General features: G+C 34.8%; 54 protein-coding genes (1 of these 54 cut by a window edge). 26 read left to right on the forward strand and 28 right to left on the reverse strand.

Annotated elements, in window-relative coordinates; genetic code table 11:
- Window positions 1-389: the final stretch of an ATP-binding cassette domain-containing protein gene (locus QMO11_RS12295; protein WP_282037561.1), read on the forward strand. 850 nt of this gene lie to the left of the window's left edge; the window shows 389 of its 1239 coding nt (coding positions 851-1239); the start codon falls outside the window, past its left edge; it ends in the stop codon at window positions 387-389.
- A gap of 88 nt (window positions 390-477) precedes the next feature.
- Here the strand turns inward: QMO11_RS12295 and QMO11_RS12300 are convergent, their stop codons facing one another.
- Window positions 478-1158, reverse strand: a complete 681-nt coding sequence (locus QMO11_RS12300) for a hypothetical protein (RefSeq protein ID WP_282037562.1) — start codon at window positions 1156-1158, stop codon at window positions 478-480.
- A gap of 66 nt (window positions 1159-1224) precedes the next feature.
- On the opposite strand from QMO11_RS12300, the gene QMO11_RS12305 reads away from it, so the two are divergent.
- The 8 genes from QMO11_RS12305 to bioD all read left to right on the forward strand — a co-directional run bounded on the left by QMO11_RS12305 (window position 1225) and on the right by bioD (window position 9064).
- Window positions 1225-2823, forward strand: coding sequence for a hypothetical protein (locus QMO11_RS12305; RefSeq protein ID WP_282037563.1), 1599 nt, complete (start codon window positions 1225-1227; stop codon window positions 2821-2823).
- 61 nt (window positions 2824-2884) lie between these two features.
- The gene (locus QMO11_RS12310; protein ID WP_282037564.1) at window positions 2885-3181 is read left to right on the forward strand and encodes a hypothetical protein; all 297 of its coding nucleotides are present in this window, start codon (window positions 2885-2887) and stop codon (window positions 3179-3181) included.
- A 52-nt stretch (window positions 3182-3233) separates the two neighbouring features.
- Window positions 3234-4211: a biotin synthase BioB gene (gene bioB, locus QMO11_RS12315; RefSeq protein ID WP_282037565.1), complete on the forward strand. Its 978-nt coding sequence runs from the start codon at window positions 3234-3236 to the stop codon at window positions 4209-4211.
- Window positions 4212-4498: 287 nt separating this feature from the next.
- Window positions 4499-5797, forward strand: a complete 1299-nt coding sequence (gene bioA / locus QMO11_RS12320) for an adenosylmethionine--8-amino-7-oxononanoate transaminase (protein ID WP_282037566.1) — start codon at window positions 4499-4501, stop codon at window positions 5795-5797.
- Complete coding sequence (locus QMO11_RS12325) at window positions 5791-6957, forward strand: aminotransferase class I/II-fold pyridoxal phosphate-dependent enzyme (protein ID WP_282037567.1); 1167 nt, start codon at window positions 5791-5793, stop codon at window positions 6955-6957. Before bioA ends, QMO11_RS12325 begins: the two co-directional genes overlap by 7 nt.
- Complete coding sequence (locus tag QMO11_RS12330) at window positions 6954-7616, forward strand: DUF452 family protein (RefSeq protein WP_282037568.1); 663 nt, start codon at window positions 6954-6956, stop codon at window positions 7614-7616. Before QMO11_RS12325 ends, QMO11_RS12330 begins: the two co-directional genes overlap by 4 nt.
- 11 nt (window positions 7617-7627) lie before the next feature.
- Window positions 7628-8386 carry a malonyl-ACP O-methyltransferase BioC gene (gene bioC / locus QMO11_RS12335; RefSeq protein ID WP_282037569.1) on the forward strand — a complete coding sequence of 253 codons (759 nt, stop codon included), beginning with the start codon at window positions 7628-7630 and terminating at the stop codon, window positions 8384-8386.
- Between the two features lie 6 nt (window positions 8387-8392).
- Window positions 8393-9064, forward strand: coding sequence for a dethiobiotin synthase (gene bioD, locus QMO11_RS12340; protein ID WP_282037570.1), 672 nt, complete (start codon window positions 8393-8395; stop codon window positions 9062-9064).
- A 683-nt stretch (window positions 9065-9747) separates the two neighbouring features.
- Here the strand turns inward: bioD and QMO11_RS12345 are convergent.
- From QMO11_RS12345 to QMO11_RS12365, 5 genes are all read right to left on the reverse strand, one after another.
- Window positions 9748-10461 (reverse strand): DUF6261 family protein, encoded by a 714-nt coding sequence (locus QMO11_RS12345; protein ID WP_282037571.1) that lies wholly within the window; start codon window positions 10459-10461, stop codon window positions 9748-9750.
- A gap of 490 nt (window positions 10462-10951) precedes the next feature.
- On the reverse strand, window positions 10952-11461 hold the full coding sequence (locus QMO11_RS12350) for a hypothetical protein (RefSeq protein WP_282037572.1): 510 nt from the start codon (window positions 11459-11461) through the stop codon (window positions 10952-10954).
- Window positions 11462-11581: 120 nt separating this feature from the next.
- Window positions 11582-12145: an outer membrane beta-barrel protein gene (locus tag QMO11_RS12355; RefSeq protein WP_282037573.1), complete on the reverse strand. Its 564-nt coding sequence runs from the start codon at window positions 12143-12145 to the stop codon at window positions 11582-11584.
- Window positions 12146-12303: 158 nt separating this feature from the next.
- Window positions 12304-13608 carry a tyrosine--tRNA ligase gene (tyrS, locus tag QMO11_RS12360; protein ID WP_282037574.1) on the reverse strand — a complete coding sequence of 435 codons (1305 nt, stop codon included), beginning with the start codon at window positions 13606-13608 and terminating at the stop codon, window positions 12304-12306.
- A 37-nt stretch (window positions 13609-13645) separates the two neighbouring features.
- On the reverse strand, window positions 13646-14251 hold the full coding sequence (locus tag QMO11_RS12365) for a riboflavin synthase (protein ID WP_282037575.1): 606 nt from the start codon (window positions 14249-14251) through the stop codon (window positions 13646-13648).
- Window positions 14252-14367: 116 nt separating this feature from the next.
- Here QMO11_RS12365 and QMO11_RS12370 point away from each other — a divergent pair, with 116 nt between their 5' ends.
- A complete protein-coding gene (locus tag QMO11_RS12370) occupies window positions 14368-14775 on the forward strand; it encodes an OsmC family protein (RefSeq protein ID WP_282037576.1) in 408 nt (135 codons plus the stop codon).
- A 10-nt stretch (window positions 14776-14785) separates the two neighbouring features.
- Entirely contained in the window at window positions 14786-15805 is a 1020-nt protein-coding gene (locus QMO11_RS12375) for an NAD-dependent epimerase/dehydratase family protein (protein WP_282037577.1), read from the forward strand.
- A gap of 14 nt (window positions 15806-15819) precedes the next feature.
- On the opposite strand, the gene QMO11_RS12380 is transcribed toward QMO11_RS12375, so the two are convergent.
- The 7 genes from QMO11_RS12380 to QMO11_RS12410 form a co-directional block, all read right to left on the reverse strand.
- Window positions 15820-16404: a DUF502 domain-containing protein gene (locus QMO11_RS12380; protein ID WP_282037578.1), complete on the reverse strand. Its 585-nt coding sequence runs from the start codon at window positions 16402-16404 to the stop codon at window positions 15820-15822.
- A 10-nt stretch (window positions 16405-16414) separates the two neighbouring features.
- Window positions 16415-16771, reverse strand: coding sequence for an MmcQ/YjbR family DNA-binding protein (locus QMO11_RS12385; protein ID WP_068475592.1), 357 nt, complete (start codon window positions 16769-16771; stop codon window positions 16415-16417).
- 8 nt (window positions 16772-16779) lie between these two features.
- Window positions 16780-17145, reverse strand: coding sequence for a YraN family protein (locus tag QMO11_RS12390; RefSeq protein WP_068475590.1), 366 nt, complete (start codon window positions 17143-17145; stop codon window positions 16780-16782).
- A gap of 14 nt (window positions 17146-17159) precedes the next feature.
- Window positions 17160-17945, reverse strand: coding sequence for a DUF3108 domain-containing protein (locus QMO11_RS12395; RefSeq protein ID WP_282037579.1), 786 nt, complete (start codon window positions 17943-17945; stop codon window positions 17160-17162).
- Window positions 17946-18006: 61 nt separating this feature from the next.
- On the reverse strand, window positions 18007-18714 hold the full coding sequence (gene tsaB / locus QMO11_RS12400) for a tRNA (adenosine(37)-N6)-threonylcarbamoyltransferase complex dimerization subunit type 1 TsaB (RefSeq protein ID WP_282037580.1): 708 nt from the start codon (window positions 18712-18714) through the stop codon (window positions 18007-18009).
- A 53-nt stretch (window positions 18715-18767) separates the two neighbouring features.
- The gene (locus QMO11_RS12405; RefSeq protein ID WP_282037581.1) at window positions 18768-20312 is read right to left on the reverse strand and encodes a MutS-related protein; all 1545 of its coding nucleotides are present in this window, start codon (window positions 20310-20312) and stop codon (window positions 18768-18770) included.
- 363 nt (window positions 20313-20675) lie between these two features.
- Window positions 20676-20894, reverse strand: coding sequence for a hypothetical protein (locus QMO11_RS12410; RefSeq protein ID WP_282037582.1), 219 nt, complete (start codon window positions 20892-20894; stop codon window positions 20676-20678).
- A gap of 307 nt (window positions 20895-21201) precedes the next feature.
- On the opposite strand from QMO11_RS12410, the gene QMO11_RS12415 reads away from it, so the two are divergent.
- Both QMO11_RS12415 and QMO11_RS12420 read left to right on the forward strand, forming a co-directional pair.
- On the forward strand, window positions 21202-22692 hold the full coding sequence (locus QMO11_RS12415) for a helix-turn-helix transcriptional regulator (protein WP_282037583.1): 1491 nt from the start codon (window positions 21202-21204) through the stop codon (window positions 22690-22692).
- A gap of 108 nt (window positions 22693-22800) precedes the next feature.
- Window positions 22801-25311 carry a YfhO family protein gene (locus QMO11_RS12420; RefSeq protein WP_282037584.1) on the forward strand — a complete coding sequence of 837 codons (2511 nt, stop codon included), beginning with the start codon at window positions 22801-22803 and terminating at the stop codon, window positions 25309-25311.
- Window positions 25312-25357: 46 nt separating this feature from the next.
- Here QMO11_RS12420 and QMO11_RS12425 read toward each other — a convergent pair whose 3' ends face one another.
- The 3 genes from QMO11_RS12425 to QMO11_RS12435 form a co-directional block, all read right to left on the reverse strand.
- Window positions 25358-26587: a PP2C family protein-serine/threonine phosphatase gene (locus QMO11_RS12425; RefSeq protein ID WP_068475575.1), complete on the reverse strand. Its 1230-nt coding sequence runs from the start codon at window positions 26585-26587 to the stop codon at window positions 25358-25360.
- A 204-nt stretch (window positions 26588-26791) separates the two neighbouring features.
- Entirely contained in the window at window positions 26792-27361 is a 570-nt protein-coding gene (gene efp, locus QMO11_RS12430; RefSeq protein WP_068475573.1) for an elongation factor P, read from the reverse strand.
- Between the two features lie 108 nt (window positions 27362-27469).
- Window positions 27470-28369, reverse strand: a complete 900-nt coding sequence (locus QMO11_RS12435; protein WP_282037585.1) for a S66 peptidase family protein — start codon at window positions 28367-28369, stop codon at window positions 27470-27472.
- 350 nt (window positions 28370-28719) lie between these two features.
- Here QMO11_RS12435 and metG point away from each other — a divergent pair, with 350 nt between their 5' ends.
- Window positions 28720-30756: a methionine--tRNA ligase gene (gene metG, locus QMO11_RS12440; protein ID WP_282037586.1), complete on the forward strand. Its 2037-nt coding sequence runs from the start codon at window positions 28720-28722 to the stop codon at window positions 30754-30756.
- A gap of 123 nt (window positions 30757-30879) precedes the next feature.
- Here metG and QMO11_RS12445 read toward each other — a convergent pair whose 3' ends face one another.
- Window positions 30880-31803 (reverse strand): HU domain-containing protein, encoded by a 924-nt coding sequence (locus QMO11_RS12445; RefSeq protein ID WP_282037587.1) that lies wholly within the window; start codon window positions 31801-31803, stop codon window positions 30880-30882.
- A 217-nt stretch (window positions 31804-32020) separates the two neighbouring features.
- Between QMO11_RS12445 and galE the strand changes: the two genes are divergently transcribed.
- Window positions 32021-33046, forward strand: coding sequence for a UDP-glucose 4-epimerase GalE (gene galE / locus QMO11_RS12450; RefSeq protein ID WP_282037588.1), 1026 nt, complete (start codon window positions 32021-32023; stop codon window positions 33044-33046).
- A gap of 72 nt (window positions 33047-33118) precedes the next feature.
- On the opposite strand, the gene QMO11_RS12455 is transcribed toward galE, so the two are convergent.
- The 5 genes from QMO11_RS12455 to QMO11_RS12475 all read right to left on the reverse strand — a co-directional run bounded on the left by QMO11_RS12455 (window position 33119) and on the right by QMO11_RS12475 (window position 36532).
- Complete coding sequence (locus QMO11_RS12455; protein ID WP_282037589.1) at window positions 33119-33805, reverse strand: DsbA family protein; 687 nt, start codon at window positions 33803-33805, stop codon at window positions 33119-33121.
- A gap of 16 nt (window positions 33806-33821) precedes the next feature.
- The gene (locus QMO11_RS12460; protein ID WP_282037590.1) at window positions 33822-34406 is read right to left on the reverse strand and encodes a hypothetical protein; all 585 of its coding nucleotides are present in this window, start codon (window positions 34404-34406) and stop codon (window positions 33822-33824) included.
- 7 nt (window positions 34407-34413) lie between these two features.
- Entirely contained in the window at window positions 34414-35298 is an 885-nt protein-coding gene (locus QMO11_RS12465; RefSeq protein ID WP_282037591.1) for a sulfotransferase domain-containing protein, read from the reverse strand.
- Window positions 35299-35356: 58 nt separating this feature from the next.
- On the reverse strand, window positions 35357-35629 hold the full coding sequence (locus QMO11_RS12470) for a hypothetical protein (RefSeq protein ID WP_282037592.1): 273 nt from the start codon (window positions 35627-35629) through the stop codon (window positions 35357-35359).
- A gap of 153 nt (window positions 35630-35782) precedes the next feature.
- The gene (locus QMO11_RS12475; RefSeq protein WP_282037593.1) at window positions 35783-36532 is read right to left on the reverse strand and encodes a PP-loop family protein; all 750 of its coding nucleotides are present in this window, start codon (window positions 36530-36532) and stop codon (window positions 35783-35785) included.
- Window positions 36533-36733: 201 nt separating this feature from the next.
- On the opposite strand from QMO11_RS12475, the gene QMO11_RS12480 reads away from it, so the two are divergent.
- Window positions 36734-37774 (forward strand): GMP reductase, encoded by a 1041-nt coding sequence (locus QMO11_RS12480; protein ID WP_068475563.1) that lies wholly within the window; start codon window positions 36734-36736, stop codon window positions 37772-37774.
- Window positions 37775-38116: 342 nt separating this feature from the next.
- Here the strand turns inward: QMO11_RS12480 and tsf are convergent, their stop codons facing one another.
- From tsf to QMO11_RS12505, 5 genes are all read right to left on the reverse strand, one after another.
- Complete coding sequence (gene tsf, locus QMO11_RS12485; protein ID WP_068475561.1) at window positions 38117-38941, reverse strand: translation elongation factor Ts; 825 nt, start codon at window positions 38939-38941, stop codon at window positions 38117-38119.
- A gap of 26 nt (window positions 38942-38967) precedes the next feature.
- Complete coding sequence (rpsB, locus tag QMO11_RS12490; RefSeq protein WP_068475559.1) at window positions 38968-39786, reverse strand: 30S ribosomal protein S2; 819 nt, start codon at window positions 39784-39786, stop codon at window positions 38968-38970.
- A 103-nt stretch (window positions 39787-39889) separates the two neighbouring features.
- Complete coding sequence (rpsI, locus tag QMO11_RS12495) at window positions 39890-40282, reverse strand: 30S ribosomal protein S9 (RefSeq protein WP_245820823.1); 393 nt, start codon at window positions 40280-40282, stop codon at window positions 39890-39892.
- The gene (rplM, locus tag QMO11_RS12500) at window positions 40282-40737 is read right to left on the reverse strand and encodes a 50S ribosomal protein L13 (protein ID WP_068475557.1); all 456 of its coding nucleotides are present in this window, start codon (window positions 40735-40737) and stop codon (window positions 40282-40284) included. The genes rpsI and rplM overlap by 1 nt, the downstream gene beginning before the upstream one ends.
- 433 nt (window positions 40738-41170) lie before the next feature.
- The gene (locus QMO11_RS12505) at window positions 41171-43540 is read right to left on the reverse strand and encodes a transglycosylase domain-containing protein (RefSeq protein WP_282037594.1); all 2370 of its coding nucleotides are present in this window, start codon (window positions 43538-43540) and stop codon (window positions 41171-41173) included.
- A gap of 334 nt (window positions 43541-43874) precedes the next feature.
- Here QMO11_RS12505 and topA point away from each other — a divergent pair, with 334 nt between their 5' ends.
- The 7 genes from topA (at window position 43875) to porN (ending at window position 53393) form a co-directional block, all read left to right on the forward strand.
- Complete coding sequence (topA, locus tag QMO11_RS12510) at window positions 43875-46322, forward strand: type I DNA topoisomerase (RefSeq protein WP_282037595.1); 2448 nt, start codon at window positions 43875-43877, stop codon at window positions 46320-46322.
- 11 nt (window positions 46323-46333) lie between these two features.
- A complete protein-coding gene (locus QMO11_RS12515) occupies window positions 46334-47464 on the forward strand; it encodes an arginase family protein (protein WP_282037596.1) in 1131 nt (376 codons plus the stop codon).
- A 201-nt stretch (window positions 47465-47665) separates the two neighbouring features.
- Window positions 47666-48601, forward strand: a complete 936-nt coding sequence (locus tag QMO11_RS12520) for a PorP/SprF family type IX secretion system membrane protein (RefSeq protein WP_282037597.1) — start codon at window positions 47666-47668, stop codon at window positions 48599-48601.
- Between the two features lie 38 nt (window positions 48602-48639).
- Window positions 48640-49971: a T9SS ring complex lipoprotein PorK/GldK gene (porK, locus tag QMO11_RS12525; RefSeq protein WP_245820822.1), complete on the forward strand. Its 1332-nt coding sequence runs from the start codon at window positions 48640-48642 to the stop codon at window positions 49969-49971.
- An 81-nt stretch (window positions 49972-50052) separates the two neighbouring features.
- On the forward strand, window positions 50053-50865 hold the full coding sequence (porL, locus tag QMO11_RS12530; protein WP_282037598.1) for a type IX secretion system motor protein PorL/GldL: 813 nt from the start codon (window positions 50053-50055) through the stop codon (window positions 50863-50865).
- Window positions 50866-50891: 26 nt separating this feature from the next.
- Window positions 50892-52448, forward strand: coding sequence for a type IX secretion system motor protein PorM/GldM (gene porM, locus QMO11_RS12535; protein WP_282037599.1), 1557 nt, complete (start codon window positions 50892-50894; stop codon window positions 52446-52448).
- Window positions 52449-52541: 93 nt separating this feature from the next.
- The gene (gene porN, locus QMO11_RS12540) at window positions 52542-53393 is read left to right on the forward strand and encodes a type IX secretion system ring subunit PorN/GldN (protein ID WP_282037600.1); all 852 of its coding nucleotides are present in this window, start codon (window positions 52542-52544) and stop codon (window positions 53391-53393) included.
- A gap of 112 nt (window positions 53394-53505) precedes the next feature.
- Here porN and QMO11_RS12545 read toward each other — a convergent pair whose 3' ends face one another.
- The gene (locus QMO11_RS12545) at window positions 53506-54564 is read right to left on the reverse strand and encodes a mannose-1-phosphate guanylyltransferase (RefSeq protein WP_282037601.1); all 1059 of its coding nucleotides are present in this window, start codon (window positions 54562-54564) and stop codon (window positions 53506-53508) included.
- Window positions 54565-54706: 142 nt separating this feature from the next.
- Between QMO11_RS12545 and QMO11_RS12550 the strand changes: the two genes are divergently transcribed.
- From QMO11_RS12550 to QMO11_RS12560, 3 genes are read left to right on the forward strand one after another with little or no spacing between them, the layout of a single operon-like run.
- Window positions 54707-55447, forward strand: a complete 741-nt coding sequence (locus tag QMO11_RS12550) for an MlaE family ABC transporter permease (RefSeq protein ID WP_282037602.1) — start codon at window positions 54707-54709, stop codon at window positions 55445-55447.
- On the forward strand, window positions 55444-56199 hold the full coding sequence (locus QMO11_RS12555) for an ABC transporter ATP-binding protein (RefSeq protein ID WP_282037603.1): 756 nt from the start codon (window positions 55444-55446) through the stop codon (window positions 56197-56199). The genes QMO11_RS12550 and QMO11_RS12555 overlap by 4 nt, the downstream gene beginning before the upstream one ends.
- Window positions 56200-56205: 6 nt before the next feature.
- Window positions 56206-56895 (forward strand): hypothetical protein, encoded by a 690-nt coding sequence (locus tag QMO11_RS12560; protein WP_282037604.1) that lies wholly within the window; start codon window positions 56206-56208, stop codon window positions 56893-56895.
- Window positions 56896-57350: the final 455 nt, after the last annotated feature.

The raw sequence follows: 57350 nt of genomic DNA on the forward strand, positions 1-57350 counted from the left end.
ATATGATTATTTCGGGCTTAGTAGATAGTGTTGGTTTGTATCGCAGGCCAACAGATATACAACAGCGATTGGCGATGCAATGGCTGTCGCTTTTAGGTTTAAAAGATAAGGCCCAAACTTTATTTTATAAGCTTTCGCAGATAGAGCAACGCATGATATTGATAGCGCGTGCCATGGTGAAACATCCGCCTTTATTAATTTTAGATGAACCATCTACCGGGCTTGACGATAAGCATGCTAATATGATGGTAAGTTTGATAAATAAAATTGCTAACGAAAGCGATTCGGCCATTTTATATGTTTCGCACCGCACAGAACTAGGCTTAAAGCCCGATAAAAAATATGTCCTGACTCCAAACGCTGAGGGTTCAATAGGAGAAGTTCTTTAAAAGAAATATTCCAAGTTTTATATAAATAATATTTACCCTTGAAGCTATTGCTTTCATGGGTAAATACTACCGAAAATTAGTTTAATAATCAAAAATTAAAGCCAATTTTTAAACCAAGTAATATAGTGGGGGTGCCCTCATTAATATCTTGGGCTACTAAACCACCAGTATTATTATCATTATAAGAAAACTGGGTATAATTGCGGTTTCTATATCCAATACCTATGTAGTAATCGAACAATACATCACTGTAGGATAGTGCAGAATAGCCAAATAATAATGCGGTTTCTTGAACTATCATATCGTTATTAGCAGAGTATTCGTTATTCTCTACATCTACACTATTATACGTTTCTGTATGTTTTCGATATCGGTAATAAGGAGATATATAAAAACCCTCTAAATCATACTGCTCTTTAGGAAAAAATTTTATTGAGGCATTATATGCATAAGCGATTTTATATTCAGTATTAGTATCGTTAGACATATCATCTAAATCGAAGTTATATAAATAGTCTTTATGTGTTAAACCAGCACCTATTTCAAAAGTGAAATAATTATTTAGTGCGCGTTCATAATTGATTATGAATGTTCCTCTTGGTAAAAGAAAAAGGTTAGTGTTTAATGCGTTTTTGTATTGTTTGATGCTCTCCTTGTTAAGAGTTTCTTCGGAATTGAACGCGTTATAGGTGACTACTGTTGTTTCTTGTGAGAATGAATTTTGACTTAAAAGGAGAATAATAGATATTAAGTGAAGAATCTTGGCCATAATAATATTAATTTTTTGTTTATTTGCTGCAAATAAACAATATTATATTAACCTAAACAAATGAAAATGAATCGTATAATGCTATTTCTTTGCGCAGTAATTATTGCACTAAACGTAAATGCCAAAGAGTTTAAAGTAAATGTAAGTAAATATGAGAAGGTTAGCTCAGGATCAATTATTAGATTTGCTGGAGGTGTAGATGATTATGTACACATTGTAAGTCGTAATGATGGTAAGGGCAAAGAATACTCATTAAAGGTATATGATGCGAATACTTTGCAAATAATAAATGAGGTAGAGTTAATTGGAAAAGGTGCACCTTTTGCAAAAGGATTTGTTTATAATAAAACGTTATTTGCTGACAATAAGGTTATTGTTATGTTTGAAACTTTTGAAAAGAAGAGTAAAACGCATCGCCTTTATGCGCAGTCATTCACTTTAAAAGGGGAAAAGATTGGTAAGGCTAAGTTGATTAACTCAGAACCAAGTATTTCAAGTAAGAGAACAAATAAATATAAAGTATGGCCTAGTCAGGATAGTACAAAGTTTATTGTAATAAAAACCCCTGATAATAAAAAGAAAGCAGATTTAGATTATTTGTTAAGGGTATATGATGGGGAATTAAAAAATATTTCAAGTGCAAAAGTTCAGCTTCCCTACAAAAATGAAGATGTTCGTGTTTTAGATTATTACGTATGTAATGGTGGAGAGGTGCTTTTACTTGTTCAAGTAGATAAGGAAGATAAAGAAAAACGAACAGATACCAAGTTTTTTGAGGCCTTACTAGTTGAACCTGATGGCGGTGCAATGAGTAAGTATAAGATTGAGTTGCCAGGTAAGAAGATTGAGGATGTAGGAATACGCTTAAATGAAACCGATGGGGTGGCTGTTTGCGCAGGCTTTTATGCAGATATTCACACTTCTGCAAAACGAACAAAGGGGATTAATGGTGTGTATTACATGCTTATTGATCTTGAAACAAAAGCAATTACTAAAGCCGAATCTAAAAGTTTACCTAATGATATTATTGCCCAATTAAATTCTGATAAAAAATTATCCAATTCAGAAAAAAAGAGAGGTGTTTCCAATTCCTTTAGTCTTCGCGATATTCATAAATTGGAGAATGGTAATTATTACATTGTTGCTGAGCAAAGACGAGATTATATAGTTACACATACTTCTCAAAATGGAGGTACCACAACTACGCATCATTACGAACGTGGAAATTTATTTACTACAGTTGTAAGTAATGAAGGGGAAATTCTACAGTTTACAGATATCCCTAAGAAACAGCATACAGTTAATGATGGTGGATTTGCATTGTCTTTTGGTACATTAAAGACAGGTAATGATCTTGTTTACTTGTATAATGAGCACAAAAGAAACTTAACGAAAGATATTAGAAATGCAAAGGATCTTTCTACTTTAAAGAAGCTGAAAGGCGCTATTTTAGTGGGTTCGGAGTTGAAGAGTGATGGAACGTATACTAAAACCCCAATTTTAAATAATAAAGATAATAAGCTTACGGTTATGCCTGAGTTTATGAGATCTTTAGGTGAAGATAGTGGTCAAGTAGTAGTTCCTTTTCAGAAAACAAAACCGAGAGGTTATTTAGGGCTTTTTTATAGCACTAAAATGGGGGTTATGAAAATATCATTAAACTAGTTATAATCATTGTATTTAGATATAAGCAATTTTACTTTTTTTATATTAGTTTTGCAGGGCAATGAAAACAGGATATTCATATACAAACCAGCAGTTTCGTTTTAAACAATGGAGCCGTAATGCTTATGCAGCTTTTGCTTCAATAGGCAAAGAGGTGAGTATTGGTAATCTTTCTATATCAGCAGCCCAATGGGTTGGTGATGCTTTAAATCAGCTGAGTGCTGTGTTTGAAGCTATTCTAAAATTGTCGGTTGATGATGATACGGATGAATTGCAAGATCAAGAATTATTAGAGTTGTTACCATTAACAGTTGCTGTTGATGCAGAATGTGCTATAAATAATAAATATAAACGATAATATAACTGCCGTTAATTGGAGCTTTGCTCTGGTTAACGGCTTTTTTTGTGCTATGGTTAACGAAATAAAAAACAGAATTTTAGCAGGTGGTGCCATTACAAATAGCGAGGCTATTGCGTTGGCTCAATTAAAGGATAAAGAAGAATTGTATGCTGCGGCAGATGATATTCGTAAGTTCTTTAAAGGTGATCATTTTGATATGTGCAGTATCATGAATGCCAAATCAGGCAAGTGCACGCAAGATTGCAAATGGTGCTCACAATCCATGTTTCATAAAACCGATGTTGAGGAATACGAGTTGGTTGATTTAAAGGAAGCTGAAGCGTTGGCCAAAGAAAATGCTGCCAAAGGGGTGCATAAATTCTCCTTAGTAACTAGTGGCCGAAAAATATCAAAAAGTAACTTAACTCAACTTTGCGGCGTGTATAAAAAGATTCAGAAAGATACGCCTATTCATCTCTGCGCCTCAATGGGTTTGCTTAATAAATCTGACTTAATGCAATTGAAAGAGGCAGGAGTAAAGCATTATCACTGTAATATTGAAACAGCTCCATCCTTCTTTCCTGAGTTAGTAAGCACACATAGTATTGAGGAGAAAGTGCGCACCATTCGTCATGCTAAAGAACTAGGTATGGGTGTTTGCTCAGGTGGTATTATTGGCATGGGCGAATCGCAAGAGCAGCGCATAGAAATGGCTTTTGTTTTGAAGGAATTAGAAATTGAATCTATCCCAATTAATATCTTAATGCCGGTTGAAGGCACTGCCATGGAAGGTACAGCCAAACTTAGCGATGAGGAAATTTTAACTGCCTTTGCCTTGTTTCGCTTTATTAATCCAAGTGCTAATATTCGTTTGGCTGGCGGTAGAAGTTTAATTGCTCATATTCAAGAGAAGGCCTTAAAAGCCGGGGTAAGTGCTGCTTTGGTAGGGGATTACTTAACTACGGTTGGTACAAATATTAAGCAAGATAAAGCCGCTTTTGAACAAGCCGGTTTTTCGGTTGAGAAGCAAAGTTGTTGTTCAAAGTAGCCTGATAAATTACTCAAGCCTTAAGGGCTTCTACTTTCTGCTACAGACCAAAAAGTAGAAAAAAAGTCCGTCGGCTGCTTTTTAAAAGTCTTCTTTATTTTAAACGGTTTAAGTGCGGCTGGGTGATCTTCGGGCAAAGCCCTCAGCTTCCCAGTCTTACTAAAACCTTATTAAAAACAGAAGCCCTTTAAAAAGAGGCCGAAGCTAGTCTTGGAAGGTATGGCTATTCTACTGTCTAACACTTCAGCCTTCAGCCCTAAAACTTACATACTATTAAACATTACCCAATGCAGACAAATAAGTTATTAGAATACGACAAAGAACATATCTGGCATCCCTACACTTCAACCACAAATCCCTTACCCGTGTATCCGGTAGATAAGGCCGAGGGCTGCACCATTCATCTAAAGGATGGCAGGCAGCTAACAGACGGTATGTCTTCGTGGTGGGCTGCCGTGCATGGCTACAATCACCCGGTTTTAAATGCCGCCATCGAAAAGCAGCTTAAAAATATGTCGCACGTAATGTTTGGCGGATTAACACACGAACCAGCTGTTGAGTTAGCCGAGCAGTTAATTAACATTACACCCGATGGTTTAGAAAAAGTTTTCTACTGCGATTCGGGTTCCGTTGCAGTAGAAGTATCCATGAAAATGGCGCTACAATATTGGTATGCCAAGGGTAGTAAAACTAAAACTAAGTTTGCTACGGTGCGCAATGGATATCATGGCGATACGTGGAATGCCATGTCGGTATGTGATCCTGATACGGGTATGCATCATATTTTTAATGGCAAACTGCCCATTCATTATTTTGCAGAACAGCCAAGCATTGCTTTTGATGCAGAGTGGAAGCCAGAGTCGCTAGCTCCGATGGAAAAGATATTAAGTGAAAATAGCGATGAAATAGCGGCGATTATTATTGAACCCATAGTGCAAGGAGCCGGTGGTATGCGCTTTTATCATCCTCAATATCTGGCAGGGCTAAAAACATTATGTGAAGATTACAATGTACTCTTAATTGCAGATGAAATAGCCACAGGCTTTGGCAGAACGGGTCAACTGTTTGCCTGTAATTTTGCCAATATAAGGCCTGACATTATGTGCCTAGGAAAAGCCATTACGGGCGGATACATGAGCTTTGCTGCCACCATAGCCACTGCTAATGTAGCGGATACTATCAGTAATGGCGAGCCAGGTGTTTTTATGCACGGCCCTACTTTTATGGGAAATCCTTTGGCCTGTGCAGTGGCCAATGCAAGTATAGAGTTATTGCTTCAAAGTAATTGGCAAAACAAAGTACAACACATCGAAAATACCTTGCGCAATGGCTTATCATCCTTAAAAGAAAATACCGCTGTTGCGGATGTTCGTGTATTGGGGGCTATAGGGGTTGTGGAGTTGAACGAAGCGGTTGATATGGCAAGTATACAAGCCATGTTTGTTGAGGCTGGTGTTTGGGTGCGCCCCTTCGGGAAGTTGGTTTATCTAATGCCTCCTTTTATTATTACCGATGCTGAACTACAGAAGCTATGCGATGCTGTGTGTAAGGTTGTTGTTGAAAGTACCAAAGCACTTGTATGTTAGATTTTAAAAAGCAATTGGCTCAAATATCTGAAGAAGGCTTGCAGCGTAATCTGCGTTCTGTAGCGCACTTAAAGGATGGGTATTGTAGTTTCGAAGGACAGAAGATGCTCAATTTATCGAGTAACGATTACCTGGGACTGGCTACCTACGAACCCTTAAAGTTGGAGTTTACCAAGCAACTTTTAGAGAATCCTGAGTGGCTTCAGTTCGGAAGTTCTTCTTCGCGATTATTGACTGGAAATTCCAATTTATATGATGAAACTGAAGGTCTGTTAAAGCATTTATATGGAGCAGAAGCTGCCTTGTTTTTCAATAGTGGTTATCATGCTAATGCCGGTGTTCTTCCCGCTATTAGCGGAAAAGGGGATTTGATATTGAGTGATAAATTATGTCATGCTAGTATAATTGATGGCATACGATTGTCTAATGCTGAGCAAATTCGTTACCGCCATCTCGATTATGAGCACTTGGAATCTATCTTGCAAAAAAAGCGAAGCTCCTACAACAATGTATTTATAGTAAGCGAATCTATCTTTAGTATGGATGGAGATGAAGCCGACCTAGGCATCCTGGTTCTTCTGAAGCAAAAATACGATGCTATTTTGTATGTGGATGAAGCACATGCCGTGGGTGCTGTTGGCGAAAATGGATTGGGACTGTGTGAACTGCAGGGAGTGGTATCTGATATTGATATTTTGGTGGGAACCATGGGAAAGGCTTTGGCTTCGGTTGGAGCCTACGCCGTTTTTTCAAAAGACTTGCAGCAAATGTTGATTAATAAGGCCCGCACCTTACTGTTTACAACGGCACTTCCGGCTGTAAATATGGCGTGGTCAATGTTTATTATTCGGCGCATGCCTAGCTTTAAGGTACAGAGAAAGCAGTTGCTTGATCTCTGCACTAAAACAAAAGAAGTACTGTATAATTCGGGTTTGCATCAGGGATTTATTGTGCCTTTTATAGTTGGTGAGAACAGTGCTGCCGTTCAGTTATCGCTTTACTTGCAAAAGAAAGGATATTTGGTCTTTCCTATTCGTCCACCAACAGTACCCGCCGGCACTGCGCGTTTACGCTTATCGCTCACAGCAAATATTAAGGAGGCAGAACTATTAAAAGCCATAGATATTATCAATACTGAAAAACAAAGATTGAGACAATGAAACATATGTGGGTTAATAATTGCCAGAATGACAAGCTGATTGTATTTTTTAATGGATGGGCTTGCGACAGTGAAGGTTTTCAGTTTTTAGAATGCGGTGGTACCGATGTGTTGATATTCTACGATTATTCATCACTATTAATTGAAGATGCCATTATAGATGCCATTAAATCTTATCAGCAAGTGCATGTTGCTGCATGGAGCTTTGGGGTTTGGGTAGCGCAATATATTATGGAAATAGCTCAGGTTAATGCTGCGAGCGCCACAGCCTTTAATGGTACACTAGCGCCAATTAATGAAAGTGCAGGCATACCCAAAGCAATTGCAGAGGGCACTTTACAAGGATTAAATGAAAGAACTTTTGGCAAGTTTCAGCGGCGTATGTGCGGAGGAGGAGATGCTTGGCAACAGTTTCAGACTCATCCGCCTAAGCGAAGCTTTGAGAATCAGAAAGCAGAATTGGCTTGTTTATATCGTCACTTTGAGTCACATCAATTATCGACTAACTCTTTTACTAAAGCTATCATTGGGCTTGATGATATGATATTTATGGCAAAAAATCAGCAGACCTTCTGGGAGGGAAAATTAGAAATTCAGACCATTGAAGCTCCCCACTTTTGTTTTTATAATTATACGCAATGGATACAGCTTTGCCAATAAAATCACATGTGATGAATAAACAATTATTAAAGCAACGTTTCTGTAGTGCTAAAGAAACTTACATTGAACATGCCTCAGTACAGGCAAAAATGGCTGTTGATTTAGTAGATCTAGCAAAGGGCTATGTTGATGGGAGCCAAGTGGACAATATTCTTGAATTGGGCAGCGGTACTGGTTTATTAACAAAGGCAGTGCTCAATTATTTTTCTCCCAAACATTATGCTGCAAATGATTTAGTGCCGTGTACTAATTCTGTTATTCAGGAGATTGTTGAATCCAATTCTTGTGCTACTTTTCAGTTTATTGCTGGCGATATTGAAGCTATTGATTTTCCTAAACGACAACATCTTATTTGCTCAGGAGCTACAATTCAATGGATAAAAAATTTGAGTGTTTTTTTTAGCAAGATGCATGATTGCTTGCAGGAGAACGGTTATCTTATTTTGTCGTCGTTTGGTCGTGATAATTATACCGAGATTAAAGAGATTACTACTCATGGAATAGCCTATCCTGATGTGTTTGAGGTGATGCAATTGGCTTCTGATTATTTTGAAGTTGTGGATCAAAAAGAGTGGCATCAGCAATTGTATTTTAAAAGTGCTTATGATGTGTTAAAGCACATGCGTTATACGGGTGTAAACGGAACCGCGAATTGTAAATGGACCAAAAGGCATTTTCAGAACTTTGTTGATAAATACGAAAATTACAGACACGATGCTGGTTACCCTTTAACTTACCACCCCTATTTATTAGTGTTGAAACGAAAATAATATAATATGAATTATATAGTCACTGCCATCGATACTGACGCCGGAAAAACTATTGTTACCGGGTTATTGGCAAAGTATATGCTCGATAAGGGTGATGATGTTATCACCATGAAAATGGCACAAACAGGTTGTGTTGAGCGATCAGAAGATATAGAAATGCACCGTAAAATAATGGATATGCCTTGGCAAGATCTAGATGAGGATGGAACAAGCTGCCCTTATTTATTTCCATTTCCTGCATCGCCACATTTATCGGCCCAAATGGTTGACACTGAAATAAACCCTGCTAAAATTAAAACAGCCTATCAAAAATTACAAAAGCAATATTCTAATGTTCTATTAGAAGGCGTTGGTGGATTAATGGTGCCTCTAAACCCCAAAACTCTATTGGTCGATTTTATAAAAGAGCTTAATGCTCCGGTTATTTTAGTTACCTCAGGCAGATTAGGTTCCATAAACCATACTTTACTATCACTCGAAGTTCTAAAAAGTAAAGGCATCCCGCTATACGGAATTATCTACAACCACTATCCCGTTAGCGATCCCTCAATTACTAAAGATTCAGCTAAAATTATTAAGCAGCACCTTTTGCGTTATTATCCCGATGCTTTATGGGGCGAGGTGCCTGAACTAAACACTTCAAACAAGGATCTGCAACTTGAAAATTGGTTTGTATAATTGTTATTGATTCATCTCTTAACTTATTAACATACGTAAAGTTCGGCGATTAAAGCCCTCTTTTTGTTGAAATCTTGAGTTATCAACAAAAAATAGGGGTTTATAAACGTGATCTGTTGGTTATTTTGTGAATAGCTTGTGATAAGTGTTTATATCCGTTTATATACTGTTGGTAAATGTATGAGCGGGGAACCAGTTTATCCACAATTTCTGTTCATAAGCCTTTGATAAGTGGTTTAAAAGATATGAGGATTTGTTAATTACCTTTAGGAGAAGGTGTAAAAAGCCTCAAAAGTTTGCTAAAATAGGATGTTGGATAAAATCACAAACTTTTTAACAAAGCTATTTTTATAGGGTAAAGCGGACTATTTTCGGCTTAATGTGGGTTATTAACAAAAAGTGGGGGTTTATAAACTGCGCGTGTTTATTTCTGTGTGAATATCTATTGAATAGCTGTTGATTCACTGTTGGTGGGGTTTCATGTTTTTTTAACAAAGTAACTTGTCTGTTCATAAAATGTGTGTTGCTTGTTTAAAAGTATGTGAATAGCTGTTGGTAACTAGGCTTTGAAAGAAAAAGTTGGAAAACAGAGCTTTCCAACTTTTAATTTAATTAATAAACCTAAATCAACTAGAAGCGTGCCTTAATTAGCGCTCTTCTGATAATAATAAACCTGAGTTTCATTATACTGTTAATTCTTCAACCTGAGTTTTTCTTCTTTTTTTTACAGCGGCATTATTATCGGCAATAATTTGTGCAATAGAACGTGTTAAGTTTCCGAATGACTTTGGCTCTGCCAAAATCATCGCCTCAAGATAAACTACTAGTTTAGTATTTATATTGTATATCAGTTCCTTTTTAAGTTCAGTTGCTGATAACAGATTGCCTTGTAGTGCCTTATCTTCTTCAAATTGAGTATGAACTAGTTCGAAATCGTTTTGCATAATTTTTAGGTCTCCAATTAAAATTGAACAACCTGCTACTAGCTCTATATCTGAAGCTAAAATCGGATTCTCAAAATCCTGAATTAGTGAATTTAGCAAGGTAGACTCGTTGGCATAACTCTCGCGCAACATAGCTAAGCCATACTTATTAAAAATGGCTAGTAAAGCTATACCTGCTTTAGCTATTGCAGTATCAGGGTGATGCGAAGCTCCTAGGAGCACATAATAAAGCGATCGAATTTTTTCATCACGCAGCTCATCTTTATCATCTAACATACTGGTTATTTTGGAGCGTCTAACTGCTGTTAATAATTGCATGTTTCTTTCGCCTAGGTGCACAAATAGTGAATCGAGAAATGAATTAGTAATTTGTGATGATTTGTAGGAATTGATTATTAAAGTTAATAAAGAACCAACTTCTGTGGTTCGGCTGTGGCCAATTACTTTTTCCATAAGAATTAGTATTAGGGTTAAGTGAGTAAATGTATCTACTCACTGATTAAACAATACTATTAAATTAATAATTTGTAGCTAATTATTATGCTAATATGTTCAAAAACATTAAAATAACAATCACTGTGCTAATGCCAATAAGAATGAATTACTAACAGATTTGAAGTGTATAATGTGCGGCAGTATTTGAGTGTTGTTGATGCAAACATTGCTTTGGCGGCAATGTTTGAGTGTTTGTTGATGCAAATATTGCTTTGGCGGCAATGTTTGAGTGTTTGTTGGTGCAAATATTGCTTTGGCGGTAATGTTTGAGTGTTTGTTGGTGCAAACATTGCTTTGGCGGTAATGTTTGAGTGTTTGTTGGTACAAACGAAGAGTCTGTTCATTAAAGGTGTTGTGGAGTTTGATTTATTCTTGCTCGATGTAGTTAGATTATAGGGTTCTTATATTTTAGGTGGCTTTATTAAATCAAGTATGCGATAGAATACGATTATCGAGTTCTTACTTTCCAGCCATCTTTAAAGAAATATTTAGGTCTGTTCATCGGGAAAATTAGCTTGAGTCCGTAGGTGGTACCTAGTCCTATTGCTGTGGCATATACCACTTGCTCGGTGTTGCTAAAATTGTCGTTATTACTAATGGCAAAGTATGAACCTACCGTTACTCCCAATATAATAGCAGTTTTTAAGAGTTGACTACCTGCGCTTACTTTTCTAAAACCAGTAATATCATTGAGCATGATGCTATGGTGTTGTGTAGGTCCATTAAAAATGCGGGGTTTCGCAAGTACAACGGTACTGTCTGATATTTCTATAATAGTATTTGTTTTTAACTCTGTTTGGTTTAAATAGCCTTTGTACTCAAGCATTACCGTGCCATATTTTTTAACCCCAATGGCTTGCCTGGCACTATCATTATAAAACACAAGCATCTCTTTTTGAGCTTTAATGTTAATTGATATTCCAATTATGCAGATGAGTAATAAAAGTGCTTTCTTCATACGAAGGTTTCAAGTAATAATGATGAGGCCTAAAATTACTAAGGATTATTTAAATGAGATACCCTTACGCATAAAAAAAGCCGGAACTATGTCCGGCTCTATATTTATATAAAAGTATTTTTAAAAGTACAATGAGAAACCTACATTCATGGCAAAGCCGCTTGTAGTAAACTTTGCTTTAGTATCATTGGGGTCAGTAAGTGTTGAATTTACATATCCTAAACCTAAATCTAGCGAAGCGTATTCTGACAAGAAAAATGCTACACCACCACCTAATGTATATGCAGTAGCAGGAACACTAAGATCATCTTGTTGTGTATTTCCCCAACCTATAGCTGCACTTAAGTATGGTTTTATATTGCTATCGCTCAAATAATAAGTTGCTTCAGGTCCTATTATGAATGTGCTTGTTTTTTCATCTTCTACTTTTGATATTTCGTAGTCCATTGATAATTTTATTAAGAAATTATCTGCTGCAAAATAACCGACTGAAGGACTAATTTTAAATGATGAGGTGGATACTTTCTCATCTAGCATAGAATCGCCATCATATTTATAATCCATTTTTTGAGATACAAAAGATAGGTCTGAACTACCACCTACATAGTATTTTCCTTTTTGTGTTTGGGCGTATGAGCTTAAGGATATTACACTTAAAAGGAGAATAATAACTGCATTTTTCATTTGGAATTGTTTAAGGTTATGTAAAATTACGAAATGCAATGATACGTATAATTCAAGGGAATTGCAGTTGTATTCATCAGGTTTAATAGGGGGTTTATGTAAATAAAAAGGCCGAAGAAAATTCCCCCGGCCTTAATATAAAATATGTACTTTATCTATTATTCTGCAATAATCACAAAGTAATTTTTCTTTCCTTTTTGAGCCAATAAGTATTTGTTGTTTAATAAAGCATCGGCATTTACAACAACATCAGCGTTAGCTACTTTTTCTTTATTTAAGCTTACGCCACCACCTTTAATTGTTTTGCGCGCTTCGCCTTTTGATGGAAATATATTGGTGTTAGTTGCTAGCAACTCAACAATGTTTAAACCTGCTTCAATATCAGCTTTAGCTACAGTATGCGTTGGTACACCTTCAAAAACGGCTAAGAAAGTATCTTCATCTATTTTTTTAAGCGCATCAGTAGTTGCTTTACCAAATAAAATTTGGCTGGCTTCAACCGAGGCATCATAGGCTTCTCTGCCATGAACCATTACGGTAATTTCTTCAGCTAATCTTTTTTGCAAAGCACGTGCGTGAGGTGCTTCGGCATGTTCTTTAGCTAAGTTACTTACCTCTTCTTGGCTTAATAAAGTAAATATTTTGATGTATTTTTCAGCATCAGCATCACTTGTGTTTAACCAGAATTGGTAGAATTTATAAGGACTCGTACGAGCAGGATCTAACCAAATGTTACCTGATTCTGTTTTACCAAATTTACCACCATCAGCTTTGGTAATAAGCGGACAAGTTAAAGCGTAGGCTTTAGCCTCTTCGCCTTCTTTAGCCATACGACGGATTAACTCGGTACCTGTAGTAATATTTCCCCACTGATCAGAACCACCCATCTGTAACTTACAATTGTAAGTATTGTATAAGTGGTAAAAATCGGTTCCTTGCACTAGCTGGTAAGTAAACTCTGTAAACGATAATCCAGAGTTGGCTTCTCCAGTAATACGTTTTTTTACTGAATCTTTAGCCATCATATAGTTAACAGTAATATGCTTACCAATATCACGGATAAAACCAAGGAATGAGAATTCCTTCATCCAATCGTAATTGTTAACCATTAATGCTTTATTTTCTGCATCTCCTTCAAAATCTAAAAAGCGACTTAGTTGTGCTTTAAGTCCATCTTGGTTTTTCTGAAGTGTTTCTTCATCCAAAAGGTTACGCTCATCAGATTTCCCTGATGGATCACCAATCATACCAGTAGCACCACCTACTAAAACTATTGGTCTGTGCCCACACACCTGAAGGTGCTTCAGCATCATTACAGAAACCAAGTGGCCAATGTGTAATGAGTCGGCCGTAGGGTCAATACCTACATAAGCACTCGTCATTTCCTTTTGCAATAGTTCTTCGGTTCCTGGCATCATGTCGTGAACCATGCCACGCCATTTTAATTCTTCAACAAAATTCATATGATATGTTTGTTTTGTTATTTACGTTGTTTTTTAATTATGATCTCAATCCCATTATACGAGAAATGTATTTTCCTAGTATATCAAACTCAAGGTTGATTACGCTTCCTACTTTAAATTGGTGGAAGTTTGTGAACTCATATGTATATGGAATAATAGCAACAGAAAAACGATCGTCTTTTGAGTTTACAACAGTTAAGCTACAACCATTAACAGTAACTGATCCTTTTTCAACAGTCATATAACCTTCAGCGGCCTTTTCTTTGTTAATATCGTATTGGAAAGTAAAGTACCAACTGCCGTCAGCTTCTTTAATTTCGATACATTTAGCTGTTTGATCAACATGCCCCTGAACAATATGTCCATCTAATCGGCCATTCATAATCATACTGCGCTCTAAATTTACTTTATCACCTACGTTTAAATGTCCGAGGTTCGATTTATCTAAAGTTTCTTGAATAGCAGTAACAGTATATGTTTTGTCAGTTTTTTCAACCACAGTTAAGCAAACGCCATTGTGAGCAATACTTTGGTCAATTTTTAATTCATCTACAAAAGAGCATTCTAATGTAAGATGAAGGTTGCCACCATCTTTTTTTAGATTGGTTATTATAGCTGCTTCTTCTACAATACCTGAGAACATATCTTATTTTTTTTAGTTGTTTACTTTTAGTGTGGCAAAATTACATAAAAGATTTGACTATTTTTGAACTGTTTATATCACATGTATAAACAATTAACAATAGAGATAATATTAGTATGAGCGTAACGGTTAAAACCAAATATTTAGGAGAACTAAGAACCGAGAATCAGCACTTGCAATCGGGAGAAGTTATAATAACGGATGCACCAGTTGATAATAGAGGCAAAGGTGAGGCTTTTTCGCCAACTGATTTATTAGCCACTGCACTTGGCGATTGTATAATGACCATTATGGGCATAAAAGCGATGGACAACAATATTGATATTAAGGGCACGGAGTTAAATATTACAAAAATAATGAATGATAGTCCGCGCCGAGTTAAGGAGATAATTGTTGAAGTAAATTTCCCTAAAAAGGCTTACGCCGATAAAGATAAACTATTAATTGAGCGAGTAGCAAGTTCATGTCCTGTGGCCTTAAGCTTGCATCCCGATGTAAAACAAAGCTTTATTTTTAATTGGTAATAGATTCTATATGATATTAGTAACTGGGGGTACTGGATTAGTTGGCGGACATTTATTATATAAGTTGTTAAAAGCAGGAGAAAGGGTAAGGGTGCTGAAACGTCCTAGTTCTAATTTGAATAAAACAAAACACATTTTTGGATTTTATGGTGCAGATGCTCTAAGTTACTTTGATTTGATAGAGTGGGTTGATGGTGATTTACTTGATTACGACTCTTTACGTGAGTCATTAAAAAATGTGGAGGTAGTTTATCATACAGGTGCCATGGTGTCTTTTAATCCAAAGATGCGCCATGAGCTGATGAGAACTAATGAAGAAGGAACTGCAAATTTGGTAAACTTGTCATTGGAAATGGGAATTAAGAAATTCTGTTTTGTGAGTTCTATCGCTAGTTTAGGAAATTCTAAAAACGGCGAAGTAATTGATGAATTTTCATATTGGCAGGGAGGTAAAGATCATTCGGTTTATAGCTTGAGTAAGTTTAAATCGGAGATGGAGGTTTGGCGCGCTACAAAAGAAGGATTAAATGCAGTTATTGTAAATCCATCTGTTATCATTGGCCCTGGAGATTGGAGTCAAGGTAGTCCTCGTACAATTCAAACTATTGCAAAAGGAATGAAATTCTATACCACAGGAGGGACTGGTTTTGTTGATGTTCGTGATGTGGTAACAGCCATGGTTACTTTAGTGAAGAGTGATGTGCAAAACGAACGGTTTATTTTAAATGGTGCCAATTTAACTTATCAAGATTTATTCAATCGCATTGCGGATGTATTGGGTGTTAAGCGTCCTTCCATACGAGCCAAAAAGATATTGGTTAACTTAGGGTGGCGTTTTGAGAAATTAAAAAATAAAATAACAGGCTCAGAGCCGATGATAACAAAAGAATCAGCGCGTACCTCTTTAAAAAGGACTCAGTATTCAGGGGAGGCAATCAAAGAGCATATACAATTCAATTATACTCCGTTTGATACAACAATAACAGAAAGTGTTAATTACTATAAAGAAACAAGCGAGGTTTGTCTATAACCTGAATTCAGTAGCTATTGCTTGATGTTGGTTACGCCGCCAGAAACAATAAACTTCATTACATCAGCCGAATTTGCATCAATAGGTTTAACCTGCTCTTTGGGCACTAGGTATAGTTCGCCCAGCATTCCGTATGATGAGGGTAAATAAACCCCAACCATTTCATTTAATCCAATTTCGCTTAAATCTTTAGAGGTTATAAAGCCCAAGCGATTAAGTGTATTCGTTTTATCGAGCGAAATCAGTACTGGGGTTTTAAATTTTTTCTCAGAGCCTACAAATGCTGAGAGTAAATCTTTTACCGAAGAATAAATCATTTTAATTAGTGGGGCGCGTTTCATCATTTTATTATATCCCTCTGATATGGGTGATGAAATTAACTTTTGCCCTATAAATCCAATCAGTGTTATAAATATTAAAATAAAGACTAAGCCTACCCCAGGAAAATTATACTTCTCAAGTATGCCATGTTGAAAAATTTCACGATCCATTATAAGACCATCTACCCATACTATTGCAAAAACAATAACGTAAATGGTAACTGCTAGTGGAACAATATATAGCAGCCCCTGAAGAAAGAATCGGATTAACTTTTTCATGATAGTTTTTTTACTCTAATTTGGTAAGTTGTGTTTTCTGAGCCTTTGTTAATTTAGAAACAACCAGGTTATAAGAATGATCAATTAATTCTTTGATCAGGTCAACTTTTAATCTACCGTCAATCTGCACAGTGTTCCAATGTTTCTTATTCATGTGGTACCCCGGAATAATAGCCTCATACTCCTCTCTTAGTTCAATAGCTTTTTCAGGATCACATTTCAGATTAATTGATAAGTCTTTATCTAAACTGGTTAAGGCAAACATTTTACCCATAACCTTAAATACTAAGGTAACATCATCAAAAGGGAATTCCTCTGTAGTCCCTTTTTTATTGATACAATATTCTCTTAAAGCTTCAATATTCATTATAAAAATTAATTCATCGGTGGATAAAATGCCTCTTCAATATGTTCAATCTTCCATTCTCCATTTTCTGGAATAACCGAGATTATATCAAATCGTATTTCCTTGTCAATATCTCTCTCTTCAATAAATGCTTCTGTAGCATCAACTAAGAATTTAATTTTAGAATTGTTTATCGCTTCTGAAGGATGTTCCCAGTTTTCGGTACTTCTCGTTTTAACCTCGGCAACAATAAGAGTGTCACCTTGAATCGCAATAATGTCTATCTCCTTTTGTTTGAAATGCCAATTTTGCTCAAGGATTTGATAGCCATTCTTTCGTAAGAAATTAACTGCAATTTGTTCGCCTTTATTGCCGAGTTCGTTATGTGCAGCCATTTGAATAAGGTTTTTTATTTTTTACTTGAAAAAGGATTTGCAAGGTTCTTATATTCTATCAGTTCAACTACAAAAGACCCAACCTTTAAGTTCATCTTTATCAAAGCCGGTATTCTATTTTTGTCTCTACTAATCCAGAGTTTCATATCATCCTCTGTTTTAAATGCTCTTCCAACTTCTGTTACAGGGTGGAATAGGTAAGATTCAATTTTGCCATTCTTAGTTTTCACTGTCTCAATACCCATAAACTTCATCTTTAATGGGTAAAGTTCATCTCCAAAATAGGTATCTAGAGCTATGATTTCGCCAACCTTTAGGTCGTCATTAAATTCAAAACGACGACAATAGTATAAAGATGAAAGAATATCTTGTATTACATAGGGCACTTGATGTTCGCCACTTTTCTTACTCTGAATAGTAATAGAATCTTCTACTATTGTAGAATAATCAAAGGTAACTTCGTTATAATATCTATATTTTCCTTCGCGAATATCCCTTATGGATTTTATGGGTTGATGAATTTCAGGATCAATGAATGTGGTATATGTATCTCTTATTTTATAAAGTGCTTCTAAAACACCCGCACTTATTCCCTTCATTTCAATAAACTCAGTATTTACTCCATTTAATAACGAGTCCTCTACTGAAAAGGTAGCGTAACCAGCAGTTATCCATCCATAGCTTAATGAATATTTAAGAAACTCGCCAGATTTATACGCATCTGTATTAGCAGCAGGGTTTTGTGCATCTATATTAAACCCAAATACAAAAAGAATAAAAAAAAGTAATTTGTTTTTCATATTAGTTAGTGGTTACTAATTAACTGAATAAAAGTAACCATTAATTTAATAAGGATAGTTTTTAAATCACTTTTTTCTTAGGAGTTGTGGCAATAAAATCCTTTAGGTAGAAGGGTTCAAAGTATGCTACATCCTCAAATTCTTTATTATTAAATTTATGTAAAGCGGTAGGAATCATATTCTCAGCTATAGGAGCAGCTTCATCTATGAAGAAGATATTTTCATGTTTAAGAACTTCTTTACATTTTGCAGCTCCATCTCCTAGGCATATAATCTTAGTAGATTCACGAACTTTTCTGAAACTTTCTTCATCTATAATTTGTGCCGATATTTTATCTACCATCTGCATATCAGCATTAAAGAATGTTGTATATACTTCCATTCTACGTGCATCAATCATTGGGCATATTAAAGCACCTTGTTTTAGTAACTCCGTATATTCATTATTAGATTGAATGCTATGAGCCAAGGCTTCTAGAGAAGTTATGGCTATTAAAGGTTTGTTGATAGCAAAACAGATGCCTTTTGCAACAGATACTCCAATGCGGAGCCCAGTATATGAGCCGGGCCCACTGCTTACCGCAACGGCATCAATATCATTTATAGAGTATTCTTTTGCTTCTTCAAAAAGTTCTTGAATAAATACAGTAAGGTGCGTGGCATGTGAGTTTGCTTCGTGCAGAACCTTTTTTGCAACAATGTTAGTATCATCAGATAAACATACTGAGCAAACTTTAGTCGAAGTTTCTATTGAAAGAATAAGTGGCATATATAAAATCTTGTTTAGCACAAATGTACTACCATATTTTATAAAGGCAAAAATTAGGATTCGAGAATAATGCTTGAGTTATTATAAAGAGATGATATATTTATCAATGATCCGCAACAACTATGGGCCTTTTTACGATGTAGATTAATATGTTGATGAAGTTGTTTAGCGTTTTCAAGAACAGAGTTTGGCATACCAAGTTCTTCAGCGGCATCTATTGTGTTGTTCTTTAGTTGTGTTCCACCAACAATCTCTCCACTATAGGTTTTTTTGTCAGAAAAATTTGTGCGATTTATATGATATAGATTAAAGTTGGGGAATAATTTAATCAAGTTGTCATCATCAGAAGTTGTGACGAGTATATGGGATAGCTTGCTAATCTCTTTTATAATTCCATAATTAATAGCTACTTGTTCAGATGAGTTAGCGCTTTTAAATGTGTTGTCTATAATTACTATATGTTTCTCCTTAAGGCACGACTGCATAATATTTTTCATACGAGTGAGATGGGAGTAGAAATGACTAACACCGCCAAGGAGATTCTCAGTAGAATTCATGAATGTACAAACTGGAAATGTTGGAAGGAAGGCTTCTGAAGCAAAACAAATGCCTAATTTTTGTCCTATAATTGTATTTAAGGCAATTTGCTTTAAGAATGTAGATTTGCCACTCATAATGCCACCTGTAATAATTGAATCTTTTTTTACAGGGATATATGAGTGTGTTTTATATTCTTCTATTAAGGGATGATAGCCCTTAATGATTTTCATATTACCACAGCTATCATTAAACATAGGTATGCATGTTTGATAATTGTTTTGGATTTCTACAATGCTATTTATTAAGTCAAAATATCCAATTTTTTGAAATGTATGTATATAATAATCAGTATTAGAGTTTAAATGAGTTATGTAATATTTGTAAGCAATTCTGTCAATGGGAATTATTATTCTGATGAGGTTAAAAATGCTTTTTGATGCATAGTTATATATAGCTGATTCGCTAAATAAAAAATTCAGTCGTAGGAATCTTGATCTTGGTTTTTTTAATTCTTTTTTAAATGCATTTGTTTTTACATCAGATACCAAGTATGCAAGGTTTATGAACCTACTAATGGCACAGTAAGTATTAATTTGTTCATGAAAAGACTTTTCACAATTGCTTGTGGATCTAACATTTAAAGTGATGCTAATAAGTATGAGTATTGCAAAAGAAAAATGTATAATTAAACCTAGAAGTCCAATTATTAATAAAATAGTTGAGAATAAACTTACCGTAGTTGTATTTGGAAACTTATGTTTGGAGTTAATAATAGAATCAATTACATGATAATCATCTTCATTATTGCATTTCTCTAACTCTTTAAGTATACCACTGTTATTTTTTGTGCTTAATTGGATGAAGTCATTTTGTATTATATCTGTAGGTATGCTATTGTGTTTTTCAAATAAATGTTTGTAAAAGAACTGTCTTCCGAATGCAGAAGATGTGTAATCAATTTTATTAAAAAGTTCTTCTAAATTTATATCTAAGATGGTTTGGGTATGAAATAAGTTTGGTTTAACAAGATGTTCAAATAATCGTTGTTCATTTTTCATTACTTCATTTTTTAGGGAAGGGTTATCAAAAAGAAGTAGCTGTTTTACTTAGATGTTTGTTTTGTCAAAAGAGGTTTAATTATATTATAAGCTATTGTAACAGCTAGTGGCAAACAGAATAGTAGGCTTAGTTTTATTAGTCCGCTTAAAAAGTTATTAAGGTTACTAATGCCAAACCCAATCGAAATTGCCATATAGGTAATTAAAAATAAGAGATACGTGATTAACCAAGCGTATATGTTAAGTTTATCTTTCATAACTGTATTGAATTAAGTTATTAAAGTTCCCTCACCTATAATAAATGAGGGAACTATATACTTGATTATTGGGGTTAAGAGGGAAATCTTTCGATTCCAAATATTTTTATTCTTCGCTTTCGCTAGTTGCTTCTTGTGCAAATGGATTAAATTCACTTGGGGGTATATCTGTCAAGTCTCCACTTCTAGGGTCATCATATACTATTGAAAATGTATGCACTTGTTCATCGGGTTCTTTTGGTGGAGGATCATCTCTATACATGTCCGCTTTTAATACTGAGCCAAGGCTTAAGAATAAAACACATAATACAATTAGCTTTTTCATATTTTTAAAAATTTGTTTGTTATCAGTTGTTGAATACAAATTTGAGTTTTCCTAAAATAAATCTCGAATTTTTAGTGTGACAAAAGTGTGACAAAACTCATATGTTTAATATAGAGGGGTTTGCATGGGGTGTATTTGATATTTAGGTATGGGGTGTATTTAGATATTAATTGTTATATTGTATTAAATTATTTAGGTTTATACACTGTGGAAATCAAAATATCATATGTTTTTTAAGCGCGTACTAATATTGATTGCACTATTATTGTTCACTTTTCAGGGAGTATTCTCACAGAACTTCAAGAAAATGTTAGAAGAAGTAGAGGATAGTGTTTTTTATTATCCAGATGTTGCGGAGAAGAAGTTATCATATGTAGTCGACGTAAATAATGAACAATTTACTAGCTCAGATAGAGCATATGTAAATTATATAAGTGGAGTGCTTTTATTTGTTAAAGGTGATATTGATTCCTCATTTATTCATTTAGAGAAAGCTACAAACTTTTATTTACTGCAGAATGATAATTCAGGATTATCTAAATGTCAATTTATATTGGGCAACATTGCGGAAATTACAAATCAATTTGAGCAAGCAAAAATTAATTATTTTGAAAGTATTGCAAATTCGGATAACAATAATTTTAAGCTTAAAGGTCTGGCAAACCTTGGCCTGGCTCGATGTTATAGGCGATTAGATGAGGATTATTTGTCATATTTTAAAAAAGGAAGTCGTCTATTGTCTCAATATGGAAGTAAAGAACAAAAATTATACTCAGAGTATATGGGGGTATTTATTGGTGATAATTCCATTGAAACTAAAATAAAGAAATTTATCTATATATCGAATTTATTTAAAGAATTAGGCCTAGAGAATAGATGCTTTGGAGCGTTAAATATTGTGTCAATGGAATATAGGTCAATAAATCAATATGACTCGGCTCATTTATATGTAGATTTTGTTCTTGATTATTTCGCTTCTAGTAAAGTAAAAGACGCATTTGTAGAACCAAGTGCTACACAACTTAAGGCTTTAATTTATTACGATCAAAAAGATTACGTTAATGCAGAAAATTGGTTAAACAAGTCCTTAAACACTTATGAAGAATATGGTTTAGTAGAAAGACAATATTATGCATATAATATCCTATATGAAATTGATGTAGCACGAGGAGACTATAAAGCTGCTTTTGAACATTTATCATTAGCATTTGATAGAAAGGAACAAACAAACTCAATAGCTAAGCAAAGAGTCGCAAAGCTTGCCGAGATATCTTCAGATATTGCAAGTCTTAAACAATCATTACAAAAATTACGATGGGAGCGTTTAATGGTAATCTTAGTTTCTTCGTTTTCTATTGTTATTGCCTTGTTAATTCTATATATAGTTATTCGAAAAAAGAACCAAAGGGAGCAAGAAATCCTCTTAAAGAATAATGAACTTGAAAAGATTGCATTAAATACGCAAGAGAAATTACGTTTGCTTAAAAAGCAAGGAGTTGATGAGTTGGCAAGTAGTGCAGTAAGCCATAATAGCTTAATTGAGGATTTAGAGTTTGCATATGGTGAAACCTACAACGTTTTAAAGCAAGAGTTTGTTGTTTTAAGTAAAACAGAACTCCGTTATGCCTTAATGTTTGTACTTGATTATTCCAACGATGTAATATGTTCTATCCTGAGTGTTCAAGTGTCGGCTGTTCGTAAAGCAAAACAGCGCATCAAGCAAAAGTTGGAATTGGATTCTGATGCGAGCCTTGAAGAAATTTTTAAATCTAAAGTAAGAGAGGGTTTAATGTCATAACTAATTGTATTATAAGTCGTATTCTGCGTTTGTATTATTTAATACTATGACTTCCCGGTTACGAGCTTTTTATATATTTTAGCAACCTGAAATATATAAACCATTATTATGATTGAGAGATTGAAATCAGCTTCACCATATATTATTGCCATAGTGGTATTTGCTGCACTTAGTATTGCATATTTTAGTCCTGTTCTTCAGAATAAGGTATTGCCACAAATGGATGACAACCATGCAATTGGTATGGCAAAAGAGATTAAAGTATTTGAAGAGAATACAGGTGGCAAAACACAATGGACCAATAGTATGTTTGGAGGAATGCCGTCGTATCAAATAAAAGGCGACCCTTCAAAAAATGTATTCTGGTATTTAAATAACTTCTTCAGGTTTGGGTTACCATATCATACTGTTGCTATTTTATTCTTGTATTTATTAGGTTTTTATGTTTTTATGCTAAGTCTAAAGCTCGACAAATGGTTAGCACTAATTGGAGCGATTGCCTTTGCTTTTGGTTCCTATAATCTGATAATAATTATTGCAGGTCATATTACAAAGGCCTATACAATTGCTTTGATGGGCCCTGTTATTGCGGGGATCTTATATACCTACAATCGAGATATAATTAAAGGTGGGGTGTTTACTGTGCTTGCATTAGGAATGCAGATTGCTTATAATCACGTTCAAATAACCTATTACCTTGTTCTTCTTATTGGAATTTTGGTTATAACACGATTAGTTTATGCAATTGTAAACAAGCAATTACCTCAATTTGCTAAAGCAACAGGGGTTCTTATTATTGCAGCCTTTATTTCTATTCTTCCCAACATAACTAATCTGTGGACGACATATGAGTATGGTGCTTATAGTATAAGAGGTAAATCAGATTTGGCAGTAAGCTCAGAAGGTAAAGAGCATAGTGGCTTAGATAAAGACTACGCTTTAGGGTGGAGTTTAGAACCTAAGGGAACCTTTACATTAATGATTCCGAACGTTGTAGGTGGAGCATCAGAACAAATTGCCAATAATAAGTCCGCTTTAGAAGTTGTAGAAAATGATTATAAGGAAACTGTAGGTGGGCAAAGTCAGTATTGGGGAGGAAGACCTTTTACTTCCGGTCCTGTTTATGCTGGAGCTATCGTATGTTTCTTATTTATGTTAGGGGCTTTCTACTATAAAGGCCCTGATAAATGGTGGCTAATTATAGGAACTGTGTTATCATTCTTTTTGGCATGGGGAAAACATTTCGAAGGTTTTACCGATTTTATGTTTTATTACTTTCCTTTATATAACAAGTTTCGAACGGTCGAAATGGCAATGGTGGTAGCATCTCTTACCATTCCGACACTTGGATTCTTAGGATTAAGAGAAATATATAATAACCCCCAACTAGTTAAAGATGATGTTAAAAAGTTTATGCTTGCATTTGGATTAACGGGTGGGGTATGTTTAGTATTTTATTTAATACCAACCACGTTCTTCGATTTTATTAGTGATGTGGAGCTGCAAGGTATTCTGCAACAGAAGCAGCAATATATACAGCAAAATACGAGTCAAGCAAGTCAGGTAAATCAGTATTTTGATGGCTTATTATATAATCTAAAGTTAGCCCGTATTCAATTACTTAAGGCCGATGCCTTTCGTTCATTTGCATTTATTTTAATTGGTTCAGGATCTATTTGGTTATATATAACAAATAAGCTAAGTGGTAAATACTTAGTTTGGGGATTAGGTGTTTTGATTTTAATTGATTTATGGTCTATTGATAAAAGATATCTAAGTAATGATGATTTTGTAAGTGAGCGTAAGCTAAAAAGTGAGTTTGAAGCTACTCCTTCAGATATTGCTATTTTAGGAATGAAGACAGAGGGCGACAGAGTATTTTCTATATATCGCAATCCATTTAATGAAGTGCATACATCATTTCATCACCAATCTATTGGAGGGTATCATGGTGCAAAATTGCGTAGATATCAAGATGTAATATCAAGATACCTTGAGAGTGATTGGCGCACATTGTTGGGAGTACTTCAGAATAAAGGAACTGAACTTGAACTTAACAGAGCCTTGGTAAACATGCCAGCTTTAAATATGCTGAATGCAAAATATATTGTTTACAATCCCAATAGTCAACCTATTGTAAATGCTAACGTTCTGGGAGATGCTTGGTTTGTTAAGGCTATTACTTCTGTTAATACCCCAGATGATGCAATAGCAGCAATTGGTGCTACTGACATTAGTAAAAACGCAGTTGTAAACATTAACGAGTTTAAGGAGGTAAGTTCATATAATGTTGATTCGATTAATGGAAATATCTCACTAGAAGAATATCAACCAAATCATTTAGTATACAATTACAATTCAACTCAGGAGCAGTTAGCAGTTTTTTCACAGATCTATTATCCTAAAGGATGGAATGCTTATGTTGATGGAGAAAAAATAGACATATTACGTGCCAATTATATTTTGAGAGCAGCTCTGTTACCTGCAGGTAATCATACTGTAGAGTTCAAGTTTGAACCAAAGTCATATAAATTCGGACAAATACTAGCGGGAATAGGCTCAGTAATAATATTATTAGCAATAGCTTATCTTGTGTACATGGAAAGAAAAAAGAAATAGCAGAATATAAATTAATACTTAGGTTGGGTTTAACTCAATCTAAGTATTAAAAACCGATACCAGTAACGGTTACATCATCAAATAGAGAGTCTGATTTTAAATGGTCGTCAATTAAGCTTTTAATCTCACTCATATTACTATCAAAGCTTTTATTATTTGATAATATCTTTTCAATGTGTTCTAGGCCTGATTCAATCTGACCACCATTTTCAAGTTCAACTAAACCATCAGTAAAGGCCATAAATTTAGAACCTTTCTCAATTTTAACTTTACCTATTTCAATTGATGGTATTTCATCAAGCATGCCCAGGCCAATACAGCCTTTTTCTAGTTGAGTTAATTTGTTTTTATGTGCATCAAATAATAGTGGAGGTAAATGCCCTGCGTTTACATAGGTAAGCTTGCGGGTTATAGTATTGTATTTACCCAAAAACATGGTAATAAACTTCTCGTTATTGGCACTATCGTTTACCTTTTCATTTAGTTGATGGATAAGCTTCTTTAAATTGATCCTGGTAGAAAATAAAGCTCTGAATACTGCCTGAAAGTTCGACATTATTAAAGAAGCCGCAATTCCTTTTCCAGATACATCTGCTATGCAAAAGCCCAAAACATTATTTGAAAGTTTAATAAAGTCGTAATAATCACCTCCTACTTCAAATTGAGGACGATAATACACGCTAATATTATATTTTGTACTAATGGGTAATTCCTTATCCTTCGGTACTAACTGATTTTGAATCCTTGATGCCAATTCCATTTCCTTTTTCATAGCTTCTTGCTCTAGGAGTGCATTCTGCATCTTTTTATTCTCAATAAATACAATAATCAAGTTAGAGATGATCTGTATCAATTTGAGGTGTTTAATTGTTGGGCTAATTCCTTGGTGCTCTTCATCAACATCTCCTATTAACACATAGCCAATACATTTATATCGGTGAAATAAGGGAATAACAGAATCAAAACTTTTTAATTGCTCAGGGTGTGAAACAGTTATGTTTTCTATCTGACTATATTTAATCAAATCGCGTTCTACATCAATATTTTGTAGTTCCGTTTGATCAACACCAGTACTGAGTAAGTTTTCCCAAGCTCCATCATGATAGGTGAATACCAATACTTTGCCAACTTCTAATTCATTAAGCAAAACAGACTCAAACTCAGCAAGTAACTCTTCAACGCTATGCTCTTCATTAATTGTTTGAGCAATATCGAGAAGTATATTAAGTCTATCCTGAAATAAACTTGTCTTGCGTTTTTTAAGTCGAGTTACCATATATGGATTACCTATACTTGAGTATATCTTCTATTGAGTTTAGTAATATACAATTATATATATAAAAAACAGAATTCGATACTAGGTGCCTGTTAATGATTGGTAATAGCTACAGAGTTTAGCTAAAAAAGGTGGAGTTTTAAATGCTATATAACTAAGTAGTTATAAAAAATGCCCTGTAAAATTTACAGAGCATTTTTATTTTTATTTTTTTACTCTTTCAACATAAGATCTGTCGCGAGTATCTACTTTAATCCAATCTTCAGTATTTACGAATAACGGTACCATAATAGTTGCACCCGTATCAATTGTAGCTTGTTTTAATGAGTTTGTTGATGAAGTATCACCTCTAACACCAGGTTCAGTATAAGTAATTTCAAACTCAATATACATTGGTAAATCTACTAAAAGTGGAGTTTCAGTATCAGCGTGGTATACAACCTCACACTTTAATCCATCCTTTAATAAATCATGATTTTCAATTAACTTTTCCTCAATGGTAACTTGCTCGTAGTTTTCGTTATTCATGAAAACATAGCCCATATCGTCTTTATAAAGAAACTGATAATCTCTTCGCTCAACACGTTGTTCGTTTATTTTATGTCCTGCAGAAAAAGTATTATCAATAACCTTACCTGTTGAAATATTTTTAAGTTTAGTACGAACAAAAGCAGGACCTTTACCTGGTTTTACATGCTGGAATTCAATTATTGAGTATAAACCATTTTTAAAATCTATACACATTCCGTTTCTGATATCTGCTGTAGTAGCCATAATCTTATATATTAATTCTTTGTGATAACAATTTCAGCTGCAAAAATAAAGTAATTACTTGAAGTTGAAAGATTATCTATAGATAATGTTCTGTTTATTCTTATTTCATTAATAAATCAACGACGTTTCTTCATCCGTTACGGTAAACTCAGCTTCTACACCAAAAATAAGAGGATAGTTAGTCTCAATGTGACCCGCCGGAAAGTTAAAAGCCACCGGATAATCATATGCAGCAACAGCATTGTAAATAATCTCCTCTATTGACTGCCCAAAAGGGTTCTCGTTATCAACCATTTCAGTAAACTGCCCAACTACCAAGCCAGCTAAGTTTTTTAGTGCCCCACTTAACTTCAGGTTATGCATTATTCTATCCAAATGATATAAATATTCAGATAAGTCCTCAATAAACAATATTTTACCCTTCGTATCTAAATCAAACGGAGTATTTTTTAAACTATATAATATCGACAGGTTACCTCCAATTACCTCTCCCTTGCCAATACCATTTCTATTAAAGCGGTTTGGGTTAATCATATACGCAGGCATTTCACCCTCTAAAACAGAAAATAAAATATCAATATCAACACCACCATCCGTATAGTTCAAAAAACTTTTACACATTGGCCCATGTATCGAAGCCAAGTTATGGTTGTGCATTGCAGAGTGAATAACCGTAATATCGCTAAAGCCAATTAACCATTTCGGTTTGTTCATAAACTTCTTAAAATCAACCCTATCAATAATTCTAACCGACCCATAACCGCCTCTGGTGCACAAAATACATTGCACCGATTCATCATCTAGCATCAGTTGCAAATCATTTAATCGCTCCGCATCAGTTCCCGCAAAATTGAAGAATGGTTTGTCTAAATGTTTTGCAAGCTTTGTTTTATAGCCCATCTTTTCAATACGCGAACATGCCTGTTCAACAATATTAAAATCAATTTTACCCGCCGGAGCTACAATACCAATCGTGTCACCTTTTTTTATTGATGGAGGAATAATCATATAATCATTTTTAATTACGATACAGTAAATTTATCAAATCATTCTATGGGGCTTCCCCTGCGGGTCGGGCTATGCGCTATATCTTTGCTTCGCCATAATGGGCTCACAAAGGATGCCGCTTCTATCCCTAAGCCAGCTGGGTTCTATCGGCCTTATAGCCAACTCGCCACCTTAAATATTCAATAATTTGCTGCGAACTTACTCATATTTACAAATAAGTTAAAGTAATTCCGTTTTATTTCAGAATACACCATGATAAATGGTAATTAAAAACACTTATCTTTGCAGCAAATTAATAAAACATTCACCTAGTGTGAGTCTCAATAATATAATTTCGTAATTTTTCTCGAATGGATAATTTTAATCGTACGCTGGTAACAACAGCTTTACCATATGCCAACGGACCTGTTCACATTGGTCACCTTGCCGGAGTTTATGTTCCTGCAGATATCTATGTTAGATACCTAAAAATGAAAGGTGAAGATGTATTGTTAATCGGTGGTTCTGATGAGCATGGTGTGCCTATCACTCTAAAAGCAAAAAACGAAGGTGTAACTCCTCAAGATATTGTTGATAGATACCATGGTATTATTAAAAAATCGTTCGAAGATTTTGGCATTGGGTTCGATGTATATTCACGTACTACTAGTGAAACTCATAAAAAAACAGCTTCTGACTTTTTTAAAACACTACACGATAAAGGTGAGTTTATTGAGAAAGTATCAGATCAGTATTACGATGCAGAAGCACATCAGTTTTTAGCAGATAGATATATTACAGGTACCTGCCCACATTGTGGAAATGAAGGTGCTTATGGTGATCAGTGCGAAAGCTGTGGAACATCTTTAAATGCTACAGATCTTAAGAATCCTATTTCTGTAATTTCAGGTAGCGTACCGGTGGTTAAACAAACCAAACATTGGTATTTGCCATTAGATAAGCACGAGCCATTTTTGAAAAAATGGATACTAGAAGACCATAAAGAATGGAAAGCTAATGTATATGGCCAGTGTAAATCGTGGATTGATCTAGGTTTACAACCACGTGCCGTAAGTAGAGATTTAGATTGGGGTGTGCCAGTTCCTGTAGAAGGGGGAGATGGTAAAGTACTTTACGTTTGGTTCGATGCGCCAATTGGGTACATTTCAGCAACTAAAGAGTTGACTAACGATTGGGAGAAATATTGGAAGCAAGACGATACACGCATGCTTCATTTTATTGGAAAGGATAATATCGTATTTCACTGTATTGTTTTTCCTGCTATGCTAAAAGCTGAGGGTTCTTATATTTTACCAGAGAATGTTCCTGCCAATGAGTTTTTGAATCTTGAAGGTGATAAAATTTCTACTTCACGTAACTGGGCAGTTTGGTTGCATGAGTATCTTGAAGATTTTAAAGATCAGCAAGATAGTTTAAGATATGTTTTAACAGCAAATGCTCCTGAAACTAAGGATAACGATTTTACTTGGAAAGATTTCCAAGCCCGTCATAATAATGAGTTGGTAGCTATTTTGGGTAACTTTGTTAACCGAACCATTGTATTAACTAACAAGTACTACGAAGGTAAGGTGCCTGCTTTAGGTAATGAGCTAACAGAGTTCGATAGCAATACTTTAGCTGAGATTAAAGTGATCTGTGATAAAGTAGCAGACAGTTTAGATCAGTTCCGCTTTAGAGAAGCCGTTAAAGAAATGATGAACTTGGCTCGTTTGGGTAATAAATATTTAGCTGACTCAGAACCTTGGAAGTTGGTTAAAACCGATGCTGTACGAGTTGAAACAATTATGAATATATCGCTTCAAATTACAGCTAACTTAGCAGTATTGATGGAGCCATTCTTGCCTTTTAGTGCTGCTAAACTAAAAGGAATGATCAATGGATCAGATTGTACTTGGGAAGACCTTGGAAAAACTAATTTACTTGTAGCAGGTCATCTTATAAATAAGCCAGAATTGTTATTTGCAAAAATAGAAGATGGGGCAATTCAAAAGCAATTAGATAAATTGGAAGCTACAAAAGTTGCCAACGAAGTGGCTTCAAAAACAGTATCTCCTGCAAAAGAGAATATTAGTTTTGATGATTTCACTAAAATGGATGTTCGTGTTGGAACAATCCTCGAAGCTGAGAAGGTTGCTAAAACAAAGAAGTTATTGAAGCTTACTGTGGATACAGGTATTGATCAACGTACTGTAGTCTCAGGAATTGCTGAATTTCACAAGCCTGAAGATATCATCGGTAAACAGGTAAGTATTCTAGTAAATTTAGCCCCTCGAAAAATTAGAGGTATTGAATCGCAAGGTATGATTCTTATGGCCGAAGATGCTGATGGTTCTTTAGCATTTATTGAGCCTTCAAAAGAAATTAAACCAGGTTCAGAAGTTCGATAATACAAGAACTCTATAATATATTAGGCTAGCTATTTATTTAGCTGGCCTTTTTTTATGTGTTATGGCACAAAAAAAGCCGACTCAATATATTTGAATCGGCTTTATTATTAGATATCTTTCTTTCTATTTGGCTGTATATATCCAAACAGAATTAAAACCATTTTGCTTTCTATATGCATTCAAGGCATCTGTTGCATCTAGCTTATCAGAGAATCCTTCAAGTGCTACTCTCACCCTACCGTTGTTAACAGGTAAAATTGAAGCCGTGTTAATATTGCGCTTATTTAGTTTACTTAAAAAAGTTTCGGCTTGCGATGTATTTTTAAAACTACCTGCAATTAAAAAGTATCTTTCTACTGCCTTAGGTTTTACAACTTCAACGGAAGCTTTTATTTCTTCAATGAGTACAGGATTAACTTCAACTAAATCTGCTGGTTCCTCAACAGTCACTTCACTATTTAATTTAAAATCAGAAAAGGAAGCTGTCTGTTTCGAATTGTTAACATCAGGAGAAACCGTTAATAATCCTGCAATTAAAGCAATACTAGCGGCAATTTGTCTTACACTCTTTGATTGAACAGTGCGTTGTACAAGTTGTCTTGTAGGCTTTTCAATTTCATTAACCTGATCAATAGTTTTAAAATGGAAAGTACCTAAACCATATGTATCAGGAGCTATTCCCAATTCATCTGATTGATTAAAAACAATAGAGCCTTCTCTATCCATTTTTAACGAACCAATTTCGCTCATAAGTATTACCTCCCCATTTTTTAAGGAGTTCTGCCATCCTTCGATAACAGCTGTAGTAGCTACTTGCGCTTCTTTATAATCTATGTTTTTATTTTTTGCGATATGGCTAAATAATAAGCCATCATTATGAGAAATACTGCGATTGAAAATGATTTCTCTGCCTGGAGGTGTAAATATTCCCGTAGTTTCATTATGTTGTGCACTAATTCTGTTTACAACAAATCCACCAATCTCAGGAACAATTACACAATCGTGAATTGTTAATAAGTCTCTTATCTGTTTTTGGAGTTCGATCATAAAAACAAAAATACTAAAAATTTTTCTTCAATCGTAATACTTTTTGATGCTTAGGTATAATATGTTGATAAACAGACTTTACCTACAAGTACCTACCAGTTTATGTATTAATATACAGAAAGTTATAAAAAATATATTATTACTATTGATACATAATTGATGGTATTTTATTATTTTTGAACTTCATTTAGTAATTATAACTCATAATAAAATTAAGATGAGCAAGCAGATTTTAGTTACCGGAGGTACTGGTTATATTGGTTCACATACTGTAGTAGAACTTCAAAATTCGGGTTTTGATGTTGTTGTAGTTGATGATTTATCAAACTCAAAAATTGAAGTTTTAGATAATATTGAAAAGATTACTGGTAAAAGACCCGCTTTTGAACAGTTTAATTTAGCAGATGCTACTTTAACAGATCAGTTTTTTCAGAAGTACACAGATATACAAGCAATCATTCATTTTGCAGCTTTTAAAGCTGTAGGAGAGTCTGTTCAAAAACCATTGGAGTACTATCAAAATAACGTAAACTCATTAATTAATTTATTAAATGGGATGAAAAAATATGGTGTTGCTAACATGGTATTTTCATCATCTTGTACTGTTTATGGTCAGCCAGATAAATTACCTGTAACAGAGCAAACACCGCGTAAAGAAGCTGAATCTCCATACGGAAATACAAAAGCTATCTGTGAAGATATTATGCGTGATTTCTGTAAAGTAAACGAAGCTTCTAATTGTATAGCACTTCGTTATTTTAATCCAATTGGTGCACACGAGTCAGGTTTAATTGGTGAGTTCCCTGTGGGAGTTCCTAATAACCTTGTTCCGTTTATCACACAAACAGCAGCTGGCTTAAGAGATGAGTTAAGCATTTTTGGTGAGGATTATGATACTCCGGATGGAACAGCTGTAAGAGATTATATTAATGTAGTTGATTTGTCAAAAGCACACGTTATTGCAATTGAGCGTTTGCTTAATGATAAAAAGAAGAATAACTACGAATTTTTCAATGTTGGTACTGGAGAGGGATACTCAGTAATGCAATTGGTAAAAGCATTTATTAAAGTTACTGGTGTAGATTTAAAATATAAAGTAGTAGGACGTAGAACAGGTGATATTGAAAAAATATGGGCTGATACAACTTACGGTAATAATGAGCTAGGTTGGAAAGCTGAAACTTCTTTAGAAGATACTCTAGGTTCTGCTTGGGCTTGGGAAAAAAATGTAAGAGGACTATAATATAAAATGACTTTTCTTTGACGAGTTCTAAATCTAGTTATTAGATTTAGAACTCGTTATGTTTTAAATGGATTATTCACAAGCATTAATTTCAAGTTCTGATTTGATTAGTTTTTCAAGAACTTTTAATCTTCTATTGCCAACTATTTTATTTCTACCAATAAAAAAGGTTGGTGTACTTGTAATGCCACTTTGACGTGCTAATTGAGCCGTATTAAGTAGGTATTTATCAATGTGTAAGTTTTTATTATAGTTGGTGATTATAGACGCATTCCCAGCATATTTAGTCGCTTCATTAATAATTGATATCGAGTCTAAATATTTGTTCCCACTAAGATGATTATTATAAATGTCGAAATAATTGTTTTCATTGGCACAATAAAATTGCTTAGTTGTAAATAAACGTAATGGATTAGATTCATGTACTAGATATCTAATTACTAGTTTCACTTGTCCACTATTGATATATTTATCTTTTAATATATTGTAAGTGTTCGAAAAGAAATCATCACATGCTGAGCAATCTACACGGCTATACATGAAGATGGTAATAGGAGCTTCTTTATCACCAATAATTATATCATTTTCATTTTCCGTATTTAAGTTGGTTAACTTTTTATCTTGTAATAGCTCGTATATAAAAGAATTCGTATTAAATATTTTCCTGTTAACCTCCTTAAAACTGAAGTATAGTACTAATAATACTATTAGAATAATTTGAACCTCTATTATTAATAATATTTTAATTGCTTTTTTCATAAAATATAGTTTCTTATTAAAGAGTTATTGAAGATACATTGTAGCCTCTTATCTCACTAAAAATACTTTTAACAAATTCAGTTATCCGTTGATTATTAGGATCTTTGCTATCTGAAGTTATATTTAGTTCATTTATTTCTCCTATGTTATTTTTGTAAATCATTTTTATTCCATCTACATTTTTACCAAACAGTTTTCTGCGATGAGATTTAGGCGTAAATTTTTCATAGTTATAGTTTATATACCTTAATAGGCTATCCGCTTTTTGTCCTGTATCATGGTAATCCCATAAATTATAGTTATTTCTATGACTTTCAAATAGGTGAATTATTTTATCAGCTCTAATTAGTAAGCTTATCTTTTTCTCATTATGGTTAAACTCAAACAATACGGCACTAATCATTAGAGTGTCATTCTCTAATAAAAAATCATAGAAAGAATTCGATTTTGTTATTTTGTTGGTTTGAGGACTAATATCCTGAATTTTATCATTAACCTTTTCTTTATTGGATAATCTTGTGTCAGGCTTATTGATCAAAAATATACTTATTCCCAATAAACATATAATAGCAATTCCTATTGTCTTTACTTTTCTCATCATATTAGATTTAATTAATAGAATTCTCAAAAAGCTTATAATAGTGTTTTGCTAATTGCTTATTGTATAATTTATCATATACTTCTAATTGACTTTTACTCAAGGCTAATTTTCCTTCTCCTATTTTACCTTTTCTAATAAATTGATTATATATTTTTTTAGTTTCAATGGGCTGATCTCCGAACTTACTTTCATTTTGTTTCATATATTCAAAGCTACTGTACTTTATAGCCCTGCTTATTGTTTTTTCATCAACATCAAATTTGCAAAAATCAATTATGCGATCAATCTCCCCCCTTTTATTGTTAATTAGATCCTCATATTTAACAAATAATATTGGAAAGTTATGCTTATTTTTGAACCATGTTTTGGTGTATTTAAACCACGCTTTAGATTTTAGGGATTTATCCATATAATCTTCAAATTTGAGCTTGGTATTATTATAATTTTTATGCTGATTATAAAACGAAACGGCCACATCTCTGCCGTCTCTATACACAAAAATAAATCGACCTTTAGTCGTTTTATGAAATTCCTTATAGTAATCGTGAGTTTTGATTATTCGTGGCGATGGAAGGTCTCGTGGCTCTTTACCTAAATATGAATCGTTATGAATCCATGGTGATACATCATAAATGTGATCAAATGAATTATCCCCAGTTGTTGTTAGTTGATACATTATCATCTGCATTAGGGTGGTACCTGATTTTGGATATGTACTTATATAAATGTCATCATCACGCTCTCCAAACTTTAGTTTATAGCGCTCAAACATCATCTTTCGTGATTTCTTTCTCAGGTATGCAGCAGGTTTCTCAATAAACCTAGCAATTCTTATTAGAATATCAGCTAATACTTCATAGCCTTTATATTCAATGTTGTTGTAAGTCTTCATATTATAAACAAAAAAAAGCTGTCTTACATAGACAGCTTAAAAATCTGGTTAAAAGTAATTAACTACAAGAACCCCCTTCTTCTTTAGCAATAGCTTTGAAGATTTCCCATTCGCCAGCCTCTAAGTCATAAGTGCCGCTTTCAATTACTTTACCATCAGCTTCAAGAGAATATGTGCCATCTTCGCATGCTTTTGCGATATAGGTAACATTATCTTCAGTGTAAGAATAGGTACAACATTCGGTTTTGTCATCCTTACTGCAAGAGCTAAATCCTGTTACTGTAGCCAAGGCGCCACAAAACATGGCTGCTAATTTAATTGTTCTTTTCATTTTGTAAAAAATTAGTTAGAGTTGTCTACTCATATCGTTTTTCAACATATCACGCTACTGTATATTATACAAATAGGCTTTATTTTACGAATGGAATAGCGAAGGGTTACATTTTTAATAATAAATTATGATTAACTGTACTTTTATTATCAGTTATCTACCCAGATATTCTTCATCAATATTATTCATTGATCTAAAAAGGTTTAACCGAGCCTGCGGGTTTAATTTCTCAAATTGATGGATGATCTGTCTTGTAGCTTCGCGCATGGTATGATCTTCGTAAGGGCAATTCTCCTTTAAGGATTTAAACTCTTTAATAGCTGAATATTTTAGCATCTCAGAATTGGTTAAATAGAGTAGAGGACGTATTACCTCTATATTGCCTTCAAACATGCTTAATTTGGCTGGTATTGAAGAAATATTCCCATGCTGAGTCATATTCATAAGGAGTGTTTCTATTGCATCATCCATATGATGACCGAATGCAATTTTCTTAAAGCCATTTTTTCGTGCAAATTCAAATAATTCCTTACGCCTGTTCCACGAACATGTAAAACAAGGTTTTTTATTAGGCTTTTCTTCTAGTCCGGCATGTGTAGTTATAAAATGCAGGTGTACATTAAGAGATTCACAGAAGTTTTTTAAAAATTCCTTATCTATAACATAAGGTACATCGTCTGTTATAATATGTATGGCGTGCAGCTCATAGTCTATTGGTAAAAATTTACGGCGTTCGGCTAGTATATCTATAAGTGAGAGTGAATCTTTTCCACCCGATACCGCAATCAGTATTTTATCGCCATCAGTAACTAAGTTGTGTTTATTAATAGCATTCCCTGCTAGTTTAATTATTCTTCTGCAATACGCATTGTTTTTTTTCTCTTCTTGCTTATCTAGTTTCATTTATTGTTAATTCTAAGTATGGCACAAATATAGTCAGATCATTAATTATTTATTATCCGGGGTGGGTTATAAACAAATTAATAAATTGGTTTACAGTGTTTACAACAATCTTGACAAACTGTTTTTAACCAATGTTCACATAAAAAAAAGTGTTAGTTCAGATTATTTCAGTATTTTGTGACGTAATTAAAATATTTGAATATGAGAATCGAGAACGACCTTAAATTAGGTTTCAAAGATGTAATGTTCAGACCCAAACGATCTACTTTAAAGAGTAGATCTCAAGTTAGTCTTGAAAGAAGTTTCAGATTTAAAAACAGTAATGTAACATGGACAGGCACACCAATAATGGCCGCTAACATGGATACTGTTGGAACTTTCGAAATGGCCTTAGCTTTGGCCGAGAAAAAGATTTTTACTGCAGTTCACAAGCATTACTCGCTTGAAGAATGGAGTAACTTTTTAGAAAAAGCTCCCCAAGGAATTGAGAATTTTATTGCAGTAAGCACCGGAACAGGTGAAGCAGACTCACAAAAAGTAGCTGCTCTTATGTCAGCTCATCCTCAACTACAATTTATTTGTATTGATGTAGCCAATGGTTACTCAGAGCATTTTGTAGCTTTTGTAAAAGAGATGCATAAGGCGCATCCTAGCAAGGTTATTATTGCAGGTAATGTAGTAACAGGTGAAATGGTTGAAGAATTAATATTAGCAGGTGCTGATATTATTAAAGTTGGAATTGGACCAGGTTCTGTATGTACTACACGTGTTAAAACGGGTGTTGGTTATCCACAACTTTCGGCTATTATTGAGTGTGCAGATGCTGCACATGGTTTAGGTGGGCATATTATTTCTGATGGTGGCTGTGCTATACCAGGAGATGTGTCAAAGGCTTTTGGTGCAGGTGCTGATTTTGTAATGCTTGGAGGTATGCTTTCTGGTCACGAGGAGAGTGGTGGTGATACTGTTGAAGAGGATGGCGTAACCTATAAATTATTCTACGGAATGAGTTCGTCTACTGCTATGGATAAACATTCTGGTGGTGTAGCAAACTATAGAGCCAGTGAAGGTAAAACAGTAAAAGTGGCTTACAAAGGTCCTGTTGAAGAAACTGTGTTAGATATTCTTGGTGGTATTAGAAGTACTTGTACTTATGTTGGTGCTTCACAGCTTAAAGAGTTAAGTAAGCGTACTACTTTTATCAGAGTATCTGAACAAGAAAATAGAGTTTATACAAAATAACTATTTACTATTATATAGTTGAATAATTAGGCATCCTTTTGAAGGGTGCCTTTTTGCTTTATCGGGATTCTTTTAGCTCTCTGGCTTTTATCCCATTCAATAATGAATAGGTACAGAGTCGTATTATAAACAGACCTTATTCAGAATAAACACAAATCAAAGTCACATCAAACTCACGTTAACGTGAGTTTGATGTGACTTTGATCTGTGTTTCATATGTGTTTAGTACAAGTATTATACGAACTTGTCTTGTATCTAAACCTTCTTAGACTTAAAAGATTAGGGCATAAAAAATCCCGAACCACAAAAGTGATTCGGGATGCTTTTATATAAACTAATTAATTAGCTTAATGAAAAACGTTTGAACTCAGTAACAGTTAAACCATTACTAGCTCCGTTTAAGTATTGCTTAATAGACTGTTTGTTATCTTTAACAAAAGCTTGCTCTAAAAGAGTACTTTCTTTAAAGAATTTACCTAAACGTCCTTGTGCAATTTTGTCAAGCATAGCTTCAGGCTTACCTTCTTCTTTTGCTTTTTCACGACCAATTCTTAACTCAGACTCTACAATCTCAGCTGGAACTGAATCTTTATCAACACCTACAGGAGCCATTGCAGCAACTTGCATTGCAACATCTCTACCTACTTGAGCGTCAAAACCAGTTTGGTTAAAACCAACAAGTACAGAAAGTTGACTACCTTGGTGAATGTAAGGAATAACTGTTTCAGCAGTAACTACAGCGAAGTCAGCGATTTCGATTTTTTCACCGATAACACCAATTTGCTCAGTAATTACATCTTTAATAGCAGCACCATTTAATTCAAGTTCTAAAACTTGTTCTGCAGTGGTAGCATCGCTATTTAAAGCAGCCTCAACAATTGAATCAGCTAATGCAACAAAGCTTTCGTTTTTTCCTACGAAGTCAGTTTCACACTTTAAGATCAAAACAGCACCTTTTTTACCGTCAGCGCTTACAGTTGCTCTTGAAGTTCCTTCTGTAGTTTCACGATCAGCACGCTTGCTAGCCATTGCTTGACCTTTTTTACGGATGATTTCAACTGCAGCGTCAAAATCTCCATCAGTTTCGGTTAATGCCTTTTTACAGTCCATCATACCGGCACCGGTCATTTTTCTTAATTTACTTACATCAGCAGCTTTAATTGCCATGATAATAATATTTAATTGGTTAACAATTATTCAGTTTTTCCTTCTTCTTTTGCTTCAGCAGCAGGAGCTTCTTTTTTAGCAGCTTCCTTTTTTGGAGCATCTTTCTTAGCAGCAGCTTTTTCTTTCTTAGCAGCAGCTTCGCTTTCACGCTCTACTTTTCTTTCAGCTAAACCTTCTTCGATAGCTTTAGTCATGATTTCAGTAATTAAATCAATTGACTTAGTAGCATCATCATTAGCAGGAATAACGAAATCTAAACCAGCTGGGCTTGAGTTGGTATCAACTACACCAAACACAGGGATGTTAAGACGGTTAGCCTCGCGAACAGCGATGTGCTCCTTCATAACATCAATTACAAACATTGCCGCAGGAAGACGTGTAAGATCGGCAATACTTCCTAATGTTTTCTCCAATTTAGCTCTCTGACGAGTAATTTGAAGACGCTCTCTCTTAGATAAGTTTTTCCAAGCACTTGGGTCAACCATCATTTTATCGATAGTACCCATTTTTTTAACTGCCTTACGGATAGTAGGGAAGTTAGTAAGCATACCACCAGGCCAACGTTCAGTAACGTAAGGCATGTTCACACGCTTCATTTTTTCAGCGATGATTTCTTTGGCTTGCTTTTTAGTAGATACGAATAATACTTTTCGTCCAGATTTTGCAATCTGTTTTAATGCGTTTGCTGCTTCTTCAATTTTAGCAACAGTTTTATGAAGATCGATAATGTGAATACCATTACGCTCCATGAAGATATATGGAGCCATTGCTGGGTTCCATTTTCTTTTTAAGTGACCGAAGTGTACTCCAGCCTCTAATAACTCATCAAAATTTGTTCTTGACATTTTTTTCTTTTTAAAAGTCGTTTACATTCTGTAAATATCAACTGCTAAGTAGTCTTGCAATAAGAATCTTAGTAGTTTAGATACTAAACGCACCCGAAAAATATTAACGCTTACTGAATTGGAATTTCTTACGTGCTTTTGGTTGACCTGGTTTCTTACGCTCAACAACTCTTGCGTCGCGAGTCATAAATCCTTCAGATTTTAAAGCAGGTTTATTCTCTTCGTCAATTTTTACTAGTGCACGTGAAATGCCTAATCTAATAGCTTCAGCTTGTCCTTTAACACCACCACCGTAAACATTTACTTTGATGTCATAGTTTTCAGCTACACCTAACTTATTTAACGGCTGAGTTACAACATACTGTAATGTTTCAGCAGGTAAATAATCTTTAAGCTCACGCTTGTTGATGGTAATTTGTCCTTTACCTTCGCTCACATATACACGAGCTACAGCGGCTTTTCTTCTACCTATTGCGTTTACAACGTCCATACTCATTATTTATATAAGTTTAAATCAATTACCTTTGGTTGTTGCGCTTCTTGCTTGTGCTCAGCACCAGCGTATACAAAAAGGTTTCTAAATAATTGGCGTCCCAAACGATTCTTTGGTAACATACCTTTTACAGCTCTCTCTACAAGTCTTTCTGGACTTTTAGCAAACAATTGCGCTGGTGTAACATCAGTACGTCCACCTGGGTAACCTGAATGGTAAAAGAAAGTTCTTCCTTCCCATTTGTTTCCAGTTAAACGAACTTTGTCCGCATTGATAATAATTACATTATCACCACAATCAACGTGTGGAGTGTAGTTTGGCTTGTATTTACCTCTAATTAGCTTTGCTACTTTAGAAGCTAAACGACCAACTACCATGTCTTTAGCGTCAACAACAACCCACTCTTTTTGAGCAGTTGCTTTGTTTGCCGATACTGTTTTGTAACTTAAAGTGTTCACAGTCTTCCTTTGTTAAAAAAATTAATAAAAACAGATCAAACAGTCATAATTCACTCACCATAAAGTAGTTAATCTCACAACTCCCATCGTCGTTAAATTATCCAACTTATTCAGTTTAATGAACTTACACTGTTCGGCACAAATAATAATCGGCCGCAAAAGTAAGGCTATTTTTATTATTTACCAATCTTTTTATTGTTTTTTTATTTTCTAACTCGCAGAAAGTTAATGCTATTAGAGGAGTGCGCTTTTTTATTTACGACAAGAATAAATGGGGGAGCCGTGTATTTATACTGTCATGCATTTTATGAGATGCCATTATTTATTTGACCTGGCCTGTGGAAGGTCCTTTATTATTTATTCTCCATTATTATTTCAATGTTATGAATAGAAATAATAATGGAGAAAGTTATTGATGTGGTTTAGTTGATAATTATAAGAATTCAGATTCATCACCATTACTATAGCTGTCGTCTTCTGATGGATCGTTATTTTGCGATCCATTTAGCTCATCACAATTCAGATTCGTATTAAAGTTTAGAGGTTCTTCAAATTCATCCTCTTGTGTAATATTTAATGCTTCATCATCGTATACTTGTTGCATATACAGTGCCCAAATTGGTAGTGCCATGTTAGCACCTTGTCCGAGTGAGATTCCATCAAAGTGAACATCTCTATCTTCTCCTCCAACCCAAATTCCTGTAACTAAATTTGGGGTAACTCCCATAAACCATCCATCAGATTGATTTTGAGTTGTACCTGTTTTTGCTCCTATCTCACCAGTAAACTGATATTTGTATCTTAATCGAGTAGCTGTACCGCCTTGACTAACTCCCTGAAGAAGGTTAAGCATCAGAAATGCAGTTTCTTCACTGATAACTTCTTTTTTATTGGGAGCAAACTGACCAATATTGTTCCCATATCTATCTTCTATTCGAGTTACTAAAATAGGATCGATATGTACACCTTTGTTTGCAAAAGTACCGTAAGCACCTACCATTTCGGATAAATGCATATCTACCACGCCAAGGCAAAGTGAAGGAACGTAAGGCATTGGACTATTAATTCCTAAGTTGCGAATCATATTAGGAGCAGCATCCCATTTTGGGTTTTTGAATTGCTTCATTACCCATGCTGTAATATTATTATTAGAGTTGGCTAAGCCCCATTTTAGAGTAACCATTTCCCCTGCACGCGCGCTTCCTGCATTTCGTGGCGTCCAGGTATCACCACTCGCCAAATAAAATGTTGTAGGGATATTAGGTACTTGGTAGCAGGGCGTAAAACCATTAGACATGGCTAATGTATATATAAATGGTTTGATAGTTGATCCAACTTGCCTTTTACCTTGAGTAGCCATATCATACATGAAGTATTTAAAATTAGGGCCGCCTACATATGCTTTTACATATCCTGTTCTAGGGTCTAGAGAATATAAACTAGCTCGTAAAAACGATTTGAAGTGTTTTATAGAATCAATTGGAGTCATAATTGTATCCCTGTCGCCACTCCAAGTAAAGATCTCCATGTCGGTTTTGGTATTGAAGGCTTTCATTATAGATTCTTCATCATGACCGGCTTTCTTCATGATTCGGTATCGTTCAGACTGTCGAATGGCCTTATTCATGATTTGGTCATACTGCTTTTCACTTAAGTCAGCTGTAAATGGAGCAGTTGGTCTTCCTTTTTTTTCAGCTGCAAATGCAGGTTGTAAATCTTGTGATAAATGATCTTTCACAGCCTTTTCAGCATATACCTGCATGTTATAATTTACAGTAGTATATATTTTAATGCCATCTCTATAAATATTGTATTTGGTGCCATCCGCTTTTAGGTTCTTGTTTGTGAAACCGTAAACAGGGTTAGTTGCCCATTCAATACTATCTTTAATGAATTTGTCCATTAGGTATGATGGATATCTGCTTCGATCTGGTTTAGGAGCATTGAGTGTAAGTCTTAGGTTTTCCCTTAAATACGGAGCAACACCTTCTTTATGGTCGTTTCTCTTGAATTTTAATTTTAATGGAATTTGTCTCAATGAATCATACTTAGCCTGTGTGATGAACTGAGCTTTCTTCATTTGGCTCAATACCACATTTCTTCTGTCTTCTGTTAGTTCTGGACGACGTACTGGGTTAAAAAGGGCTGGATTTTTTAACATTCCAATAATTACTGCAGCCTCTTCTATTTTAATGGAATCAGTACTTGTATTAAAGAAAGTTTGCGCAGCAGAATGAATTCCGTAAGCATCATAAATAAAGCCCACTTTATTTAAGTACATCGTTAGTATCTCATTCTTTGTATAACTACGCTCCAGTTTAACTGCAATTACCCATTCGTTTAATTTTTGCAGACTTCGCTCCCAGATGCTTCCCGCAGAATCATGAAAAAGTAGTTTTGCCAATTGTTGCGAAATAGTACTACCACCTCCAGAATGTCTGTCCCCCATCAATACTGTTCTAAAGAAAACACGCATTAAACCTCTAGGGTCTATTCCTGAGTGATCATAAAACCTCACATCCTCTGTAGCAATTAGGGCGTTAACAATATTTGGTGATAGATCCTCGAAATTACAATAAGTCCTATTTTCTATTGCAAAGGTTCCAAGAAGTTTGCCATCTTCAGATAATATTTGAGTGGCTAAATTACTTTTCGGATTTTCCAACTCCTCAAACGAGGGCATGTCTCCTAAGAATCCATTGGCAATAAGTAGGAATAAAGTAAATACAGAGGCCATTCCAATGATTACTATTCCCCAGAATGTAATTAATATTTTTGTTGCTTTGCTTTTGCTAATTGACATACTTATGTAAGTTGAAATTTTCGGTAAAAATAACAAATTTACTTGAACTGTTTTTCTATGTATTCTATTTGCGCTAGGATTTAGGAATCTTTTTTATTTTAGATGTTGGTTGGGAGTGTTCATTGATTGGTAATTAGGGCTTTGTAGGGTGTTTTATTCAGTGCGTTGTTTGTGTGAGAATAGTCTCGTGCTATATTTATTAGGATAATTTTATAAATTTACCGCAATTATTGAATGAATGACAATTAGTACGTCTTCGTTTTCAACATTATAAAAATAGGTTCTATTTGGTTTGATGTTGATTTGTAGAATGATGCTAAAGTAAAATATAAAGATGGCGAAAAAAAGTTCGGTTAATGAAGAAAACCTCGTAATAGTCGAGTCTCCTGCTAAAGCAAAAACTATTGAAAAGTTTTTAGGAGGAAACTTTTTGGTGAAATCGAGTTATGGACATATTCGTGATTTAGCGAAGAAAGATTTTGGGATTGATATAGCGAATAAGTTTACGCCTAACTATGTGGTTTCTGATGATAAGAAAGATGTAGTAAAAGAGCTGAAGCAAATTACTAAAAATGTTAAGACTGTATGGCTTGCTTCCGATGAAGACCGCGAAGGAGAGGCTATTGCTTGGCACTTGTATGATGAGTTAGGATTAACACCTGATAATACAAAGCGAATTGTTTTTCATGAGATTACTAAGCCTGCAATTTTAAATGCAGTTGAGAACCCGCGCGAAATCAATCAGGATTTGGTGAATGCTCAGCAAGCCAGACGTGTGTTGGATAGATTAGTGGGGTTTGAGTTATCTCCAGTTTTATGGAAAAAAGTTAAGCCATCGCTTTCAGCAGGAAGAGTTCAATCGGTAACTGTTAGAATGATTGTTGAGCGAGAAAGAGAAATTTTTGCGTTTAAACCAGAATCATCTTATAGAGTAACTGCTGTATTTAATTATACAGATAAAGATGGAAATGTTTCTGAATTAAAATCTGAATTAAATAAGCGATTCGCTACACTTGAGGATACAAAGTTATTCTTGAAAAAGTGTGAGGGAGCTAGTTTTAATGTCACAGATGTAACTAAAAAGCCATTAAAGAAATCTCCGGCGGCTCCATTTACCACTTCAACCCTACAACAGGAGGCAAGTAGAAAGCTTGGTTTCTCAGTAGGGCAAACCATGTCGGTTGCACAAAAGTTATATGAAGCGGGTAAGATTACCTATATGCGTACCGACTCAGTAAATTTATCAGATACAGCTGTTAATATGGCTTCTGATCAAATTACAGGTACAATGGGTGAGGAGTATCTTAAAATCAGAAAATATACAACTAAGTCAAAGGGAGCTCAGGAAGCTCACGAGGCTATTCGTCCGGCTTACATGGATAAGCCTACTGTTTCTGGTCCTCAGCAAGAACAAAAGCTTTACGATTTAATATATAAGAGAACCATAGCTTCTCAAATGAGCGATGCTCAGCTAGAGAAGACTACAATTATTATTAAAACGGATAAGGTTAAGGAGCATTTCGTAACGACTGGTGAGGTTGTTAAGTTCGATGGTTTTCTTAAAGTATACATTCAATCTTCTGATGAAGGTGAAGGTGAGGAAAAAGAGGATTCAGGATTATTGCCTCCAATTGAGGTAGGAGAGGAGTTGTTATATAACAATATTGAAGCAAGGGAAAGATGGAGTCAAAAGCCAGCTAGATATACTGAAGCATCGCTAGTAAAAAGATTAGAGGATGCTGGTATAGGTCGTCCATCAACTTATGCGCCAACTATTTCTACTGTCCAAAACAGAGGTTATGTAATAAAAGAGGAGCGCGAAGGTGTTGAGCGTAATTATCAATATCTATTGCTTAATGACGAAGGTCTGTTAATGGAGGAGCGAACTGAAATTACAGGTGCAGAAAGAAATAAATTATTTCCAACAGATATAGGTATGGTGGTTAATGACTTCTTGATGAAGCATTTTCCGAATATTGTTAGTTACGATTTTACAGCTAAGGTTGAGGCCGAGTTTGATGAAATTTCTTTGGGTAAAATCGTTTGGAATGAATCGATAGAATCTTTTTATAAGGATTTTCATGATCAGGTTGAAGATACACTAGAAAACGCTGAAAGGAGCAATGGAGAAAGAATATTAGGTGAAGATCCTAAAACAGGGAAGCCTGTAAGTGTTAAGGTTGGGCGATATGGCCCAATGGCTCAGTTGGGCGAAAGTGTTGATGATAATGAGGTTGAAAAGCCTAAGTTTGCGTCATTGCAAAAAGGGCAGCACCTTGAAACAATTACGCTTGATCAGGCAATCCGTTTGTTTGATTTACCACGTGATCTTGGTTTGTATGAAGAAAAGAAAGTGGTTGTAGGTATTGGTCGTTTTGGCCCATATGTGCGTCATGATGGTAAGTTTGTTTCTTTAAAGAAAGGAATTGATGATCCATTATATGTTGAGTTGGATAGAGCAATTGAGTTAATTGAAGAGAAGCGTAAAGCAGATAGAGAGAAGTTTATTAAAGGATTTGATGAAGATCCTGAAATTCAAATATTGAATGGTAGATGGGGGCCATATATTTCTTATCAAAAAAAGAATTATAAAATTCCTAAGGATACTGATCCAACAACTTTGTCTTTTGACGATTGTCAGAAGTTAATTAAAGATGGAGGAAAGAAAGCAGCACCAAAGAAAAAGGCAGCTGCTAAAAAAGCAACAGCAAAGAAAGCGCCAGCAAAAAAAACAGCTACTAAGAAGCCTGCTGCAAAAAAGAAAGCTGCTGCTAAAAAGTAAATAGTTGAACTGTGAACCTAATCGACTATTTTAATCCTATAAATATAAAATCTGAAAGTCAAGGTGCTCTGGAGTATGAAGACACCTTGGCTTCTCAGATTTCATCCTTAAACGAAGGAGTAGATCTTGCTTCGTTTAACTTGGCTATCCTTGGAATTGAGGATGCCACAAACTCTCCGTTTAATAAGGGTTGTTCAGAAGCTCCCAATAAGATACGTAAATACTTATATGGTTTAGCGAGAACATCAAGGAGCCTTAGTATTATTGATCTTGGTAATGTGAAGGGAAACTCCATTGGTGATCGATACCTTGCCTTAGAGGAAGTTTGTAAAAGACTTTTAGGGGCCAATATTGTAGTTTTGTTTTTAGGAGGTAGTCAGGATTATTTAATTCCATTTACAAAAATATTAGCTAGTGAAAATAAGGTAACCTTATCAATGATCGACAATAAGGTTGATTACTCTTTCGATGAAAATAGGTTTGATACTTATTCAACGATTTCTCAATTGGATAGGATGCTTAGTTTTGATCGTTTGAATGTGAGTGTTATAGGTGCCCAAAGGTATTTTGTGGGTAGTGCGCAGGAGGAGTTATTTCAAGAAAAAAAGTGGTCGGTTCATCGATTGAAAGATGTTAGTATTGGTCGTATAGATAATACAGAGCCTATTTTTAGAGATAGTCAAATTATATGTGCAGATGCATCTGCTATCCAAAGCAATTTTATGCCATCTATCGGCAGTAGTTCTGTTAATGGTTTTACGGGGCTTGATGCGTGCAAGATGATGTGGTATGCGGGTTTAGGTTCTCAGATTAAGGTTTGTGGTTTAACAGAATGTAATACGCAAGTAGATGATGGCTTAAAAGGAGCAATGTTGTATGGTCAGATGGCCTGGCATTTTATTGAGGGCGTAGCCCACAATACATGGGAGGTTCCATCCGAAAATTCAAAAAATTATAAAATTTATGTGCTTCGATTACAAGAATATGAGGTAGACGTACGTTTCTATAAGAGTCGGTTATCTGATAGGTGGTGGTGTGAGCATAGTAATGGTCATGTTTCTAGTATGATAGCTTGTGGTGAGAAGGATTATCAACAGGCGAAAAAAGGAAGAATGCCTAATTGTTTATCTCGTTATAGGTAAAGAGGTGTAAGTAAAGACATATCGTGAAAAAAATAAAGGTTTGATTTTAAAAAAAATGAAACCTTTACATTAAAAATAAAGTATACGAATTCAGTTTTTAGACTCTTGTAATGAATGTATATTATTTAATGACTTAGTATACAGTAATTAGTGTTAGGGTTTTAAAAGTGAGTTCTTTGATTTTTTTTATATCTGAAATAAATGGTTAGGAGAATTCTGATATTTATTATAATTTGCGCCGCTTGTACGGGGGTAAAGGCTCAGTTTGATCCTCAGTTCAGTCAAAACATGTTTAATATGTTGGCTGTTAACCCCGCTTATGCAGGAGCAAGTGAATCAATAAATTTAACAGCTCTTAATCGGAATCAATGGAGAATTGATTCCGCCGGAATAAAGACAACGGTTTTTAGCGGAGATATGCCAATTAATGTGTTCGGAACACCTTCTGGAATTGGACTTAATGTTATGAATGATCAAATCGGATTATTTACGAACTTAAGTATTGGAGTAAATTATGCATCTCAGTTCGAATTGATATATGGTACTTTAAGCCTTGGATTAAGTGTAGGTTTTATCAACCAAAAGTTTGAAGGGAGTAAAATTTCTTTTCCTGATGGTAAACCAGATGATGCAATACCCGAAGTAGATATGGATGGTTCAGCATTCGATGCAAGTTTAGGGGCGTATTTTAAAGCAAAGAAATATTATGCAGGGATATCATTATCTCATCTAAATTCGCCACAACCAAACTACGATGAAAATTTTAGTTTTAGTTTTCGTCCGACACTTTATCTAACGGGAGGATACAATTTTAAGATTGAAGATACGTTATATGAAGTGTTACCATCTTTTTTCATGAAAACAGATGGTGCATCAATGCAGGTTGATATTAACACTTTAGTTAGGTATAAGTCTCGTTACTGGGCCGGATTAACCTACCGTTTACAAGATGCTATTGTTTTATTAGGTGGTATTGAAATGAAAAATGGCGTTAGGTTTGGTTATAGTTACGATATAACCACCTCAGCATTTGCAACTGCTAAAAGCGGAGGGACGCATGAGTTTATGGTAGGATATAATTTTGATTTAAGTTTAGAGAAAAGAACTAAGCGCTATAAAAGCGTTAGATATTTATAAAGAAATAAAATAATTAATATACTGAATAGTCCGAAATTATGATGAAGAATGTAATTGTAATTAGTGTTTTCATTATCACTATTCTTAGCGGGTGTGCAAACTCTGGCGGTGGAGAATTAGTAGGCGTATCAAGAGGTGGTACTTTCTATGAGCCTGATCCATACGGGATGCTTTTTATTCCGCAAGGAAGCTTTAATATGGGGCCAAATGATCAGGATGCTGCTTGGTCTTTAACAGCACAAACCAAAACAGTTTCAGTTCGTTCTTTTTGGATGGATGAAACGGAAATTACCAATACTGAATATCGTCAGTTCGTAAATTGGGTTAGAGACTCTATTGCACGTACTTTATTGGGCGAGCAGTTTGAAGAGTTCGTTATCTCTGAGGATGTTTATGGTAATGAAATAGATCCGCCATATTTAGATTGGGATGTTGATTTAGATTGGTATAATGAAGAATATATGGAAGTGCTTGAGGATATGTATTTACCCGAGAATGAGCGTTTCTTCAGAAGAAAAGAAATTGATAGTCGTAAGTTAACTTATGAATATCAGTGGGTTGATATGCAACAAGCTGCAAAAAAGACCAACAGATATAATTTCCAAACAAAGCAATACGAAGGTGTAGCATATGATCAGTTTGGTGAGCAAACGCAAATTAAAGATCGTACAGCTTTCATAATGAATGACGCTGTAAATGTTTATCCTGATACTTTATGTTGGATCTCTGACTTCACCTATTCATTTAATGAACCTTGGACTGAGAAATATTTTTGGCACCCTGGTTTTGATGAGTATCCTGTAGTAGGAGTTACGCACCAACAAGCGACTGCATTTACTATTTGGAGATCACGATATTTAAATGACTACCTAAGAAAAAAAGGTCAGCCTGAAGTAATGGAATACAGATTGCCAACTGAAGCTGAGTGGGAATATGCTGCTCGTGGAGGACTCGAAAATGCAATGTACCCATGGGGTGGAATGTATACAAGGAATGATAAAGGATGCTTTTTGGCTAACTTTAAACCTTTACGTGGTAGATATGGTGATGATGGTGGTAACAATACCATGGCAGTAGCGTCATATGCTCCAAATGATTTTGGAATTTATGATATGGCCGGTAATGTAGCTGAGTGGACATCAAGTGCTTTTGATGAGTCAGCTTATAGTTTTACACATGATTTTAACCCTACTTATAAATACAACGCACTTCCTGATGACCCTCATGTAATGAAACGAAAAGTAATTCGTGGTGGATCATGGAAAGATGTAGGTTACTATTTATTATGTGGATCTCGTTCATACGAGTACCAAGATTCAGCTAAATCTTTCATTGGATTTAGATGCGTAAGAGACTACGTAGGTGAATAATTAACTATCGCAAAAAAATCACACACACACACAACACATAACTTAAACTTTAATTTTAGTCTAAATTAACAACAAATTATTATGAGCATAACCGAATTAGTTGAAAGCCCTGCGTATAAAAAAGTGATGGCCAAAGTATATGGTATAGGTGCTGCAGTAGTTATACTAGGTGCGTTATGGAAGATACTTCACCTTCCTGGTGCATCCGCTATGTTAATTGCAGGATTAGGTACTGAAGCAGTTATTTTCTTTTTATCTGCATTTGAGCCACCTCACGAAATGCCTGATTGGAGTTTGGTTTATCCTGAGTTAGTTGGCTTAGATCCAAAATCAGAATCTCATGGTGCTGTTTCGGGCGGAGGTAGCGAACTTCAGGCTTTAATACAAACAGGGAATATTGATCAAGCGACTGTGGATCAGTTGAGCGAAGGGATAAAAAAACTAAGCGTAACTTCTTCACAATTGGCTAATTTAGGAGATGCCTCTTTAGCTACTGAAAGTTATTTGAACAATATGAATATGGCTGCCGAATCTGTTGGTAAGTTAAGTTCTGTTCAAAATCAAACAGTAGCAAGTATGGAAACTTTAGCAAACTCTACTCAAGGGGTTGTGGAAGGACTATCAATAAAAGGAGAAGAGTATACACAACAATTGACAAGTATTAATACAAACCTAGCTTCGATAAACTCTGTATACGAATTGCAGTTACAAGGATCAAAAGCGCAGGCTGAAACAACACAAGAGCTTGTTGCTGGTATGACTCTTGTGAAGAGTCAATTTGATGAGTCTATTGAGAATGCTAAATTATATAAAGATCAAGTTGCTCAGTTAAGTAAAACTGTTGGTGAGTTGAACTCAATATATGGTAACATGCTAAGTGCAATGAACCGCTAATAGAAACTTAATTAAAAGAAATTACTATGAGTGGTGGAAATTGTCCAGAAACGCCTCGGCAGAAGATGATAGGTATGATGTATCTGTTTTTAACAGCTATGTTGGCCTTAAATGTATCAGGTGAATTATTGCAGGCGTTTGTTACTTTAGATGAAGGATTTGTCCAATCAAGGAATACTGTAGAGGCAAAGAATAATGTAATGTACAGTCAGTTCGAGAATTCGTATGACAGTAATACAAAAAAAGTAGAGGCACATTGGAATAATGCTAAAAGTATACGTGTAAAAGCAGATAGCTTGGTTGAGCATATTGAAGATCTAAAAATCCTTTTAAGTCAAAAGGCAGGTGGACCTGAAGCTACACCTTATAATTATACAGGTATAGATAATCAAGATATCGCACCTCAGATAATGATTACTGAGAGGAATAGTGCAAGAAGTGACGAATTAAAGCAACGAATAACAGAGTATAGAGATTTTTTACTGAATTATTTGAATCCTGAAAAAGATACAATGCTTACGGCAGCATTTAAAAAAACATTCGATGTTGAGCCTATACCTGTAGAAGATGGATTGCCAAAATCATGGGAGTCTACAAAATTTGAACATATGCCTTTAGCCGCTTCAATGGGAATGCTAAGTAAAATACAAGGTGATGTGCGAAATGCAGAAGCTGATGTAGTTGGATATCTTTTTAATCAAATTGATGCAAGTTCGTTTAAGTTTACTACAGTAAAACCATTAATCATACCAACTTCTACTCAGGTATTAAAGGGGGATGAATATGAAGCTCGTTTATTATTTGCAGCTTATGATGAGAATAATTTACCTCGAGTAAAAGTAAATGGAAAAGAGGTTACCAAATACGAAGAAGGCAAAGCTGTATTGCAGTTGCCGGGAAGTAAAGTTGGAGAGAATAAATGGAAAGGAACCATTACTATAATGGGACCTGATGGAAGTGATGTGACAGAGAATATCGAAGGATCATACATGGTTAACGCACCTAATGTAGTTATCTCCCCGACAAAGATGAACGTGTTTTATGGAGGTGTAGAGAATCCAGTTGAAATTTCTGTTCCTGGAGTCTCAGCTAGTCAGTTGAGAGTTGAAATGACTAATGTTAGCTATAAAGAAAAGGGTAATTCCTATATAGTAGTGCCGAAGCCGGGTACTTCTGGTAAAACATCAAAGATTACAGTATATGCTATGATCGATAATGTTAAACAAAAAGTAGGAAGTCAAACTTTTAGAATAAAACGTGTACCAAACCCAGTAGCAAGAGTTGCAGGAACAACTGGGGGAAAAGTTGGGAAGAATGTTATACTTGCTCAGAAAGCTGTTTTTGCAGAGATGGATGATTTTGATTTTGACCTAGAGTTTAAGGTAACTAGGTTTTCTGTTTCTGCGTTAAAAGGTGGATTTATTATAGATGAGCAATCTAAATCAAATAGGATTACTAAAGAGCAAAGAGAGTTAATTAAAGGTTTGTCGCGTGGATCAAAAGTTTCTTTTGAGAATATTAGAGCTAAAGGGCCAGATGGTTCAACGCGAGATCTTGGAACAGTAACTTTAGTTGTTGATTAGCGTACAAAAAGATAATTAGTAAATAAGAAACAATTGGCAGAGTTAAATTGCTATCTTCGTTTCTTTGGCAAATGAAAGTAAATAATTAATTATATGAAAAAGTATTTTTTCTTACTAGTATTTGTTGGAATAGTCGCTTCTATTTCGACTGTCTCAGCGCAAAATGTGCTCGATGGCGTATATGCAAAAGATCATGTTGCCAATAGAAAGCCAATACCATATCCGCACGTACGTGAGGCTGATGTTATGTGGTCTAAAAAAGTGTGGAGAGTAATAGATTTACGTGAAAAGATAAATCTATCTTTATATTATCCATTAACTTCACTTGATGATAGAGTTAGCTTAATTCAACTGCTTATTAATGGGATTCAATACGAAGGCTTAAAAGCATATTCTACAAAATATGAAGATGAGTTTAAAGTAGAGATGAGTTTTGAGCAGGTTCGACAAGAATTAGGAGCTATCAGTGATACCATGAGTATTAAGCAAGAAGATGGAACGTTTTCTGATCAAATTGTATCTGGAGATGTTCGTCCTGAAGAGGTTAAGCAATTCATGGTTAAAGAAGTGTGGTACTTCGATAAAAATTATTCGAGAATGGACGTGCGTATTATCGGAATTTGTCCAATTAGAGAATACGTAAAAGAAGGCTCAAATGGTGGTCCTGCTCAAGTGCAAAAGAAAGCGGTTTGTTGGGTTTACTTCCCAGAAGCTCGAGATTTGCTAGCAAGACATGAGGTGTTTAACTCAGGAAATGATGCACAACGTAGAACTTTTGATGATATCTTTATGAAGAGATATTTTGGTAGTTACATTGTTCGCGAGTCAAATGTTTATAATAACAGACGAATTGATGAATATGCTGTTGGTGTTGAAGCCATGTTAGAGTCAAATAGAATCAAAACTGAGATATTTAACTTTGAGCACGATTTGTGGGAGTTTTAATAAAATTCTAAGATATATAAACCCTGTAGATTTATTTACAGGGTTTTTTTGTGCAATAAAAAAGCGATTACTATATTCTAGTAATCGCTTTTTATATTTAAGAATTTAGATGTTAGTCAGCATCTCCAAATTCCGTATGGATATCGTTGGAGTATTTCCTAATCTGTTGTTCATTGTCCTTCTGACATATTAATATGCATCCATTTGATTCTGCAACAATATATCCGTTCAATCCTTGAATAACTGCCTTTTTACCTTTCGGTAAATTAACAATACAATCTTCCGCGTCGTATAAAATTGCATCACCTGTGTTTATGGCATTGTCAAATTCATCTTTTGTAGAGTGTTCATAAAGTGAAGACCAAGTCCCAAGGTCACTCCATCCAAAATCAGCAGTTAAAACATAAACATTGTCAGCTTTCTCCATAACCCCATAATCTATGGATATGTTTTTACATTCGTTGTATGTTTTGTTAACAGCATTAATCTCATTGCTAGTATGTATGTCGTCTTCGATCTTATCAAATAATGACTTTACTTCTGGAAGATATTTGTCAAAGGCATCATTAATACTTTTAAGCGACCATAAAAATATACCCGAGTTCCAGAAAAACTCCCCACTTTCGAAGAACACCTTTGCTAATTCTAGGTTGGGTTTTTCGGTGAAGGTTTTAACAGGTTCTATTCTTCCTAAAACTTTGTCTGAATTATCATCTATCTGAATATATCCATAGCCCGTCTCAGGTCGTGTTGGTTTCATTCCAAGAGTTAACAAAGAGTCATTATTGTTAACGAACTCAAGTCCTTTTTTAATTTCGTCAATAAATTCTTCTTGCTTCAATATTAGGTGATCGGCTGGAGATACAATTATGTTCGCATTTTTATCTTTTCCGTTAATCCATGCATTAGCATATGCAACACATGGAGCTGTATTTCTTCGGTAAGGTTCTGTTAGTATTTGTTCAGGTTTTAAATCAGGTAACTGCTCAAGTACAATATCCTTATATTCAATACTTGTTACAACTAAAAAATTCTCAGGGTTGCAAACTGGTAGAAATCTATCGTAAGTTTGTTGTATAAATGTCCTGCCCGTTCCAAGAATATCTAGAAATTGTTTAGGGGTTTCTTTGCGACTTATCGGCCAGAATCTGCTACCTATTCCTCCAGCCATTATAACGCAGTAAGTGTTATTTTGCATTTTGTTTTAAATTTATTTCTATCAATGTGAATTTACTTAAAAAGATGCAGACAAAAAACCTATTATGTATTTTAAATGTATATTTTTGAGGCTGTATTTTAAAAATACTTAAACTATGAAGTTTCTTGAAGAGTTTGGGCGATACATTAATTTCCTAAAAAGAGTTTTTGCAAAGCCTGAAAAGCATAGTGTGTTTGTTAAGCATTTTTTTAATGAGGCTGTGTTGCTTGGTACAAACTCAATAGGTATAGTGTTAATTATTGCAGTTTTTATGGGAGCCGTAATTACCCTACAAACTGCTTACAATATTGAAATGCCTTTTATCCCTAAGTATACTATAGGTCTAGCAGCACGCGATTCTATATTACTTGAGTTCTCATCTAGTATAGTTGGTTTAATTTTGGCAGGAAAAGTAGGGTCGAGTATTGCCTCAGAGATTGGTACAATGCGTGTCACTGAACAAATCGATGCCATTGAGATAATGGGGATCAACTCAGCCGGGTTTTTAGTTTTGCCTAAGGTAATGGCATTTATGATCATGATGCCTTTCTTGGTCTTACTAAGCATGGGCGTTGGTATTACCGGGGGGTGGCTCGCCGGTTCTCTTACAGGAGTAGTGCCTTCGGCTGATTATATCTATGGTATCCAATATGCATTTATTCCTTTCTATATAACATACTCTTTAATTAAAAGTGTTGTTTTTGCATTTTTGATATCTACAATTTCATCCTTTCAGGGTTACTATGTTAAGGGAGGTTCTCTCGAAGTTGGTAAATCAAGTACTAAGGCTGTTGTTACAAGCTGTATTCTTATTTTATTATTTAATTTGCTATTAACTCAATTGATGTTGGCATGATAGAAGTTCAGAATGTTGAAAAGTCCTTTTACGGAAAACAGATTCTTCATGATATATCTGCTACATTTAAGGCAGGACAAACTAATCTTATTATTGGTCAGAGCGGTCATGGTAAAACTGTACTATTAAAATCCATGGTTGGTTTGCATGAAATTGATTCGGGGAAAATAATTTATGGAGATCAGGTGTTTTCTGAAATGAATTTTAAGGAGCAAAAATCTATTCGTAAGGAAATAGGTATGCTTTTTCAGGGTTCTGCATTATTTGATTCTTCCACGGTACAAGAAAATGTAATGTTTCCTTTAGATATGTTTTCAAAAATGTCTAAAGAAGAGAAATTAGAAAGGGTGAATTTCTGTTTAAAACGAGTAAATCTTGAAAACGTCAATCATTTATTTCCGTCAGAAATAAGTGGAGGGATGCAAAAAAGGGTTGCCATTGCCAGAGCGATAGCTTTAAATCCTAAATATTTATTTTGCGACGAGCCAAACTCAGGCCTCGATCCTAAAACATCTATTGTAATCGATAATCTTATATATGAAATTACTAAAGAATATGGGATTACCACAATAATAAATACTCACGATATGAATTCAGTTATGGGTATAGGAGAGCAGATTATTTTCATTCATGAAGGTAAAAAGTGTTGGGAGGGTACAAAAGAAGAAATATTTACAGCTTCTGAAGAGCGGTTGAATAACTTTGTATTTGCCTCCGAGCTATTTAAAACTATAAAAAACAATTTAAAGTAATATTTTGTGTTTAGCTCAGTATTAGATCAACGCTTTCGTAGTATAATAAGTGAATTTACTCTTCGCAGCAAAAAAAGCGAATGTGATGATCCTACACCTTTAGATTTATTGTTTGTAATTCATAAAGCCGCCTTTCAGTTAGATGATCTATTTCCTGGTGTTTTAAAAAAAGAAAGCTTGATAACGGTATTTCCCGAAAATCTTAAGAATAAGCTTTTGCTTAAATTACATAAAATACAATATCAAGTTAATGCTCAAAAGTGTCTTGAAGTAAATTCTTATATATATAATCCTGTATTTTTAAGAATAAGACTGCTTCGTTACCGCAACCAAATTGGTGACACTTTCATTCCCTCTTTAAATAATATATCTAAGTGGCCAATCCCCTCTGACAAAAAGTGGTTAGTAGAGAAACTGGGAAATAACTATTCTTACGGGCGATTATTAGATTTAGCAGACCAATTGTATGATGAGTACAAACAAATAGGGATTAATCCCTTTGTTTTTCGTAATATTTTTTTCTGTTTCCTTTCCGAAATTTCAATAATAGGAAACGTTGCTTTCGATAATTATATGGAAACGCGCAATTCCGCTCAATCATGGGAAGATTCCTTAGTTAATTATCTATTTGCTAATTGTAATTTAAGTAGAGATGATTCTAGCAAAGTTGTTCAATCGCTATTTTCTCTAGAATAACGTTTCGGGCGTTCCCCTCCCAATAATACTCTATTATCAGCACAAATCCCTTTTCTCGGGTCATGGTTTCCGCTATATCTTTGCTTCGCCATAATGGGCTCACAAAGGATGCCGCTCCAATCATTAACGCAACTCTTCGTATGCGGTCTATAAAAAACCACAAAGTACACAGTAAGGAGTCAGCTTTGGTAAAAACACAAATAAAAGCCATATTAAACGCAGATCAAACTCACGTTAACGTGAGTTTGATCTGTGTTTGATATGAATTAAATATGAAACTATACTGTGTAAGACACAAGGTAATTCTTATTTAGTATAGCGTATAGTTTACCATTCTCTATGGTATTTAAGCTATGTTTTCTATGTGGGTTAAAAAAAGAGAAAAAACTTTACGTGCCTAAGTGTCTCATCAGGTTCAGTTTGGATAATGATGTTATTAAAACTTCAAATAAACT

This window comes from Saccharicrinis aurantiacus (assembly GCF_947489045.1).
GTDB lineage: Bacteria > Bacteroidota > Bacteroidia > Bacteroidales > Marinilabiliaceae > Saccharicrinis > Saccharicrinis aurantiacus.

What these genes read in the sequence shown, in the direction of transcription:
- QMO11_RS12300 (WP_282037562.1), bottom strand. Translation starts at nt 1,158, where the DNA reads ATGGCCAAGATTCTTCACTTAATATCTATTATTCTCCTTTTAAGTCAA.
- QMO11_RS12305 (WP_282037563.1), top strand. Translation starts at nt 1,225, where the DNA reads ATGAATCGTATAATGCTATTTCTTTGCGCAGTAATTATTGCACTAAAC.
- QMO11_RS12310 (WP_282037564.1), top strand. Translation starts at nt 2,885, where the DNA reads ATGAAAACAGGATATTCATATACAAACCAGCAGTTTCGTTTTAAACAA.
- bioB (WP_282037565.1), top strand. Translation starts at nt 3,234, where the DNA reads ATGGTTAACGAAATAAAAAACAGAATTTTAGCAGGTGGTGCCATTACA.
- bioA (WP_282037566.1), top strand. Translation starts at nt 4,499, where the DNA reads ATGCAGACAAATAAGTTATTAGAATACGACAAAGAACATATCTGGCAT.
- QMO11_RS12325 (WP_282037567.1), top strand. Translation starts at nt 5,791, where the DNA reads ATGTTAGATTTTAAAAAGCAATTGGCTCAAATATCTGAAGAAGGCTTG.
- QMO11_RS12330 (WP_282037568.1), top strand. Translation starts at nt 6,954, where the DNA reads ATGAAACATATGTGGGTTAATAATTGCCAGAATGACAAGCTGATTGTA.
- bioC (WP_282037569.1), top strand. Translation starts at nt 7,628, where the DNA reads ATGAATAAACAATTATTAAAGCAACGTTTCTGTAGTGCTAAAGAAACT.
- bioD (WP_282037570.1), top strand. Translation starts at nt 8,393, where the DNA reads ATGAATTATATAGTCACTGCCATCGATACTGACGCCGGAAAAACTATT.
- QMO11_RS12345 (WP_282037571.1), bottom strand. Translation starts at nt 10,461, where the DNA reads ATGGAAAAAGTAATTGGCCACAGCCGAACCACAGAAGTTGGTTCTTTA.
- QMO11_RS12350 (WP_282037572.1), bottom strand. Translation starts at nt 11,461, where the DNA reads ATGAAGAAAGCACTTTTATTACTCATCTGCATAATTGGAATATCAATT.
- QMO11_RS12355 (WP_282037573.1), bottom strand. Translation starts at nt 12,145, where the DNA reads ATGAAAAATGCAGTTATTATTCTCCTTTTAAGTGTAATATCCTTAAGC.
- tyrS (WP_282037574.1), bottom strand. Translation starts at nt 13,608, where the DNA reads ATGAATTTTGTTGAAGAATTAAAATGGCGTGGCATGGTTCACGACATG.
- QMO11_RS12365 (WP_282037575.1), bottom strand. Translation starts at nt 14,251, where the DNA reads ATGTTCTCAGGTATTGTAGAAGAAGCAGCTATAATAACCAATCTAAAA.
- QMO11_RS12370 (WP_282037576.1), top strand. Translation starts at nt 14,368, where the DNA reads ATGAGCGTAACGGTTAAAACCAAATATTTAGGAGAACTAAGAACCGAG.
- QMO11_RS12375 (WP_282037577.1), top strand. Translation starts at nt 14,786, where the DNA reads ATGATATTAGTAACTGGGGGTACTGGATTAGTTGGCGGACATTTATTA.
- QMO11_RS12380 (WP_282037578.1), bottom strand. Translation starts at nt 16,404, where the DNA reads ATGAAAAAGTTAATCCGATTCTTTCTTCAGGGGCTGCTATATATTGTT.
- QMO11_RS12385 (WP_068475592.1), bottom strand. Translation starts at nt 16,771, where the DNA reads ATGAATATTGAAGCTTTAAGAGAATATTGTATCAATAAAAAAGGGACT.
- QMO11_RS12390 (WP_068475590.1), bottom strand. Translation starts at nt 17,145, where the DNA reads ATGGCTGCACATAACGAACTCGGCAATAAAGGCGAACAAATTGCAGTT.
- QMO11_RS12395 (WP_282037579.1), bottom strand. Translation starts at nt 17,945, where the DNA reads ATGAAAAACAAATTACTTTTTTTTATTCTTTTTGTATTTGGGTTTAAT.
- tsaB (WP_282037580.1), bottom strand. Translation starts at nt 18,714, where the DNA reads ATGCCACTTATTCTTTCAATAGAAACTTCGACTAAAGTTTGCTCAGTA.
- QMO11_RS12405 (WP_282037581.1), bottom strand. Translation starts at nt 20,312, where the DNA reads ATGAAAAATGAACAACGATTATTTGAACATCTTGTTAAACCAAACTTA.
- QMO11_RS12410 (WP_282037582.1), bottom strand. Translation starts at nt 20,894, where the DNA reads ATGAAAAAGCTAATTGTATTATGTGTTTTATTCTTAAGCCTTGGCTCA.
- QMO11_RS12415 (WP_282037583.1), top strand. Translation starts at nt 21,202, where the DNA reads ATGTTAGAAGAAGTAGAGGATAGTGTTTTTTATTATCCAGATGTTGCG.
- QMO11_RS12420 (WP_282037584.1), top strand. Translation starts at nt 22,801, where the DNA reads ATGATTGAGAGATTGAAATCAGCTTCACCATATATTATTGCCATAGTG.
- QMO11_RS12425 (WP_068475575.1), bottom strand. Translation starts at nt 26,587, where the DNA reads ATGGTAACTCGACTTAAAAAACGCAAGACAAGTTTATTTCAGGATAGA.
- efp (WP_068475573.1), bottom strand. Translation starts at nt 27,361, where the DNA reads ATGGCTACTACAGCAGATATCAGAAACGGAATGTGTATAGATTTTAAA.
- QMO11_RS12435 (WP_282037585.1), bottom strand. Translation starts at nt 28,369, where the DNA reads ATGATTATTCCTCCATCAATAAAAAAAGGTGACACGATTGGTATTGTA.
- metG (WP_282037586.1), top strand. Translation starts at nt 28,720, where the DNA reads ATGGATAATTTTAATCGTACGCTGGTAACAACAGCTTTACCATATGCC.
- QMO11_RS12445 (WP_282037587.1), bottom strand. Translation starts at nt 31,803, where the DNA reads ATGATCGAACTCCAAAAACAGATAAGAGACTTATTAACAATTCACGAT.
- galE (WP_282037588.1), top strand. Translation starts at nt 32,021, where the DNA reads ATGAGCAAGCAGATTTTAGTTACCGGAGGTACTGGTTATATTGGTTCA.
- QMO11_RS12455 (WP_282037589.1), bottom strand. Translation starts at nt 33,805, where the DNA reads ATGAAAAAAGCAATTAAAATATTATTAATAATAGAGGTTCAAATTATT.
- QMO11_RS12460 (WP_282037590.1), bottom strand. Translation starts at nt 34,406, where the DNA reads ATGATGAGAAAAGTAAAGACAATAGGAATTGCTATTATATGTTTATTG.
- QMO11_RS12465 (WP_282037591.1), bottom strand. Translation starts at nt 35,298, where the DNA reads ATGAAGACTTACAACAACATTGAATATAAAGGCTATGAAGTATTAGCT.
- QMO11_RS12470 (WP_282037592.1), bottom strand. Translation starts at nt 35,629, where the DNA reads ATGAAAAGAACAATTAAATTAGCAGCCATGTTTTGTGGCGCCTTGGCT.
- QMO11_RS12475 (WP_282037593.1), bottom strand. Translation starts at nt 36,532, where the DNA reads ATGAAACTAGATAAGCAAGAAGAGAAAAAAAACAATGCGTATTGCAGA.
- QMO11_RS12480 (WP_068475563.1), top strand. Translation starts at nt 36,734, where the DNA reads ATGAGAATCGAGAACGACCTTAAATTAGGTTTCAAAGATGTAATGTTC.
- tsf (WP_068475561.1), bottom strand. Translation starts at nt 38,941, where the DNA reads ATGGCAATTAAAGCTGCTGATGTAAGTAAATTAAGAAAAATGACCGGT.
- rpsB (WP_068475559.1), bottom strand. Translation starts at nt 39,786, where the DNA reads ATGTCAAGAACAAATTTTGATGAGTTATTAGAGGCTGGAGTACACTTC.
- rpsI (WP_245820823.1), bottom strand. Translation starts at nt 40,282, where the DNA reads ATGAGTATGGACGTTGTAAACGCAATAGGTAGAAGAAAAGCCGCTGTA.
- QMO11_RS12505 (WP_282037594.1), bottom strand. Translation starts at nt 43,540, where the DNA reads ATGTCAATTAGCAAAAGCAAAGCAACAAAAATATTAATTACATTCTGG.
- topA (WP_282037595.1), top strand. Translation starts at nt 43,875, where the DNA reads ATGGCGAAAAAAAGTTCGGTTAATGAAGAAAACCTCGTAATAGTCGAG.
- QMO11_RS12520 (WP_282037597.1), top strand. Translation starts at nt 47,666, where the DNA reads ATGGTTAGGAGAATTCTGATATTTATTATAATTTGCGCCGCTTGTACG.
- porK (WP_245820822.1), top strand. Translation starts at nt 48,640, where the DNA reads ATGATGAAGAATGTAATTGTAATTAGTGTTTTCATTATCACTATTCTT.
- porL (WP_282037598.1), top strand. Translation starts at nt 50,053, where the DNA reads ATGAGCATAACCGAATTAGTTGAAAGCCCTGCGTATAAAAAAGTGATG.
- porM (WP_282037599.1), top strand. Translation starts at nt 50,892, where the DNA reads ATGAGTGGTGGAAATTGTCCAGAAACGCCTCGGCAGAAGATGATAGGT.
- porN (WP_282037600.1), top strand. Translation starts at nt 52,542, where the DNA reads ATGAAAAAGTATTTTTTCTTACTAGTATTTGTTGGAATAGTCGCTTCT.
- QMO11_RS12545 (WP_282037601.1), bottom strand. Translation starts at nt 54,564, where the DNA reads ATGGCTGGAGGAATAGGTAGCAGATTCTGGCCGATAAGTCGCAAAGAA.
- QMO11_RS12550 (WP_282037602.1), top strand. Translation starts at nt 54,707, where the DNA reads ATGAAGTTTCTTGAAGAGTTTGGGCGATACATTAATTTCCTAAAAAGA.
- QMO11_RS12555 (WP_282037603.1), top strand. Translation starts at nt 55,444, where the DNA reads ATGATAGAAGTTCAGAATGTTGAAAAGTCCTTTTACGGAAAACAGATT.